We start from the raw sequence: 57,671 nt of genomic DNA on the forward strand, positions 1-57,671 counted from the left end.
AAATGTTTGACTTGCTCATTTTGCTTTTTTATAGTGTGTGCTCACTCAAAATTTACGTTGGCGCTTTGTTTTGTTCAGTTTTCAAAGAGCAATTTGTTTACCGCTATCTTAGCGACTTTATTATCTTAACACCTCTCAACCAACTTGTCAACAAGTTTCGAATGTTTCTTTTCTCGTTATGATGTCGTGTTGATGTCTTGTTTCGGTGTAGTTAATATAATATCACCAGTAGAAATACAAGTCAATTAAAATTGTGATATTTCTCTGTTTTTTTAAATCCTATCTATAGAGTACAACTTCCACTAGTATACCCACTTTATCCTTTCTGCTTCAAAGACATGTCGTTAACATAAATCTATAAATAGAAGCAGGGGGCAACTTCAATAGTCACCCCCTGCTTCTATAACGCTTATTTATTAAAAGAAATAATATTTACTTCTTTAATATCGACTTTTCCACTCTTTTCTATCTTAACGCTTTCCCCTTCAGCGAGGTTCGTAAAGACAATCGGAGTAATAATAGAAGTCGCATTATTTTTAACATAGTCAATATCTACTTTAAGTAGTGGTTGGCCGATTTTCACCTTGTCATCTTGAGCGACGAGCGCTTCAAACCCTTTACCTTCTAATTTAACTGTATCGATTCCGACGTGAATCAGGACTTCTCGCCCTGTTTCCGAAACGATACCAATGGCGTGTTTAGTTGGAAAGAGATTGACAATCGTCCCGTCAACCGGAGAAACTACCAAACCATCATCCGGCACAATAGCAAAGCCATCGCCCATCATTTTTTCAGCAAATACTGGATCAGGCACTTCAGCAATCGGCTTGATTTCTCCTTTAATAGGAGAAACGAATTTTTCAGAGTCAGAAGACCCTTCCGTCCGTAATGGTTTCGGAATCACATCTTCTATTTGATTTTCTACGCCTTTTTCTGGTGAGGCTTCAACCCTACTAGGTCTTTTCCCATCCATAATTTCTTTCATTTGCCCTTTAATCGTTTCGGAACGCGGGCCAAAGATGGCTTGGATATTGTTACCGACTTCAAGCACTCCTGCCGCACCGAGTTTCTTCAATCTATTTTTATCAACTTCTTTAATATCATTAACTGACACACGAAGGCGCGTGATACAAGCGTCCAAATGCGCGATGTTTTCTTTTCCGCCCATCGCTTCCAAAATATCTCCAGGAAGGTTACCTGATTTCTTGGAAGACACACCAACTTCTTCATCATCATCTTCTTCTACCTCGCGACCAGGAGTTTTCAAGTTGAATTTCCTGATTGCAAATCGGAATCCGAAATAATAGATAAGCGCAAATACTAAACCAACCGGAATTACGATCCAAGCATTTGTTTGCGGATTGATTAAACCGAATAATGTATAGTCGATTAACCCGCCGGAGAAGGTCATCCCAATTTTCACATCAAGCAAATGCATCGTCATGAATGATAGACCTGCAAACACACAGTGAATAGCAAAAAGAATCGGCGCTACAAATAAGAATGAGAATTCAATTGGCTCTGTTATACCTGTCAAGAAAGCTGTAAGAGCTGCCGATGCCATTAAACCACCGACAATTTTCTTGCGTTCTGGACGAGCTTCGTGATAGATGGCCAATGCTGCAGCCGGTAACCCGAACATCATGAATGGATATTTTCCTGTCATGAACGTACCAGCCGTTAAATTCTCCACTCCATCTTTAATTTGCGCCATGAAGATTGCTTGGTCACCTCTGATAGGTTCACCCGACGAATCGATGTAGCTACCAAATTCAAACCAGAATGGTGAATAGAAGATATGATGCAAGCCGAACGGAATTAACGCCCGTTCCACTACCCCAAAGACAAATGCACTAAGCGTCAAATTAGCTCCAAGCATGTTTTCTGAGAAGGAATTTAATCCAGATTGAACGGTCGGCCAAATTACAATCATGACCAGTCCCAAAACAACCGCGCTTACCGCTGTAATAATAGGCACGAAACGTTTTCCCGCAAAGAACCCTAAATACGAAGGCATTTCAATTTCATAGAACTTATTATACAAAAGGGCAGCCATGACCCCGACGATGATTCCGCCAAATACTCCCGTACCTAACGTAGGTATTCCAAGAACATTGCTGTAAACGGCACTATTATTCTTGATATCATTCAAATCAATTCCTAAGACCGTTCCCATCGTTACATTCATGATCAGGAACCCGATGATTGCTGCCAAACCGGCAACTCCATCTCCACCTGCCAGTCCAATCGCTACACCAACCGCAAATAATAGCGGAAGGTTTCCAAAAATGATATTCCCAGAATTTTCCATGACGGACGCTACCATTTCCACTCCGCCATTTTCTAGAAAAGGAGCGATATCCAAAAGGGCAGGGTTTTGTAAAGCATTACCGAGTGCAAGTAAAATACCGGCAGCAGGCAAGATCGCTACAGGAAGCATTAAAGATTTCCCAATTTTTTGCAAGATACCAAACAACTTCTTAAACATTAGGTTTCCTCCTCATTTTGTTTTCACACTAATAAAACGGTTACATTTCATTAAACTGCTAATACACTTCTAAGCTGTTTTGTATGCAAAAAAGGCATAAGTAAAGGTAGGACCGAAAAAGAACATGTGGGTATAGATTACCCTGTTCCACTCTCAATCATTCTCCTTACTTATGCCTGATCGAATCAGTAACACGTAGGTTAATGTTTTATTTAATTTTATTTTGCAATCGTTGAATATGCATCGTTAAGTAGACAGCTTCCGCATCACAAACCGGTTTGCCTAATTTCTGTTGCATAATTTTTATTAGTTTCCAAGACAAATTGTAGCATACAGGATATTCTTCTTTCAATAGCAAAGTGATTTTTTCAGGTTCATCCACCGTTTCCCCTGCCAATACGCGATCGATCATAAACCTTAAATGACGAATCAGCCGCGAATAATCGATGCTTTCTTTATTTATCTCAACGTTCAACTGCTCTTCTATAATGGAAATCAGTTGAAAAATCACCTGGGAATACTGATTGACGTCAGATAAATCCTTATTTGCTATGGCACTATGGATATGAAGCGTGATGAAGCCAATCTCTCCATGAGGCAGTCCTATCCCGGTCTTATCTTGAATGAGGTCAACAACCTCGACTGCGATATTATGCTCAAAAGGATAGAGGGTGATCGTCTCTTTTAAAAATGGGTTTTTTATGGTCATCCCTTGGGAAACCCGTTGAAGGGCGAATAGTAAATGATCAGTTAAGCCCACATGTATATGCTCATTAAGTTTTCCAGGGACCCTTTTGTTTATCAAATGAATGGATTCAATTATGGCCGCTTGAAGATTTTGATCGATTTTCGGCAATAACTTCTTGTAATTCTCCTGTTCCTTCTCGCTTTTCAAAACAAACGTTTTCTCTGCGAGTTCCGGACTTAGTTCATCGCCTTTTTTTCGATTAAATCCCAGGCCCTTTCCAATAGAAACGACCTCACCATATGATGGGTGATTAGCAATTACAACATTATTGTTCAATACCTTTTCAACGATAAAACCGCTCATTTTTTTCCCTCTTTTTTGAAAGAATTATCCCATCCATTACAAAACATTTATATCTATACTATACACGTAAAGTCCTTCTTCTTACAACACGAGAAAAGAGGCCTATAATAGGCCTCTTTTCTCGTGTTGTTTCACTTTAAAAATATGAAGTATAGAAGGAAGACCACTCCAAGTCCCCACATGATTGGGTGAACTTCTTTCGCTCTCCCTTTCATTGTCATCGTAATGGGATAAAAGATAAATCCACAGGCAATCCCTGTTGCAATCGAATATGTCATGGGCATCATGATAACTGTGAAGAAGGCAGGCACCGCTACTTCAAATTTATGCCAGTCAATGTTTTTAAGCGATGAGGCCATTAGTACACCTACAATGACTAAAGCTGGTGCAGTTACCGCTGACGTCACGACGGAAAGTAGCGGGAAAAAGAAAAGAGATAGGACGAACAGTAAACCTGTAACCACTGCGGCAAAACCGCTACGAGCACCGGCAGCGACACCCGCTGTCGACTCCACATAAGATGTCGTCGTCGATGTACCAAGGATGGCACCTGAGACAATGGATAGAGAGTCAGCAAGCAACCCTTTTCCAACTCTCGGAAGAACATTATCCTTCATTAAACCTGCTTGTTGAGCGACAGCCACCAACGTACCGGCTGTATCGAAAAACGCTACGAACAAGAAGGTCAAAATCACGATCAGCATTTGACCTGTAAAGAGCTCACCAGGATTTCCGAAAGCATCGAACGCAACTCCGAATGTTGGTGCGATACTTGGAATCGCTCCAACGATTTTCTCCGGCACTGGCACTTGCCCAAAAATCATGCCAGCTATGGCAGTGATCACCATTCCGATGAATACACCGCTTTTCACGCCTTTGGTCATTAGAATGACGGTGACGATTATCCCGAATACCGCGAGCAATGTACTTCCGTTCGTTAAATCACCAAGTCCGACCAGTACACTATCATCATTCGTGATGATCCCTGCATTTTGAAACCCTACAAATGTTATAAATAGTCCAATACCAGCTCCGACCGCATATTTCAATTCGACTGGAATGGCATTAATGATTTTTTCCCGAATACCAGATAAGGATAGAAGGACAAATATGAGCCCTGAAATTAAAACACCGGTTAAAGCCGTTTGCCACGGGATTCCGAAACCGAGTACAACCGTAAAGGCAAAAAATGCATTCAATCCCATTCCTGGTGCAAGCGAGATTGGATACCTGGCTATGAGACCCATCAATATGGAACCAATTGCGGCAGCCAATGCCGTTGCGGCAAACACTGCTCCATAATCCATTCTCAATTCATCAGGGTAATCCTCTATGCCCTGTAACGTTAACATCACTGGATTCACAACCAGTATATAAGCCATTGAGAGGAATGTAGTTAAACCGCCGAGTATTTCCCGACGATAGCTAGTACCCAGTTCATTAAAACGAAAGTAATTTTTCATAATGAGTCTCCCCTATCATAAGTTCGTATAACACAAAATGAAAATACCCCATTCGCTTCCGAACGGGGGCTCAACTACTAATATGTAAAGAATGCGCGCGTGACCTACCCCACCCATTCATTCACATCGTAGTCAAGCTGTTAACGGCAGCTTGGTAGAAACTTTCGGGCCATATTCCCGATATTATACGACGATTATGTTTAATTTATTATTATAGGTATAGTGTACCAGTGCGTAAAACAGCCGTCAATATAAAAAGCGAATAATTTTAATTAAAAAATATAGAACGTTCGCCTTTTAGTTATCATTTCCATTTCACGAAGAATATCCACCCTCTATCATCCACAAATAAACCCAAAAAGATAAATACCAAAAAAAACCAGCGAAGGTAAAACCCTCACTGGTTCGATGTATATACTATTCCCACTCAATCGTTGCAGGTGGCTTGGACGTTATGTCATACACAACGCGGTTAACATGGTCCACTTCATTGACGATTCTTGTGGAGATGATTTCAAGTACTTCCCAAGGAATTCGAGCCCAGTCGGAAGTCATTCCATCAATTGATGTGACAGCACGGATACCGATTGTGTAATCATACGTACGGGCATCTCCCATTACCCCTACACTACGAATGTTAGGAAGGACTGTGAAGTATTGCCAAATTTCACGTTCTAAACCATTCTTCCTGATTTCCTCGCGTAAGATATAATCAGACTCACGGACGATTTCAAGCTTTTCATCTGAAATTTCTCCTAATACACGAATTCCCAAACCAGGACCTGGGAACGGCTGACGCCAAACGATTTCATCAGGAATGCCCATTTCGCTTCCTAATGCCCGTACTTCGTCCTTGAACAAAGTATTCAATGGTTCAATTAATTTGAATTGCATATCTTCCGGTAGACCGCCGACATTATGATGTGATTTAATCGTTTGTGCCGTTGCCGTACCGCTTTCAATGATATCTGTGTAAAGCGTACCTTGTGCAAGGAAATCGATGCCTTCTAGTTTCGTTGCTTCATCATCGAACACGTAGATGAACTCGTTACCGATGATTTTACGTTTCTGTTCAGGATCGGAAACGCCAGCAAGTTTCGATAAGAAACGTTCTTTTGCATCCACTTTAATGACGTTCATATTAAAGCCATCACTGAAAGTTTTCATAACACTTTCCGCTTCACCTTTACGAAGTAAGCCATGATCAACGAAGATACATGTCAGCTGATCGCCAATCGCTTTATGGATCAACACAGCCACTACGGATGAATCCACTCCACCGCTCAATGCGCAAAGTACTTTTTTATCGCCGACTGTTTGACGGATTTTTTCCATTTCAATTTCAACGAAATTTTCCATGGACCAGTCACCTTTACATCCACAAACTCCGAATACGAAGTTCTTCAGGATTTCATTGCCGTGTACGGAGTGACGTACTTCTGGATGGAATTGAACGGCATATAATTTACGTGACTCATCACTCATTGCCGAAATCGGACAAGACGGATTCGTTCCATCGACCGTGAAACCTTCAGGTGTTTCGACGACCAAGTCACCGTGACTCATCCAGACGATTTGTTCTTTTGGAAGATCACTGAATAATTTAGATTCATTTTGAATCGTAAGAGTCGCTTTTCCATATTCACGGTTTTTGGCGCGTTCCACTTTTCCGCCAAAATGTTTTGTCATCAGCTGCATGCCATAACAAATTCCGAAAATTGGAAGACCTAAATCGAAAATACGTTCATCGCAGCCAAATGCACTTGCATCATATACACTGTTAGGGCCACCTGAAAAAATGATCCCTGTAGGATTCATTTCCTGTAGTTCCTCCACTGTAATGGTATGAGGATGAAGCTCACTGTACACACCGAATTCACGAATACGTCGCGTAATCAATTGATTATATTGGCTTCCGAAATCAAGTACTACAATCATTTCTTGGTTTTTCTGCAATTCTGTTTTCCCCGGCACAAACGTCACCTCTATCAATGTAATTCACCCAAAAACGAGTGATTTTTCATATAAAAAAATAGTATCATAAAAAAAGGAAAACTAAAAATCCACCCACAACGATATACGGAAAAAGTATATACGAAGGCAGATTTTCAGCTTTCCTGTAAATCTGCCTTCATAGTCAAATCATTTACGGTGATTCGGTAGAAACTTTCGATCCATATTATCGAGGATATATGAAGGACAGTATTAGTTTAAGTTATTGTATCAATATAATAAAAACATGGTCAAGAGCTAGTTTTTTTCATAAGCGTTTCCCAGTCACTGCGAAAACGCTCCCACTCCTCTTCTTCTGGATCACCACGGTAGGTCATTACTTCGTATCGAGCTGTCATTTCCTGCATTAAATTCGTCTCATAAACCGCATCTACATAGGCTGCATATTCCCGCAAGGTTTGTCCTTCAGGCCGCTCTAACCCTGCCCGGACCAACTGTTTCAATAATAATTGGTACGCCTGTACAAAGTATGGACCGGTTTTCTTTTTTAACCGAAGGATTTGTACAAAAGGGAGCCATTTCCTTCTATACAAATACCCTACGGCAAGAAGTAAAGCTATGCATAAAATAATACCGGCACTCCACATTAATAAAGTATTTTGGCTTAAAAGGACACTTTTCTTAGTTGATCCAGGTTCATTTTCGGGTGTATCCGGGCGCTCTCTAGTCTGCGTCTCATCTTGCTCCACTAGTTTTTTGTCTTCCTGCTCGGTTTCCTCCGTATTTTCCGAATTCAAATCCGAATTGTAAAAATCCATTTGCCCATTGAATCCCTTCGTAGGCTCAAATGGTACCCATCCCAATCCTGAAAAATAAACCTCCACCCATGAATGGGCATTATTATTGGTCACTTTATAGGCGGATTCACCTTTATAAATTGATTTCTCCCCTTCCGTATATCCCTTTACCCATCTTGCCGGAATGTTGGCGGCACGTAATAAAATGACCATCGCCGTTGAATAATTATCGCAATACCCAATTTGGGTCTCGAACAAGAATTGATCCACATAATCCTGATTATCGCCTGGATACGGAATGTCTTCTTTAGAATAGCTGAATTCAGGACCGTCGAAGTGATTTTCTATCGCCTTTGCCTTATCGTACCAATTATCCTCATTCACCGTAAGTTCGTTGGCCATTTCATAGATACGGGTGGGCAATCCCTCCGGAAGCTGTGTATTGCTTTCCATGAGGACATCCATCGTTTCATCCTGTTCCGTAACTTTCCGTAAGTCAGCCAGATCATAACTAGGCATTTCATAAACCAGTTCATATTCTTTCGTGGTAAGGGGCTTACTGCCATCGTCTACTGAAATGTACTTGTCCATATTTGTATAATATTTAAACCAATCTCCGTTCTCAGCCTCTACCTTCTTCAGGTACCCTGATTGGGGATGAAGAAGGTGAGAGTAACTTTCCATCATGGTTACCCTTGTATTCATGTCTTCCGTTTTCAACACTTCAGGAATCTCAAATTCTTTTATATCCTTCAAATCCTGACCATTAGAGAAACTGATATAGTCTTCCATTCCCTCAACGGAAACCCATCCTTTTCCGGTATAGATATCTTTGTTCTCGACTTTCCAATAGTGTCCGGTATTGGCCGTATTATAAAAAATGACCGTATTGTCCGGCTCTATCGACCCACCAAGTGATGAATCATCTTCGTCGTACCCCACCCGTTTATCAACGGAGCTTTCATCACTTCCTGTCACCTTATCGGAATAAGAAACAATGAACGGTACAGGGTCCGGCCATTGTGACGCGAACTTCGGAGCAGTGAAACCAACGAAGACGCTTACTAACAGCATCCCCGCTAGCATGATGGCCCATTTACTGAATGGACCTCCTGAAAACACCAATCTCTCTTGTATGGACAAGCGTAGCATGGCCAACACACCAAGCATCGAAAACCCGATGATGATGATCCTGATCATGGCCATATCCCCATCATAAGGTGTGAATGTATCGAGAATCGATAGGAAAATGATCGTTAATATATAAAGTAAAAATATGTTTCGTCTCACCGTCACCCAGTAATGAATCAAGTATGTCACAAGCCAAAGAAGCACGAAAAACAACAGCGTTCTAAAGGGGTTGGAAAGCAGCTCCCACTTCCCCTCATACATATTCGAAGCGTTAGCCGTTATATCCAGCAAATCACCAGTAAGCCATTTGAAGGTCAGGAAAGGATCTGACGAATACAAGAAATGGACCGCAATTAATATAAAGGCACTTACGAGGATGAAACGTACAAACCAGTGGATACCGAAATAGTGTAGGAGCAAGGAAAATAACACAAAGATAATGAAAATCAAGATATTTCCTGTATCCGTAAGCTTCTCTACGGGTCGTAACCATTCGGTAATCAATAGAAGACCAAATATATATAAGAGAACATGCATCCACCTTTCCGATTTGGTAGAATCAGCGTTCATTTGCCTTCACCTCGGTTCGTTCATTTTGAAGGTGACCCTGTTCAAAGAAGACCAACTTTATTCCACGAGCCAACGCCACCGACTTCGCACGTATTTCCTCACCCGTGAAGTCTCCCTGACTTTTCACGCAAAATACCGTCATCGCTTTATTTCCGGTAAATGCATTCCAACCTTCTATCTTTTCCATCGTTAATTCGGACACAATGAATATTACAGAAGCGTTGGATGGTACAACTCCCTTGTTCTTCTTTCCATTCCAGACGCTTGTATGTGTGGCCCTTGATTTTGCAAGACGGTAAAAGAGTCTTCTCCTCTGTTTACTGCCTCCTTTAGCCGGTACGACCTCCATTGATCCCGTACTGGTTAACCCAACATCCATACCCTTCTTTATCAAGGCATGCACCAAAGAGGCCGCAAGTACGATAGCTTCTTCGAAGAAGGGAGAGGCGTACTCATCAAGCATAATAAATACATCGCAGTTTTTCTGCACTTCAAATTCCTTCGTCATGATTTCACTTGTTCGGGCCGTTGCCTTCCAATTTATCCAGGATAATTGATCACCCGGCTGATACTCCCTGATTCCGGACACGACCGAATGTTCCCGCTGTATTTTTTTCGTCGTACCAACTTGTCCTTGATCGAAGACATGCTCCAACTGTTTATAATTCAACTCCTGATAAGCCGGGAAAACGGTGAGTTTCAAAGGGGCATGCACTGTCGCTTCTTTTTCATAGAGTCCAAAGAAGTCCCCTATTTTGAAACGAACCGATTGGATGACATGTTCTCCTCTTGGCAGATTCTCCAGGGTATATGTCAATTGGAAGGATTGTTTAAATCCTGGAAAAACCAATGTTTTCTTTTCCAGTTCCATCGGCAAATCCTCTTCTACCACCATATATAAAAGAGGCAGTCTGTTTTTCCGGGAGAATACCAATGTCATATCTACCGACTCTCCGGCCTGGCATTCGTGTTTACTAATTCTTCTCTCCACTTCAAAAGCCTGAAGTGGATAAAACAGCAGAATCATAGAGTACGCACCGAACGGCAAAAAGGTATAGAAAATGAACCAACTGATAAACCCGCCTTGAAACATCGCAAAACAAAAGGAAATGAGCATAAGCACTATGATCCCACAGACATTCCTGTTTTTCTTCAGTATGGTAAGCACATTCCGCATTAGGTCACGGCCCTCTTCACGGGTACCTGCGTCGTAGCCACTATCTCATGTATCACCATGTCAGCATTCACCCCCGAGTAATTCGCTTCCGGATTAAGGATTAGCCGATGGGTAAAAACGAACGGAACCAAATGCTGCACATCATCAGGTAGAACGTAATCCCTTCCCTTTAGGAGCGCATAGGCTTGGGCTGCCTTCATTAGGGCAATCGATCCACGTGGGCTCACCCCAAGATATACACTTTCATGCTTACGTGATTGATTGGCTAACTCGACGATATACGTCTTTATCGTATCATCCACGATCACGGCCTTTGCCTCTATCTGCAAATCTATCAGTTCCTCTAACGAAATCACGGATTCCAATTCTTCAATCGGAGCCGTATATTGGGCCCGATGCAACACTTCTATCTCTTCTGCCACTTCCGGATACCCCATCTTCATTTTCAATAAAAAACGATCTAGCTGTGCTTCTGGAAGTGGGTATGTGCCTTCGTAATCAATTGGATTTTGAGTGGCCATGACGAAAAACGGTTGTTCCAGTTTCCTTGTCACACCATCCACCGTCACGCTTGCCTCTTCCATTCCTTCAAGTAGGGCGGATTGCGTTTTCGGCGATGTCCGATTGATTTCATCGGCCAAAATAATATGGCCCATGATTGGCCCCGGTCTAAAGATGAACTCTTGTTCCTTCGGATTGAAAATCGATACCCCCGTTACATCGGACGGTAGCAAGTCAGGCGTGAATTGAATCCGTTTGAAATCCGCCCCGATGGACTTCGCTAGCGCCCTGACCAAGACGGTCTTCCCAACGCCCGGGACATCTTCCAATAAGACATGTCCACCAGAAAGGAGCGCCACAAGACTTAGTTCTGCTATATCTCTTTTTCCAATAATGACCTTTTCAATGTTTTCCAAAATCATATCCAGTTTCTGATTCACTTGTTTATAAACCATTCTCTACCTCCCATGATTATGTAAATCACTCATGCTTAACCCTTATTTATTCGACATCCATTTTACATTAACCTCCAATTTATCCTTACAAAGTGAGTTTACTAGAATAATACCCCTATAAAAGAGATTTCTTGAAATCTTTTCACTATTTAAGTAATTAATTATGATAGACTGGTACTAAGTGAATATAAACCTTGCAGAAAATAGGTGCTGACTTGTCAGCTTAATAGGGAATTCGGTGTAAAACCGAAGCTGTTTCCGCAACTGTAAGTGCTAATGAAATAAGAAATATGCCACTGTTTGTGAATGAATCCGCACGCACGATACCATTCATTCAATCCAAATGGGAAGGTTCTTAGAGTAAAATGATGCACGAGCCAGGAGACCTGCCTTTTTTTTATCGTATTTTGCTCTTCGGAAGTTAGGAGGATTGTACGGCAATCTTCCATCTTTTTTTCCGTTCGAGATACATAGATGATTGTTTGCCGACCAATACCTTTGGTCGGCTTTTTCTTTTGCGCCGAAAAGCAATACGAAGGTCATTCACATTATTAAAAAGGAGGAAAAATTATGGAAAAGAAGGATGCCCGCTTTTTATGCTACCCATTCATGCGCGAATCAGTTTCAACCGTTGATTATGAAATTCGCACCGATTCATTGACGACTCAAATGGGACTGGCAGCGTCGTTCACGAAAGAGATTCCTGAAGTCTACAGGGATTTATTGGAACTGTTGCCGATGGCTTATCATTTAAATGGTTCTGCCCGGGGGAAATTGGCCATAACCGAAGACGGTCTAAACCGCCTAAGTGAAATCTATGACTATTATGTCGCTGAAGTGAAAGAACGCATCGAAACATTTGTGCTACCCCAAGGATCGACGGCAGCCTGTATTTTGCATACTTGCCGTAGTGAAGCCAAGAAATCCGTCCGTGCCTTGCATAAAGTCAGTACGGAAAAAGATGTGCCCGCGATTCTTTTTGATTATGCTCATTTGCTTGCCAATGTTCTATTCGTGATGGCTGTCTATGTCAATAAACAACTGGGTGTCGAAGAGATTCCCTTTATCAGCAAATCCTATCCAACCAAAACAATGAAAAAGAAAACGGAGGAATAAAACATGATAAGAACAGTAAGATCCAGTTGGATTGCCCTTCTGATGGTCGCCCTTTTCCTTACAGGATGTGCCTCGAATGATGATCAGAAATCGATAGAGAAAAAAGATCCTGCAACAACTGAAGAAGTCAAATCCTATACCGTCACCGATGATAGTGGAAAAGAAATCACATTTGATAAGGTTCCGGAAACGGTCGTTTCACTTCAACCCAGTAATACGGAGATTTTATATGCCCTTGGTGTAGGGAATAAGGTGATTGGAGCGACAGATTTCGATAACTATCCTGAGGAAGCTAAAGATGTCGAGCGTGTCTCTGATTCGATGACGATCAATTCCGAAAAAATCATCTCTTTGAAACCGGATGCCATCATTGCCTACACAATTGGCGATGAAGCAGCATTAAAGCCGCTTGAAGATGCGGGAATTCCCATTTTCATTATTAAATCAGCCGTGACCTTTGATGATGTATATAGCGATATTGATCAAATTGCCAAAGTCATGGGCGTAACGGACCAAGGGGATGACCTAGTCAAAAACATAAAAAAACAAATCAAAGATGTTGAAGAAAAAGTGGCGAGTGTCGATTCTAAAGAAAAAACATATTTCGAAATCAGCCCTTCTCCGGAAATCTATACAGCGGGAGCTGAAACCTTCCAGCAAGAGATCTTGGCGTCTGCCGGTATCGAAAATATCTTTGCCGACCAAAAGGGCTGGGCGAAAATAGCAGATGAAGAAGTCGTCAAGCGCAACCCGGATGCCATCATCACAACCGTAGGCTATGTGGACAATGCTGTGGATGAAATCAAATCCCGTAAAGGTTGGAAAGATGTCAGCGCCGTGAAGGAAGACCAAGTATATCAGCTTAGCGAAGACGTCATGTCACGTCCCGGACCGCGTATCGGAGAAGCCGTAGAACTAACTGCAAAGACCATATATCCGCAATTATTCAAATAAAGACACACTCAAAAGGGGTAATTACGCCGAAATCGTATATATAATAAAAGGCGGAAACGTTGATTTAACAACATTTCTGCCTTTTATTTTGTGCATGAATCCTCTTGAAAGAGGGCTATTAGACAGCCCCTTTGATTATTAATCTTTATATTTCTCTTTCATTTCTTCTTCTTTCTTTTTAATTGATTCTTTTAAACCCTCCCCTTCATTTTTCACTGTCGTGTTCAATTCTTCATATTTTTCGTCATAATACTCTTTTATTATTTCACGGCGTTGTTTGACTAAACTGCGAGCTTCCTCCCAAGTCTCATAATTTATTTGTTTCTTATCCTTTAAATAACTCGTAGCCTCATACATGCGATTGCTTTCATCAGAGGAAAGCCTAGAAAAACTGTTTTTTTCATCAAGTAAAGACGATGTCTTCTTATTTTGTTCATCCCGAACGGTACTCCAATTTTCATTGCCCCAATTCCACCATTGGTTCCACAGATCTCTACGCTCTTCATCCCACATCTTATTGAAATCATCGGCATTATTGACCATTTCGAATTTCCCTCCGCCAGCTTCAGCAACTTCACGTAATTGTTTTTGCCCCTCACTATCCATATCGAACCCTATGATGTTAATCACTGGTTCAATATTGGAATCATGCAAGTCTTTAGCTGCTTTCACTGGATCACCGTCGCAGGTTTCGATTCCATCGCTGACGACATAAATGATATTTTGACCTTCTGAACCCGCTTTTTCAAAATCTTTCTTTGTTTCCGAAATGGTCTTGGCAATCGGTGTCCATCCTGTCGGTTTAAATTTATCTAAAGCTTTCCTGAAGTCCCCTTTATTATATGGGGCCAAATCATAAACCACTTCCGTACTATCACAGGATATCTTCTTATCTTTATCATCGTTGCTTCCTTTATGCCCATAGACACGGAGCATGACATTTGCCTCTTCCGGAAGGGAAGCTACAAATTCATTAATCGCTTTTTTCGCCAGCTCCATTTTTGTTTTCCCGCCTACTTTTTGGTTCATGCTCCCACTTGCGTCAAGCAAAATTGCAATATTCACGTCGATTCCCAATTCACCACTGCCGTCGATGGTGATTCCACCTGGCATCTCTGTTACCGCCGTTTCAATGGAAGGGTCGAATGCTTCGAAAAACTGATACTTTTCTTTGTAGTTTGCGCCTTCGCCCATTAGTTTTAATAAGCTCTGATAAACTTCGAAGCTATCCTTTTCCTGAAAGTCCTGATTGTCTAATGCTCTATGTATAATGGCTTTATTGTATTTATTCCCTGTGTACTTCCCAGGGTTTTCTTTAGTCATTTCTTCAACGGTGGTAGCAATCTCGAAATCTTCTTCCAGCTCTTCATCTTCTTCTGAACGCCCTTTTTTTTCGGTATTCTCACCACGTACTTCTTCCTTTTCTTCTCCGTTCATCTTTTCATCTTTCGTATTATAACCAGAAAGAGCAAGCAAAACGAAGAGAGTGGCCAGACATATCATCCCTAGCTTCCACTGTTTTTTCTCCACCATCGCACCTCCAATTTTACATTTTTATCCACAACATCCATTACCCTATTTTTTCATTAAAAAACCCATTCTCTTTTAACACTAAAAATCTTTTGCTTCTATCCAACTTCGGTTCTTTCCCCATACATATGCTAAAATGAATTATCACATTTTGACGATTCGAGGTAATGAATATGTATAAAAAATTCTTTATATGGGTCTTTACCATCGCCCTTCTTTTAGGTCTCCTGATCACCCTTTCAAAATAAGGAAAAAGAAAAACCCGACTCCTAAATCTGGAGTCGGGCTTCTTCATTTCTTATTTCCTTCTTGATTCAACTTACCCATTCTTGGGATAAGGATAACAAACAGACACACTACGGCAACTCCTAAAACAATCGCCAGTAACAATGATAGATCAAAGTTCAGAAAAGAGTTCTCTTCTTCCCTATCTCTCTTTCGAATGGGGACTTCTGAAGAAAACAACCCCATTTCTTCCGCTTTGGAAGCAATGATATTATTATCCTCCGTCATAGGAGAAAGAAAAAGGGATTCTTCTATCGAATCTATGACATCATACTTTCCTCTTTCAAAAGTAAGTCCTTTTACTTCTTCCGGAATTTTCTCCTTCTGTTTTAATAACACCTCATCATGAAAATATTCAGTTTGGATATTGATATCCTTTTCCTGATACACATTCGGCTCCACGATGGGTTCCTCCTCAGCTTGCCCATCAATAGGCTGGCTGAAGAGGATGAAGAAGAACACGAGAATTACCTGTTTACTCCGCTTCATGGGCCATCTCTCTTTTACCTGCAAGACGCTTCATAACATAAGGAAGGACCGCAGCAACCAGCGTGAGTATAATCAAAATGGTAGTAGCCGGGATAAAGGCCAACTGATTCCCGAATTGAATGGACATATAGACATTGGCTACCGGATGATCGACATTGAAGTTAGGCATGATCAGGTCTAATAATGGAATCGTAAAGAAACTGATTAAACCAATGACCAGAATCGCCCCGACAAATGGTCCTATCGCAAAGGCAAGCTGTGTGAAAGCTGAGCAGAAGAATAGAAGCAGGACAGTGAAAACGGTCCATTTAATCGCCTGCATATCGCCAAGCGGATAAATCTTCAGCCCATACATGCTAATGATCAAGCCGACGATCAAGTTCAGTAATGCGAATAAGGCTGCATGCACCAGCATCGGAACGGATGCATAATGGTGCAGGAAGAAACCAATCAATAATCCTGAGATAAGGATGATCACTAACATCACGATTGGTGGGATATTAACCTTTTCTTGTTGCAATACTTCCCCGCTGATTTGAACGGGATTCGCCAAATACTCGTACACATACCCGTTCGACTGATCATCCACTAACGTATTATTCAAAACACTGTAGACATCGGTTTTGATTTTCTTCGTGGAATCCACGTTTTGTGCCCAATTTTCATTAAGCTGATCGGCTCTTTCCTGAACGGATCCCACTTTTGCTTGAAGGTCTGATGTATCTTTCGTAACGGTATCTTGACGCTCTGCGACAGAATGGACTAGCTCCGAAATATAACCGACAGTGGTTGCCGTGGAATCCTGAAGAGATACAAACATTTCTCCGTTAAGACTTCCAACAGGGGCCTCCTCCATCTCGGGAGTCTCCATATTACCGGTCAGATTTGCCGTTACTTCTTGAGCCCTCGCTGATATCGCTGCTAATTCCTCCAGCGTGGCTGCATGTTCCACTTCAACATTTTCGTCATATTCTGATATAAAGTCGAGCATCGAGCTAGATAAAGCCCCAAAGTCTTCTTCCACTCCCAAAAGGCTTGATTGGACAAGTTTCGCCTCTTCATCGACGATACCAGAAACTCCATTTTTCATATTTTCTAATTCGTTCATATTGGCGGTAAATACTTCGTCCAAACTTTCTTTCGTTTCATTGACTCGTTGAACAAGTTCCCCGTAGGAAGAAAGCGAACCATAATAAGCTAGAAGGGCATTTGAGTCACGGCTCAGGATGGATCGATTAAAGACATCCACTAATGCCGCCCGTCTTTCTCCTCCCACTTTTTTAAGTAGCTCGTCTTCTGTTTTCTTGATTTCCGTAAGGGTCTCATTGATGGTCATACTTTGGATATCCTGTAATTTTTGAATATCCTCCTGTGATTGCTCCCATTGATTACCCAAGTCCTTATAATCTTTTCCCAGCTTTTCATAATCAGTTTGTAGTTTCTTATAATTTGTTAGTAACGTATTATATGAATCTATCAATGCATTGAATTGCACGACAACTTGATTATAGTTTTCCGTTCTTTTATTCAAGGTCCCGCTCAGACCATTGATTTCCTCTTGCAGACTGCCTGCAAGAGAGCTAATTTGATCTTTTGCCCCTTCACTGCCTTCTGCCGGCACCAAACTTTCAAGGGTCGTATTCATACCATTAATTTTATCCAGTAACACTTGAAGTGAGATATCATCGATTGCTTCCTTTTTTGAAGGCGCTGCCTCTGAATCCCCTTTTCCTCCTGTATCAACATCTTCTATCGGTGTATCGCCTCCACCGATTTCATCTTTATCCCCCGAGCTGTTGGCCAAACTTCCACGTTGCTCCAATAAAGTTGTCTGAAGCTTGTTTAGTCCGTCCTCTTCCGATTGTTTAAATTGATCAATCGAACTTTGTTGTTCATCCTTTATTTTCGAGATTTGTTCCACCTGTTTTTCTTTCATGTTGCTGGAGAAATCCTCCAGGTTACTAGTGCTGCTCTCGATTTTTTCTTGCATCATCACCACGTTCTCATTCATGCCTTGTTCATTCAGACTAAATCCCGGTTTAGTATCCTTTTGGATATTCGGTATCGTCTGGACTCCCTCATTCAGCACCCCATCATACGCTTGGATGCTATCCATGATCAGCTGTTGATTTTGGGTGGATGTCAAAGCAAAAAGAGCACTTTGCGCTTTCTGGTATTCCTCAAACGTCACAACTTCCTCCACGAAAGAGGCCATTTGTGCTTTTGTTTTTCCCATTTCACCTAATGTTTCATTGGTGGTTTCCCCTGCACTCTTCGTGGAAGCGAAAACCCCTTTGAGCATATCCTTATGTTGCTTGATTTCCCCAGCCAGGCTTTCTGAGCTTGGGGTATAAAATTCATACATCGTGTTTTGGAAAGCGATTTCCTTCGTCAAAACTTTATCGAATTTTTTGCGGATATCTTCTACCGATTGAGATACATAGCTCCAGTATTGCGTGGAAATATGCTTATTCATTTTATTCTTGGTCTTCTCTAACTCTTTTTGGACCTTTTCCATATTTTCCGCATTTAAGCTTGTCTGGACCTTGTATTTAACCCCCGCTTTGACTGGTTGTTCTTCATTAAAGGTATAAATGTTCTTGGAAAAGTCCGATGGGAAATAAATGATCGCATCATACTTTTTATTAGCCAATCCACTTTCCGCGGCACTTCTGTTGACGACGACCCAATCATATTCAGAATCCTTGTCCAAAGTCGTGACAAGTTCTGATCCGACTTGAATCTGGTTCTTATCATATTCCGCCCCATTATCTTCATTGACAATAGCAATCTCACGAGAAGCCGTTTCTGTTTTCTTCATTGGGTTTTGACCGATATAAGAAAAAAACAAGATGGGCAGAGCAATGATCACAAGTATCTTCCCAATTAATAACAACGGCTTTATTGTCTTATTCAACGTCTTTCTCCCTCCTTCTTATTCACTTAGTGGAATCTGGATTTTACTTTCCCTGCCATTTAGAACAAAATAACCGTACCCTGGCTGAATTTCTTCTTCTTTTCTTGAATACGAGAGCGTATATAAACTCTGATCCGATTTTTTCAGAAGCAAGATTGCCTGCCTGATCTGTTTCAATTCCGTTGTCAGGGAATCATACCCCTTCGTGAAGTCATTCGCATTTCCAGCCACGAGCATGGAAAAACCTAAGTGGCTGTATTGTTTCATTAAACCGCTTATCTTGTCCTGAATTCTTCCATCAATCGCTTGCTGGAATCTTGAAATGCTGTCGATAACAAAGATGACGGATGAAAAATCAATCTGTTTCATCGGCTTCTGTTCCAAGGCCTCTAAATACTGGCGTTCACGAGCCTCAAATATTTCCGTGATGTGATCGAGCCATTCTGTAATTTGGTCTTTCGTTTCTACGTAACGTACTGTCTCCCTGCTTGCATAAGGTGATAGACCGCGATCCACTCCATCAAATATGCCAACTTCCCCGACCGTCTGGGTAAGAAGCGTTTCTAAGACCACTTTAAGCATGTTCGTTTTCCCTTTACGTGACTGACCGACAATAAGTAAGAATGGGTTGGCATGCAAATCTACCCATACAGGAGATACGCTCTCTTCTGAAAGGCCGATTGGTATGAGCCCTTTCTTGGTAGATGGTGAATAGTACGTCTTGAATGACGCCAAGTCTAGGCGATTTGGCAACATTGGAATGGCTGGCGGCTTAGCCAAATCCTTGTATCGAGTCTTGTTTTCAGCCACGACCTGTTTCATTTCTTCCAAAACGGCTACATCGTCTTCTCCATCTGCTGGCAGATACACCTGCATCAGATAGGTCTGGTCTGTCTTCACCAATGCCCGCCCAGGTACTGGTTCATTTTCATAAGGCGTCCTGCCTAAAACGGAATATTGTTCCGAACTGTCCATTAGGTAATGAACGACCTTCGTTTTTAAACTATTCATCAATGGCTGACGGATGGCATTGATTCTTGTAGCGGTCAAGATCATAAAGATTCCAAGTGATTGTCCATCACGGGCAAACTGGATGAATTGCGCTTCCTGGTCTGGCATTTCATCCTTCACCAAGTCAAAGTTGTCAATGACGATGTAAATAATCGGCAACTTATCTTCAACTAGGGCGTTATAGAGCTTGATATTGCTAAGTTCCCGTTCAGAGAAAAGCTGTTTCCGCCTTTCCATCTCCGTCCTCATGAACAACATGAATTTCTCGATTTTCCTCATCTCATCCAATCTGAAATAATCTCCTGTGTGTGGCAGCTGTCGAAGTGGCAGCAGTGCACTATTTCCAAAATCAAAAATGTAATAATGCAGTTCTTCAGGTGAAAATTGATCGATGAAATTGAATAGAAGCGTTAATACCGTCGTTGACTTGCCATAGCCGGAAGATCCGAAAATCCCGATGTTTCCATCTTCTATCCAGTTGTAAACATAATCCGTCTGGCTCTGCAATTCGGGCTCGTCTTTCATTCCTAGATAGAACTGGTTTTCCGTTTGGCTTCTTTGATCAATTCGTGATAGTCGATTTGAAAGAGGAGGCAGCCAAGGACTAGCCAGTTTTGGAATTTTCATTTCTTTCTGCGTCGCTACAATATGATCTGCCACAGCTTCAATTTCACTGATTTTCTCTTTACGTGTGCGAGAGACTTGCTCCGTTACATTGGATATCTGGACAAGCCCTAGATCCGTGACGAGTGCTACTTCATCCTCGGATCCCACTGTATCCTCCATATAAGGGGCGCCGCTCCATGCCGACTGAAACAGTTCGTACACCTCATTATTGCCTACTTGTAAATAACCACGCCCGGTGACGGTAATGTTCGCAGCATCGCTATTTTTCAAGATCTCCTTACTATCATTGGCATCCTGCACCTTTAAGGAAATCTTAAAACGGGCATTACTCCAAATCTGGTTATCAATCACACCACCTGGCTTTTGCGTGGCCAGAATCAAGTGAACACCCAAGCTCCGGCCGATCCGTGCCGTACTGACCAATTCCCGAATGAAATCAGGTTCTTCATTCTTAAGCTCGGCAAACTCATCCGAAATCAGGAATAAGTGTGGCAATGGCTTGTCGGCTTTTCCTTCTTTATATAAATCCGTGTAATCATTGATATGATTGACCTCATAGCGATCAAACAGGCGCTGGCGTTTCTTCAGCTCGCTATTGATCGAGGCAAGTGCCCGGGCACTGAAGTTCTTGCTTCCCTCAATATTCGTAATGACTCCAAGTAAATGGGGAATCTGCTTGAAAGGCTGTGCCATTCCTCCCCCTTTATAGTCAATGAGCAGAAAGGCAACTTCATGGGGATGATAGTGAACAGCCAATGAAAGAATATAGGTCTGCAACAATTCACTCTTCCCTGAACCCGTCGTACCGGCAACCAGACCGTGGGGACCATGTGCCTTTTCATGTAAGTTCAGCTCCACCCTATCTGTCTTTCCTTTCAATCCAATCGGCACCGCTAACGACTTGGAAGACTGATTCGTCAGCCAATTCTGGCTGATTGGCAGCTCCTCCACTTCACGGGCTTTTAAAAGTTCCAGGAACGAAACGGTTTCAGGGATGGAATTATTCATCCCTTTTTGATGGTCAAGCGACCGTAATAACCGGGCGTACCGCTCATTTCCTTCCTTACCGTGCTCATCTAGCCGGAAAGGCGTATGAACGGCTTTTGTTTGCTGAATCAAGATTTCTCCCTCGTGATCATTGATATACTTCACTAATGTATGGACATTTTCCGATAAGCTCTCCTTGGCATCGGCTGCAAAGATGGTTGATATGCCCAGCTCTTCGGTCTTCCCTTCCAAATACTCAAGAATGACATGTTCCGCAATCAATGTACGGTCGGTGACAATAAATACGAAATGAGGGGTGAATCTCACTTTTCCTTTATTCTCGTCAAGGTCCCTTTCTCTGAGTAACTGGTAAATGGAAGATAATAGTTGATCGCGAGATTGTTCATTATAGATGAAGCCTTTCGCGTATGCATGTGGCAGCTGGAAATGAGGCAACCATTTCATCCATTCCCATTCCTCATAATCCTTTTCTGGGAAAATCGCCACAAACCGGACATCATGATAGCTATGGAAGAAAGACAACTGGCCAATCATCTGCTGCAGCTCGCGTTTGACGACTGTTTCCTTTCCGACTAGGCCCATGGAGCCGCTAGACAAATCAATCGTTAAGGGTAGATCGTCAAGGCTTTTGTAAACATCGACAAGTTCCTGGGACTGTTCAAGTAGATCATCAATATCCCGATTGGACATATCACTGCTGTTTACCTTGACCTCATAACTGGAAGGAATGGACGCCGTACCGACCCTGAAGTGGAGAAAATCTTCACTTTCCATTGTGCGCTCCCATATTCGATCGCTAATCTGATTCGTCAGTTGCTTCATTTTCTCAAAAGAAGGGTAATGGTAGAGTAATACTTTCTTTTGCTGTGCCGATAACTCGCCCAACTCTTCTCGCTTTTGTTCTAGATACCTTGTATAGACGCGTAACCGTCTTTCAGCTCTTAGCTTCTGTTTCTTTTTATCTTTAAAGTATTGAACCGTGGAAGTCACCATGGTGGTGGTGAACATCACAATCGATATGAGGATGAATATTCCACGCGGCTGAACAATCATGACGACTCCCATGACGATCAACATCATTAATGGGGGCATTAGGATCAGCCATAGCCCACGATTCTGGTCTTCCGATTCCTGACTTGGGAATGAGATGGTCACTTTCTCATCCGGCAATTCATAGATCATCCGTGGAGTCCTGCGGTACTCGGGATAGCTTTTTTTCATTTCGGATATAGGCTGCATGATTTCGGATAAGGACGTTTCATAACGATCCGCACTTTTGATCATTAATATGTCGCCTTCTAGTAACCTCAGTACCATATATGGGCAACAGATCAAATCGCCATTTTCCAGTGCCGTCATTTCCCCCACTTTTTCACCATTCAAAAAAAGCCGGCCCTCTGTAGGTTCGAGCAACCATTGTCCCTGACGACGAACAAGGGAAAAGCCATTTCCACTTGGTTCCTGCTTGCATATCGTCGCTCCTGATTGGGCGGATATCGATATTTCTTTCAAACTATCTATATAATAAAGGCTTTCATTCAGTTCTCCGGGAGCATAAAAGATTTCCACAGCTTCCTGATTTTCGTGAAAAATATAGGACTGGAAAGGCTTTACCTCCCCAATCTTCTCTTCGCCCCTGAATACCATATATTCATCAAGCTCTTCATCTTTCCTCAACTCAATGTGTCCCTCGTTAAAGGGAAGCGAATAAATCGTGATTGTATCCTTTTGTGATGATCCAATCGTAATTGGGTCCAGTTGCTTCTCCCTAATCGTATAAGATTGGTATGTCTTCTTACAGAAAATCCATAGTGAACTCATTCTTTCTCACCTCCGCAAAGGGCACATACGTACTCAATCTTTGCTATTCTCTTTCTCTTTTTCTTCAGCTGATTTTCCCGAGGCTTCCTTGCTATCAGGTTCTTCTTTAGAAGCAGGTTCCTTTTTCTTTTCCTCTTCTTTTACAGCTGGTTTGGCTTCCGGTTCCACTACGCTTTCTCTATTTGGCTCTGTAGTAGGCTGCTCCTGTTCTTCCAATTGCGTGGCCTCTTCAAGCTGTTTTTGATATTCATCCATTTCCTTTTTATACTCCTTAAGCTCCGTATCCACTTCTTTCACTTGTGTCTCCTTTTCTTCACCGGACAAATCCTCATTAGATTTAATTTGTTCCTTTTGTGTCAAAAGTCCATACATAATCAATTCTCGATCTTCCATGATTCTCGCTAAGTTGATTGCATCCTCGCTTATGCCCCGGCCAATGTATATCCAATAGAGAAGATACTGACTATCGGTCTGTAGCGTAATGGCCTTTAAGATATTTTCCTTCTGAAAGTCCATCAATGACCCATGGGTAGTGACATAAGATTTAGAAAGCTCATACTGAACAACATATGGCATTTTCTCAGGATTGAAATGTTCCAATCGATCAATGACTTGGCTATATTCCTGTTTCAGGAAATTCTCCCCGCTTTCCACATAAGCCTCTTGCCTTGGTTGAGAAAAGAATAGTGTATAAATCGTAAAGAATAAGAGAGGGACTAAGATTATGCCTATTCCCCATAATGTGTAACGCTCCATTTTCCACTTTTTTTCTGGAATATGCACAAATGTTTTATGTTCTTTTTCCAGAAACTCTATTTGATTCTGGACATACAAGATCAGCCCTTCCCAAGTCTCTTCCGCTAAGATACTTTGAGTTTCTTTCGATAGTTTAAGAGTTTTATGGTAAAGAAGGTACTGATCAAATGTATACTGACTATCAACAAGAGCTGCAATCGTCGCCTTGGTTTCCTGAAACAGCTGGTTGGCGTTCTCCTCATACGGCGGCAGGCTTTCTTTTACGCCATAATGAAGAAAATAGGGAGTAAAACTTCGATCGAAAACCAGATTCTCCGGGCAGACGATTACCCGTAACCGAGTTAACTCATGTCTCCTGATCTTGTTAATCATTTGATGGGAAGCCATCCATCGATTCAAAGAACTTTTATTGCGTGCCTTGTTAAAAGCAAAAAAAGAGGTGGGCGGTACAATGCTGATCTGCACCTCATCCTCTGAAACCTCTATAGTTTTATGAAGAACCGAATCCACTTCCTGAATCAGCTGTAATTCCAAGGGATTCTGCATCAGCAATTTAGCACGTTGGAAAACGAATATATATCCATCATCATTCTTCTTCATTACCGCTTCCATTTGCTTTTCCAAATATGATGATTTTTTCTCACCCATTCTATGTACTCCTTTACCCCTGCTAAAGGGCTTTAGACTTTTTTCCTATATGTAGGACATGCCTCTTCCATTAAAGAATCTCGAGCCGATCCCCCGTCGTGATGCCACTATCCACTAATGTGTCATAACCGGAACAAACAAACTCCTTATTTTGAACCCGCACCCAATACCCTTCCCGTGGCACTTGTGCAATCCCCTTTACCTCCCAGACAATTTCCACAACCTTTTTGACGGAGCGGTAATTGGACACTTGGAGATCAAAGACCTCGCCCGTATATCTTTTTAAATCAATGGTTAATTGAATATAAATGCCAATCACCTCATTAAAAGAAAAAAACGCCACGATCTACAATCAGATTCACGGCGCTTTTCCCTAAAGCTTCTATCTCGTTTTTATCTAATTATCCGCGAATTTGGCTAGCAATTTGATTATCTGTATCTTCAAGGATTTGAGCAGATTTCGTCAATTGTTGAGATACTTCATTTAATAAACGAGCCATATCATTAAATGAAGGTTTTAATTCTTCATATTGTCCAACGAAGGCTTGACTAGAAGAACCTTCCCAAATCCCTGTTAAGTGATCCCTCATTTTATCCAAACGGCCAATAATATCAACGACCTGCTGGCTTTCATTATCATATTGTCTAGCTACATCCTTAAGTTCCGATGGGGTTACGCGAATTTGTGACATAACAATTCCTCCTTTAATGTGTTTAGTTACATTTTAATAGAACTATACAAATTCTGCCATAAAAATTAACAAACGGGTCATAAAATGGTAAATTATGATTATACAAATAATCCTAAATCTACCATCATAGAAGTCTAAGTACCTGTTTCCATACATTTCTAAACCACTTTGGGCGAAATATATATCATTTTTTTCCATATTTTCAAACAAACCGCTCTATATACCTACTATTTTTTCCTTTAATAGGATTAATTCGTCCTTTCCATTATAAAAGGTGACCTTTGTACCCCTATCATTGTTTTAATCAATCGTTTGATTAAAGACTTTAGGTCCGGCCAACACTAACTTGGGAGGAAATGTAATATACTTCTTTGAACGATGTTCACTATAAACAACCCGGATATCATGATCATGATTGTAAGCTTCTGCTCACAAATAGGCCAAAGGACTTCAAGCTTACGAATATCCCATTCCCTTCTGCCTGTTTTTTGAAAACATTTGATGATTTCAGAAGTAACATTTCCCATTATGATAGAATTATTTACATTAGTTGGGTAATGTGTAAAAAACGGTATAAGCGGAATGCAAAATAGATGATTGGATATTCAAATCGTACAGCATCTTTGAAGGGGGGATATTTAAATGAAGGGCAAAAAAGTCATGGCGCTAGGAATAGGTGTAACCGTATTGCTGGGAGGATGCTTAAATATGAATCTTTCAAAAGATAAAGAAGTAGAAAAGGAAATAGTCGCCACGAGTGGTGAAAGAAATGCTTATGAAAAAGATCACTTTGTAAGAATTCAAGACTATCATGGGGCTGGGTACACCCTACGCAATAGTGGAAAGGAAATCCGTCACCTCGCTGCAAGTCACCGGGAAGAGATTCAAAAGGCAGTAAAAGCATTCTTCCTCGATACATATAAGACGGAAGTTATGGTCCATAACATAATCGGTGCGGTTGATGGGGCATCTGTTTTTGTTGAGTCAATTGGCGAACCTCATTTTTATACCTTTGCCATCGTCCCCATTGATCTCGATAGGAAAAAAGTAAAAACAGATGAAGTTTGGTCTCAAGAGGGACAAGTGGAAAACGCCCTTTCTGGTGCACTATACGCCATGGCTTTTGATGAGGATTTCACAAACTTAGATCGCTACTTAAAAGAAACCACAGCCAGTTACCCTATAGTGGGAACACCAATAAAGGCCATTGAAAAAGTAGGCGCTAAAGGATACGCAACCTCTCACTACTATGTAAATCCAGTAGGAGATTCATTTGATTCCCTCTATAAAATGTATCTAAAAAACCCGGATATCAGTAAGGATGAATTGAGGGATTTTCTTCAGAAAGAGGCATTTGGACCAGAGGATATCATTTTCACCATTTATTTATACATGAAAGACAAAGATAAGGCCCCTGATGAAGCCATTTTCAATAAAATCGTCTCTGACATCGAAAAGATGGAAGGCATCCCACGTGGTTCATATTCCATCATATTGAATGATAACTTAATCGATCGAAGACGAGCAATTGGGACGAAGGAAAACTCGTTAAAAAGAACAGCACCAAATGAAATCATGAAAGATTAGGGAGGATCTTCTATGGCTGTTGTTAATACCCTATCAAGCCACGCCACCGATGATAATGATTTAGTCGAGCTTGCCGGATACCATTCTTATGTTCACTATGATATAGATGAAGTGTTCAAGGTGAATGAAAAGAAATTCAGGGTGATAGATACCATCTATAACACGGATACCGGTCTTGATGCACTTACTGTTCAAAATGTTAAAACAAGAGAGCTGACCGTGGTATTCGTTGGCAGTGAGCAAATGGATACGGATTGGATTGGAACGAATACAAAACTGCTTAGCGATGCCCCCCCTGCCCAGGTCCGAGAAGCCGTAGCCTATTTTGAGCATATAAATGATGAAGTGGGTGAGGTATCTTCCGTCTCTGGAAATTCCCTTGCTGGTGCTTTAACCAATGCGGTCGGAATCGATAATCCAGGAGTAAAAGCCGTTACCCTAAATCCAGCGATCCTTCCTGCTGGTATGGTTGATCCGGATAAAGAATATGCTAATATTACAAATTACTATAGTAAGTTTGACTTTCTGACGGGGACGGAAGAGACCATTAAGATGGGCGACCGGATTCCTGGTAAGAAGTACGGAATAAATAACGGCGTCCCCTCCTTTTCCATGCTTGGCTCCAACCATACTGGATATATCAAGCAAGATGCAAATGGAGAATTTACATTAGAGATAGGAATAGAAGGAGAACCAGGTCACGGCTTTGTCCATATTGGAGCTGACGATCATATCGTCACAAGTCTCTGGACAGGCGCCCCTTTGTATGGGGGCCAGAGTGAGCGAATCGAAATGAACCAAGAAAACATGATGCTACTGTCCCATGGAATACGTGATAATGTGAAAGGCCGTCTTGGCAAGGTCAGGGAATATGTCGGTAACTCAGTCCGTATCGTCCATACCGAAAATGAAAAATTCAATCAACGGGTAATAGGACTTCAGGATGCCTTTCAACAAAAGTTCGAGGAAACTGCCGGGGAACCTGTCTTTATGGGTATCACCACAACGGGTTTTGTCATGAAGGCATGCATAGACGAACTAATTAGGCTCTTGGATAAGGCAGAAGACAAATGCAGGATTCTAAATAATGTCCTGAACTCTAAGCCTGTTGAGATAGTCGAATGTATCACATCCGTGAATCTAAGCGTCGAGATTCTTTTCGATGCTCCAAAAGAGTACTTGGAGCAATTGAAAGCGGATATCGATGACTTAGTGGCAAGTGCAGGGACTATTATTTCGAATGAAATCCCGGAGTTATTTAAAGGCGGAAAAGACCTTTTTGTAGATGCAGTTGTAGGAGAACTTGACGCGCACTATGACATACTCGAAAGAAATAAGGAAAGCGTCTATAAACAATTACAGGATTACGAGCGCCAAGTTCAGGACATTGCCGATACGTTTCACGATAAGGACGCCAGTATAGCAGGAGCCATACAAACCAGCGCATCCCCGACAGATGGAATAGGCCCTGTCCAGAAAACAGCTCTTATCACTTTAGAGCCCCCCCCCTACCTAAAGGTCGGCATGAAAATCAAAGAGATTCAAGTCCAAATGGCACATAATCAAATCAACACTTTAGGGATGACGGTATTAATGCCGATCCTCATAAGCGTAAAAACAGTACTGACACTGATCGAGGCAGCATTAGACGCCATCATTCTAGCTGTTAATGCCGTTTTGACAGTAGGAATTTACGGTAATCCTGTGAGCTTGCTTATAAGTTTATTTACGGATTATGAACAGAAAATAAAGAACGCCGTCCAAGAAGTATTGGAGCCTATCATAGAAATGGAAACATCCATAGAAGGCATTCGTCTAGGAATGGACCGTATGATCATCAATCTTCCTGAAATGCTTAGTAATTTTAAACCATATATCGATACAGCGATTTTCGAACCTGGAAAATTTAGTGATGTTCGTCTATACAATGTTTCTGCTCTAGCCGTTCTGGATGACATGGAAGTTTTATTCGAGGATATTACCTTTCAACTATCAGGTCAAAAAGCAATGGCAATTGAAGCCACCTTGGAAATATCGAAGAACGTATTAGGAAACATTCAGCTCTTAAAAGAACAAGTCAATCGGGGAACACTATAATCCATGAGATTGACAAGGATACAATCCCACTGCCTCTACTACTCTATCATTCAACCGTTGGGATTGCTTACTCCTCATTCGAGTTTTATCCACGTTTTGCATTTCCCCCTATTTTAAAGAAGGAAATCTCTTTATAATGAAAGCATCCTGTTCTCCATCCTAATAATGACCATTCAACAACAGCCAAGGTGGAAAAAAGATGAAAATGTATAAGTTAACGGAAGACTTTTCCTCACTTTATAAAAAAGGAGCAAGATTCTTCGTCGTTTCTGACTCGGAGTTTATCGGTGTCAAAAGCTATGTATTGCTATCCGAAGACTTGAGGGGCAAAATTGAAGTAACGGACGATGAGTTGAAGAATAAATTTGTTTCCATTAAAGGGAAGCCTCACTAGTTTATAAAACAAAAAAAAGAGGGATTTTCATCAATGAAAATCCCTCTTTCCTTTATTTCAAGTCTTCAACAGAATCAATATCGACGTAATCTGGCACAACCAATCCATTCTTCGTTCCTTTAAGGTTTGGTCCTAAATCGATGATATCTTCTTTATATTTATTGTAATATTCAAGATGCGTTCCTGGAAGCCATGCCGCAACAAATGCATCCGCACTTCCATTTGCAACGCCAGCAAACATTGGTCCCACTTCAACTTGGCTTAGTGTTACATCATAGCCATTCTTTTCGAGAACCTTGCCAATCACATTTGTACTGGCTATTTCCGTATCCCAGGCCACATACACAAGATTGATACTTTCACCATTTCCTGCTTTTGCACCTTTTGTCCATTCAGACACTTTATCAGGATTTGCACTGATCCATTTTTCCGCTGCTTCAGATGGAGACTTGCCCCCAGCAACTTCGACCATCACATCTTCCATATCGCCCGTTTCCCAGAAGAATTGATCTAGGATTTTATACGCCCCAGGCGCATCCTTTTCGAGTCCTTGTCGAGCAATGGTATTAATGTTTTCAGCACCGCCAAAGGATTCATTCGGATCGTCAAGATACTTCAAATCGTATGTTGAGAACATCCAATGCGGTGACCAACCCGTAACGATAATCGGTTCTTTCTTATCAATCGCTTTCTTCAATTCCGCAACCATCGCGGCTGAAGAACCTTCGACAAGATTCCAGTTGTCCAAATCGTAATCTTCGATAGCCGTTTTGGTTAATTTCATCAAACCGGCTCCCGGCTCGATACCGATGATTTCATAATTGGTCTGTTCACCAAAGTTATTTGTACCGCCTTGCATGACTTCTTCTTTTTTCAAGATTGTAAATAACGCCGTACCGACCACAAGGATCGCTAGAACTGAGAAAAATACTTTCTTGCTAAGAAGCTTGCCATACGCTGGTTTACGCAGGTTTTGCGTGATGCGATCGAGAATGATGGCAATGATAACAATCGACAAGCCCGCTTCAAAGCCTTGTCCGACGTTAATTTGGCTTACTGCCCGGTAAACATCTGCCCCAAGGCCAGGTGCACCGACCAAGGAAGCCGTAACGACCATAGAAAGGGCAAGCATGATGCTTTGGTTAACTCCCGCCATAATCGTTGGCATCGCCAATGGCAATTGTACCTTGAATAGCTTTTGGCTACTCGTTGAACCGAAAGCATCCGTTGCTTCAATCAAATCATTGGGCACTTCCTGAATGCCAAGACTCGTCATTCGAATCGTTGGTGCGATGGCAAAAATGAACGACGCGATGATCCCTGGCACGACCCCTATTCCAAAAAACAGGATGGCCGGAATCAAGTAAACGAATGCAGGCATCGTTTGCATGAAATCCAGAACGGGTGTCACGATTCTTCTTACCGTCTTACTCTGTGCACTCCAGATACCGACTGGGATCCCTATCAGAATGGTGAGGAACCCTGATAATAAAACGATAGCAATCGTTTGTATGCTTGAGTCCCAATATCCTAGATTATCAATTAATAATAAGCTAACGAACGTAAATATTCCTAACGGCCATTTGCTTGTATAGGCAACTAAAAGAGTTAAAACAATAATCAATACGATGGAAGGTCCAACACTCATCACATCTACTAAGAGGTTCAATAACCCTTCGATCGCATTCGTTATAAGAGTAAATAATCCGGCAAATGCAATCGTTATCCAGTCCACTAAAGAGTCGACCCAAGCGCCTAATGGGATTTTTGGTATATTCATTGAACTTCACTCTCCATTTCTATCAGTTCATTCAATGAATCTTTATTACCTGCCAATGCCCCAATGACGGCACCACGGACAATGATTCCTTTTATTCTTCTCTTATCATCAATGACCGAAATCGGCAGACTGGAAGTTGCCATCACGTCCATAAGGTTTACAAGTAATTCTTCCTCAGGAACCGTCGGGATATCCGTTGACATCACCTCAGAAATAGATTGGTCATTTCTCAATGCCTGGCGTGCTTGCTCTGCCGACAAAGCCCCTAATAAGACTTGCTTACGATCTACGACGAATATGCTGGAATAACCTTGTTTGCGCATGATCTCAAGGGCAACCCTTGGACCACGGTCCACTGCGATTTTCTCAGGCCGCTTCATCACGTGAGATGCGGTAAGCACCTTGGATAAGTCCACATCTTCAACAAACTTCTCGACAAACTCATTAGCCGGGTTCATCATGATTTGTTCTGGTGTTCCCAGTTGGATGACGCTTCCGTCTTTCATAAGCGCAATCCTATCCCCGATTCTTAATGCCTCATCAAGATCATGGGTAATGAAAATGATCGTCTTTTTGTATTGCTCTTGAATTTCTAGCAATTCATCCTGCATGTCTTTACGGATCAACGGATCAAGCGCACTAAAGGCCTCATCCATCAACAAGACATCCGTATCGCTTGCAAGCGCACGTGCAAGACCGACCCTTTGTTGCATCCCGCCGCTAAGTTGTGAAGGCATCTGTTCTTCATATCCCTTTAACCCAACCGCTTCAAGCGCACTCATGGCTTTTTCACGTCGGATTTTCACATCCACCTTTTGAATTTCCAGCCCGTACTCGGCATTTTCCAGTATCGTTTTATGAGGGAATAAAGCAAAGTTTTGAAAAACCATGCTAATTTTCTGTTGCCTAACTTTTCTTAAGCGGGCCGCATTCATCTTTACAATATCTTCATTTTCGATTAGGATTTCGCCTAAAGTTGGATCAATCAATCGATTGAACATACGGATCAAAGTCGATTTTCCACTTCCGGATAACCCCATGATCACGAAAATTTCACCGGGATAAATTTCAAAATTGACGTTATTCACACCAACCGTTTGACCCGTTTCTTTCAAAATTTCCTTCTTTGACTTGCCTTGCTTCAATAAATCCGTAGCTGCTTTTGGGGATTTCCCAAAAATTTTCGAAACATTTCTGACCTCTACATATGGCTTCATTCAGTCACCTCGTTAGTTTGTTGACCATATGATGTTCAGTTCTGCTGTTTTCCTCATCTTGTGATGAGTCATCATGATTGTATAATTCTACTCTCTTAAGCTAGTCCAACCTGCACTTTCACACGAACGTCAAAAGGGGGAATGACGTAACATAATGGGTAAAACGTTACACTGTATACCAAAACGAACGCACTGAAAAATACTTAACATTCACATAATTAGTCCTGGTCATATGTGTAAAATAATTGAGTTTTTTTAGTAGAAAAAAGAGGTGCGATAGTAGAATACATGGATATCATTTAGAGTTTTCCTTAGACCACAATCAAGTATGTGTCCCTAATAAAGACAGAAGTGGCCAAATTAAGCGGTGGTTGTCCTAAACCACAACACATTAAGAAAAACACGTTTACAATGACCATGATTCATCGCTTGATCATTTACGTGTGATTATTTGAGCATTTCAAGTAGAAAAAAAAGGAGTAATCACAACTGAGGATAGTTGCAGAAACGGTGTATACCGACTGACATTTAAATGGTTTTTTACTTGGATTTTTTTGTTCGTCCCATCCCTAGGACTAAACGTTTATCCCTAAAGTACTTAATAACCTTAACAAAGATTGAAATAAGATTCAAATGAAGCGTAGTGTAAACCGTGATGATACCTGGCTTAATTGCATGATAAGATCCCACTATTCTCACGCGGATAATTTGCTTCGATTACCCTCGGTTAACTTTGACGTACCAACGGTGTAAGCCCTTACCGAAAAACCGCGTAATTGGTTCCGTACCGAAGACGTAAAAAGTTTTTTTAAAAAAATGAAATTGTTTCACATTTTTGGGTAAATCCTACGGGTTGATTTGGATAAAATTAGTAGGCAATTAGATGGATTCTACAACCCATCTAACCAGGTTTTTCAAACAAAAACGTTTAAGGCATTCCATGATTTCTATTTCACTGGTTTTCTGGCAGAAAGAATAAACTCTTCCTTTTAAAAAATGTTAGAATAGTATTAATATTCAATTAGAAGGGATGGGATAGAATGATTAAGGAAGTCTTTTTGAACAAATTGTCTGACTCCTACATACACGTAAAGGCATTGAAAAAGGACGTTTTTTCATCACATATCAGTTTGGAAGAAGCCTATCGAATTCAACATGCTTTCACTGCCGCAAAAAGAGCAAATGATGAATGCCTGAAAGGGTATAAAATCAGTATGACTAGTCCCGAAACACAAGCCTTGTTTAACGCCAAGGAACCGTTGTATGGACAGTTAACCGATAAACAAATAACCAATAAGATTTCTTTAAGTAAGCAAATGCTAAGTCCGCTGATCGAACTGGAGTTAGTCTTTATTGTCAAAGAGCCCTTGACTGCCGCTTCTACTGAAGAAGAAATAATCAACAAAACACAAATTGCTCCCGGATTAGAAATTCCTGATTCCCGCTTTGAGGATTGGTTTCCTAAAATGCCAAAAGAACAGGTTTGCGCAGATGGGGCAGTTGGCGGAAAAGTAACTATCGGGGAAGCAAAAGACTACACTTACACTGATATAGACAATATCAATGGCAAGTTGCTCTTCAATGGACAAACCATTGATGAAGGTACATCTTCGGTTGTAATGGGGCATCCGCTCAAGGCCATCATGTGGCTACTTGAAAAACTCGGGCAACATAATTTAACACTCGAACCAGGCATGTTCGTATCATCTGGCACATTCATCCTACCAAAAACACTAGAAATCGGGATGTATACTGGTCAATTTGAAGGAATCGGCTCCGTTACGTTATCGGTTACGGAATAAATAAGGACCGCAATGTCTCAGTGAAAAAGGGAAAGGCCTCAAAAGCCTCTCCCCTCTCCATGCATCTAATTCGAAAACGCCTCTCCCATATTTTTTCTCAACATACCCTATCCAGCAATTTGATTGAACCCGTTCAATAACTCTCGTAAGATCACTTTCGAAGTGCTTAAGACTACTACCCTATCATCCAAAACTTCTCGTTTACTAGACTCTACTGAAAATTGAAAGAAAATTACGATAATAGTATACTGATTTTGAGATTCAGTGGTAATAAAATCCATACTACAAAAGGAAGTGTCAATATGAAAGCGCTCAGATGGCATAATACTAAAGATGTAAGATTAGACAATATCGAAGAGCCACATGCAAAAAAAGGCGAAGTTAAACTTAAAGTCGAGTGGTGTGGAATTTGTGGGAGTGACTTGCATGAGTATACGGCAGGACCCATATTCATCCCAGCGGAAGAACCACATCCTTTAAGCGGGGATAAAGCTCCGATTGTCATGGGGCATGAGTTCTCTGGAAAAGTCATTGAAATTGGTGAAGGCGTCACTAAAGTAAAGGCCGGGGATCGCGTTGTTGTGGAACCCATCTATTCATGCGGTGAATGTGATGCATGCAAACAAGGGAAATACAACCTTTGCAACAAAATGGGGTTCTACGGACTTGCTGGAGGCGGAGGCGGATTTTCCGAATACACTTCTGTTCCAGAACATATGTTACATAAACTTCCTGAAACTGTTTCATATGAGCAAGGAGCACTTGTCGAGCCCTCAGCTGTGGCTCTTCATGCTGTAAAACAAAGCAAACTACAAGTTGGCGATAAAGCTGCCGTCTTTGGAACTGGCCCAATCGGTTTATTGGTTATTGAAGCCCTTAAAGCAGCCGGGGCGGCGGAAATCTATGCGGTTGAGTTATCGAAACAACGTAGACAGAAAGCAGGAGAACTTGGAGCCATCGCAATTGACCCAAATAACGGAGATGTTGTAGAACAAATTCAAAACCTTTCAAATGGTGGAGTGGATGTTTCTTATGAAGTCACAGGAATCCCACCAGTCTTAACACAAGCCATCAACTCCACTACATTCAATGGTGAGACGATGATTGTAAGTATTTTTGAAAAAGAGGCCCCCATTCATCCGCAAAATATCGTTCTGAAAGAACGTACAGTAACGGGTATCATTGGCTATCGTGATGTATTTCCTGCTGTCATAAGCTTAATGGCACAAGGATACTTCCCGGCCGACAAACTAGTAACTAAGCGTATCACGCTTGATAATGTAATTGAAGATGGCTTCGAAGGTCTATTAAAAGAAAGAAATCAAATAAAAATATTAGTACAAGCTAAATGAGATGAAAATCCGTTAAAGAATGTTCGGATAGATGAACTGGATAGTCTAACGACTATCCAGCAACATGATCTTTATTCATTCCTTCCTGTTTTATCTATATGTAATTGCTTGCCTTCTTCGTTATTGAACACTTCACCAAGTTTACGATGGACCAAAAGAAGTTAAACGCTTGTCTACTTCATTCAATACCAATTCTTCATCTTCTATAGATCTAAACCCGCTTTAGTTTGGTCCTTTTTGATAATATCTTCTAGCTATCGTTAATTTAAATGGCTGGAATAAGTTGTTTTAAATTAACGAGATACACCTAAGTAACTATATGATGGAGGACATTCAATGAATCAGACACTTAGAAGAGCTATTGTTGAATCCCAAGAATACAACCTTTCCACGAAAAGCGCTTGGAACCTTTACCAAGAAAAAGGACAGTATCCTGATAAAAGCATCCGGGCTGAGATTTTCGATTCATGGGAAAATTCCAAGAAACTAGGCATCAGCCCATTCCAGAATAAAATTAATGAGATCATTAGCCCAAACACTTTGAAGACTCGGCTCGATAAAAACGAGCAATTGCTTTCATTCGCTACCCCGAAAATAAACAGTTTGTCAGATATCCTACATGACTCTAAAACGATGCTTTCCATTACGGATAAACATGGTACTATTCTGCATTCCTCCGGTGAAAAGGGTGTCTTGGAAAATGCTGAGCGGATTAGTATTTTCACGGGGGGCACCTGGAGTGAAACATCTGCAGGAACAAACGCGGTAGGAATGGTGTTGAAGACGAAACAACCTTCTCGAGTTTTGTTTTCTGAACACTTCTGTGAAAAAAATCATGATTGGTATTGTGTCGCCTCCCCCATTTTGGATCCTTTTACAAACGAGCTAATAGGAATCATCAATATTGCAGGTTGCTCTAATCAAGTGCATCAACACACGATTGGGCTCGTCATTTCAGAAGTGAACAATATATCGAAATCTATTGATCGGCAATATCATGAGTATATTCTGCGTAATAATTTATTTTTGAATACAGCACTAGAAGGTGTGGAGGATGCCGTATTTGTAGTGAATACCGGAAAAAGCATTATAGAAAAAAATAGAGTGGCCAAATCGCATTCCATCCTAAAAGATGTTCAATCAATCAAGCATCTCCCTGAATTAGATAGACTTGTTGATTCTGTCTTACTCTACGGACTGAGAATAAGAGAAGAAAAAGTAAGTCATGATGAAAACAAGCAAAAATTCATTTGCTCCATCTATCCCGTTACTTTCCAAGACGAACGGCTAGGTGCAGTCATATTTCTAAGAGAGAATTCAGCCTATCCATCTTCCATCGGACATACACCTTCATCAGGCCGTTCCTTACATACTAAATCTACACGCTATAGCTTTGATGATATGGTCGGTTCCTCCAACGATTTTGTAGAAGTCGTGAAAAAGGCGCGAAAGGCATCGTTAATCGATGCTACACTTTTCCTAACAGGAGAAACCGGGACGGGAAAAGAAGTTTTCGCGCAGGCAATCCATCAGGCAAGCAACCGCCGTGATCAGCCTTTCGTAGCGATAAACTGTGGTGCCATCCCTCATGGATTATTTGAAAGTGAACTATTCGGTTATGAATCTGGGGCCTTTACCGGAGCTAAGGCGAAAGGCAATCCCGGGAAGTTCGAGCTGGCCCAAAAAGGCACAATCTTTCTTGATGAAATTGGAGATATGCCGCTTGATTTACAAGTTCATTTACTTCGAATACTCGAAGAGAGAGTCGTCATAAGAATTGGCGGAGATAAACCAATACCTCTCGATGTTCGTGTCATCGCTGCTACTCATAAAAATTTAGCGGAAGCGGTCAAAAAAGGCGAGTTTCGTGAGGACTTATATTATCGACTTTGCGTGATCCAAATGAGAATTCCTTCTTTGCGGGAAAGAATCGACGATGTTCCTGAGTTAGTCACCCAATTCATGGAGACCATGGGTGGTCAATTCGGAAAACCAGACATTCTGGTACACCCCGATACCATGGACTGCCTGACACAATACACATGGCCAGGAAACATAAGAGAATTAAAAAATGTTATCCAGCAAGCCCTATTCAATACGGAAGGAAATATGGTATTCCCATTCGACCTTCCTCCTGAATTGGTTAAAAATATAGGGGAAAACGAGAAAGAAGCGCTTATTGAAGCCATGATCAGAGAAAACGGAAACATTACCAACGTTGCAAAGACCCTTTGCATTTCCCGCTCTACCATCTATCGAAAAATCAAGCAGTATCAACTGAAACCAGAAGATTGGCTTGGATAATTAAATAACATGCAACGACAAAAGCCCAAACTTATCCACTCACTGATAGAGTGATACAGTTTAGGCTTTTTCTGTGAGACATTGATACATTTACTTGTTTCATTGGAACAGTTCTATATAGGAGATGATGATCAAAATAATGGGTGATAACCATTGATATTCATGGAGATGAACGAAATTCCACCCCCCTGCTCTATGTTGGCACGCCACTTGCATAATGTATTAGTGTAGGAAAAATTCCACTTCAAGATGAAAGCCAGGTGATGTAAAGATGAAGGAATTTGACGTGATTATAATTGGCGCAGGTCCTGGAGGATATGTTTCTGCCATTCGGGCTGCACAGTTAGGAAAAAAAGTCGCCATCGTCGAAAAAAAGAAAATTGGCGGGGCCTGTCTTAATGTTGGCTGTATCCCTTCCAAGACACTTTTAAAGCATGGAGAAATGATTGAAGAAATAAAAAAGGCAAACAGCTGGGGAATTGAAACGGGTGAATTATCCATTAATTTCTCAAAACTGATGAAGCGTAAAGATCAAGTAGTGCAATCATTGACGAGTGGTGTGGAACATTTGTTAAAGACAAACAAAATCACTTTACTTCAAGGAGAAGCATCCATAACGGAAAACTTAATCGTTTCAATCGGTGATGACAAAATAAAAGGCCAAAATATTTTATTGGCAACCGGAAGCAAGCCCTTCATCCCTCCAATCAAAGGGCTGGATCAAGTGGATTACCTTACTACCGATTCATTTTTTGACTTGCAGGAATTGCCGAAAGCCATGGTGATCATTGGTGGTGGAGTCATTTCGGTAGAACTGGCTTTTGCCATGGCGCCATTGGGAACGAAAGTGACAATTGTCGAAGTTGCTCCTGACATTCTATTAACCGAAGATGTGGACGCACGAAAAATCATCAAAAAGGAAGTGAAAAGGAAAAACATCCAAACCATCGTTAAGGCCGATATCCGGGAAGTGAAAAAAGATCAGGTTATATTAGCAGACCAAGAAATCTCCTATGATACCCTGCTAGTCGCAACCGGTAGAACCCCTAATATTGAGTTGGTACAAGACCTAAAAATAAAAATGGATGATACCAACAAGTTTGTGGCAGTCAATGAATACTATGAAACTAGTAAGAAACATGTTTATGCAGTAGGAGATTTAATCGGAGGCTATCAGTTGGCTCATGCGGCGAGTGCAGAAGGTCTAGTTGCAGTACATGCAATGAATGGCGAAGCTCCCCAACCCATAGATCAGACTGAAATCCCTAGATGCGTATATACTCATCCCGAAATTGCTTCATTTGGGCTAAGTGAAGAGCAAGCCAAGAATGCCAATTATGATGTAAGCGTCACCACCTCTCCCCTTTCTGGAAATGGAAAAGCCATTGCCATGGGAGAAACAGAAGGTTTTGTTAAAATCATCTCCGATCGTACATATCAGGAAATTTTGGGGGCGGTTATTGTCGGTGCCCACGCAACCGAGTTAATCGGGGAAATTTTGGCTGTGAAACACTCAGAAGGAACGATGAATGAGCTTGCAAGCCTTATACATGCACATCCTGCAGTGGCTGAAGCAATTGGAGAAAGCGCAAATGCATTATTCAAACAAGCGATTCATATGTAAACACCAAACAAGGAGGAATTACGAATGGAAAAGAATGAAGCACTTTGGATTTATCAAAAGATGAATGAAATCAGATTTTTTGAAGATGATGTACACCGCACCTTTGGAAAAGGTTTAATACCAGGATTTGTCCATTTATACGCGGGTGAAGAAGCCGTTGCAACCGGAGTGATGAGTTTATTGGATGACGAGGATTATATTACAAGTACTCACCGTGGACATGGACATGCCATTGCAAAAGGTTGCGATATCAATGGCATGATGGCTGAAATCATGGGAAAAAAAGATGGCCTGGGTGGAGGAAAAGGCGGCTCCATGCATGTTGCCGACGTTGATAAAGGAATGCTAGGCGCCAACGGGATTGTTGGTGGTGGGTTTGGACTAGCTGCCGGTGCAGCTCTTAGCATTAAGACATTAGGTCGAGACAATGTAGCTGTTTGCTTCTTCGGCGATGGTGCTTCAAATGAGGGTACGTTCCACGAAGGGCTAAATCTTGCTTCCATCTTAGATCTACCTGTTATCTTTGTGTGTGAAAATAACCAATTCGGCGAAGGCACGCCTTTTAGATATGCAAGTGCCTCTAAAACAGTGGTCGAAAGGGCTCCAGCTTATAATATGCCAGGTGTACGTGTGGATGGCATGGATGTCGAAGCCGTATACAACGCAACAAAAGAAGCGATTGAACGGGCCAAATCCGGTAAAGGTCCTACATTAATTGAATGCGACACATACCGGCAATATGGTCACTTTGAAGGGGACGAACAAAAATACAAGACGGATGAAGATCCCAATAAAGACCGTGATCCCATTCCTGAATTCCGTGAAAAAGCGATTAAAAATGGTTGGATGACTGCAGAAGAAGCGGATTCCATTGAAGCAGCGGCAGAAAAAACAATCAAAGAGGCAGCTGCTTTTGCGGAAGCGAGTCCATTACCGGATGAATCCACTCTATATACGGATATATTTGCATAAGAATAGGAGGAATTATAATGACGAATAGACAAATTACTTTTATGTCCGCTATTACAGAAGCGATGGCACAAGCGATGCGAAAAGATGAAACGGTTATATTAATCGGTACTGACGTTGCCGGGGGTGCTAAAGTAGACCACTTAGTTCAAGATGATGGTCGTCATGATGATGCATTTGGCGGTGTTTTCGGTTTATCTAAAGGACTGGTTTCAGAGTTCGGCCGTGGACGTATCATTGACACGCCTATTGCGGAACATGGTTATTTTAGTGCAGCGGTCGGTGCTGCCGCTACAGGTTTGCGCCCTATTTCTGAATTGATGTTTAACGACTTTATCGGGTTTGCTTTGGATCCCATTTTAAACCAGGGGGCCAAGATGCGGTATATGTTTGGCGGAAAGGCAAAAATCCCGCTTACTGTCCGGACCGTACACGGTGCGGGAGCAGGTGCTGCGGCTCAACACTCCCAAACATTATATGGAATGTTCGGTTCTATTCCAGGCGTTAAAGTGGTCGTTCCTTCCAATCCCTATGATGCCAAGGGTTTGATGTTAGCAGCAATTGAAGAAGATAATTTAGTCATTTTCTCAGAAGATAAATTGCTATATGGCATGAAAGGCGATGTGCCTGAAGAATACTACACGATTGAAATTGGTAAAGCGAATGTGACTAGAGAAGGAACGGACCTTACCATTGTAGCCATCGGCAAAATGGTTCAGGTAGCTCTTGAAGTTGCAGAAACATTAAATAAAGACAGAATCTCAGTTGAAGTAATTGATTTAAGAACGGTGGCACCATGGGATCAGGAGACCGTTTTGAAGTCTGTCAAAAAAACGGGACGGCTCATTGTCATTGATGAATCCAATCCACATAACAACACGGCTACGGATATTGCCTCGGTAGTTGCAGATAAAGCTTTCGATTATCTTGATGGCCCAATCAAAACCGTTTGTGCACCAAATACACCAGTTCCATTTGCTTCTAACCTAGAGAAAGCCTACATTCCAGATGCAAAAAAAGTGTTAACAGTTGCCGAAGAATTAATAGCTGATTTGAAAAAATACGTAACGAACTAGGAGGTGAACCTACTATGAGTGAAGCGATCGTAATGCCTAAATTAGGAATGACCATGACAGAAGGCACAATTGTGGAATGGTATAAAGAAGTGGGAGACTCAGTTAATAAAGGCGAACCCATTTTAATGATCAGTTCGGAAAAATTAAACCAAGACGTTGAAGCCCCGATAACGGGCGTTTTGTTAACTAAGAATGGTGAAGTGGAAGATGAACTGGAAGTCGGTGCCACGATCGCCGTGATCGGAGACGAGGGAGAAACGATTGTAACGGATGATTTACAGGCCGTTCAATCGGATTCCCCTGCTACCCCTGAAAGTTCGGAGGCTAGTGGTAATACAGCCGTATTAGTGAAAAACGAAGAAAAGACAAGTAAAGGCGACCGGACTTTCATTACTCCACTAGCTAAAAAGATGGCCAACGCTGAGAATTTGGATATTGATTTAATTAAAGGTACCGGTGGCAATGGTAGAATTACCAAACGGGATATTCAGCATGCATTAGCAAGCCGAGTGGACGATACTCCCCCTGCCCCACCTTCACCTACACCGGCAATTGCGGAAAATGTAGGGGAAGGACTTCCTCCAATGCGAAAAGCAATTGCTCGGAATATGCGGAGAAGTTTGGCACAGACGGCACAATTGACTTTACATCGTAAAGCCAATGCAGATCACTTGATCGATTTCCAGAAAGTGTTGAGGAAAGAAATTGAGTCAAGTGAATTAGATGTCAAACTCACTTTAACCGTGTTAATTGCAAGAGCAACTGTACTTGCTTTACAAGAGTTGAAGAAAATGAACTCTCTCTATCATGAAGGCCAATTGACAGAGTTCGATGAGGTTCACCTAGGAATCGCCACTTCGCTAAAAGATGGCTTGTTAGTCCCTGTTATTAAGGATGCCCATCAAAAAACAATCGGCAGCCTAGCGAAAGAAATAAAGGAATTATCGGAAAAAGCCAAAAATGGAGAAGCGGGCGGAGACTTGCTTTCCGGCTCTACATTCACCATTACCAACTTAGGAGCCAGTGGAATCGAATACTTTACACCAATTTTGAATTCGCCAGAAACAGGCATTCTAGGGGTAGGAGCTTTTCAGGATGAACTGACCCTAACAGAAAATGGCACAGTCAAATCGGTTAAGAAAATTCCATTCAGTATAACCTTTGACCATCAAATTCTAGACGGTGCAAGCGCCGCAGAATTCTTAACAATTTTGATTAAATATATTGAATCTCCTTATCTATTAGTTCTTTAAGTTTTAAAAACATATAAAAATGTTTTCCAATTTCATCTTATCCCCTTCCATTTTCCCTATGGACCGGTGATGAAGCATAAAAGAGAAGCTGACCATAAAAGGTCAGCTTCTTGTACTTTTAGTGAATCGTCTTTACTAGATCTTTCATTTCTAAAAGTTGTTTTTGTTGAGTCGTGATGATGTTTTGGAGAATGGTTTTCAGTTCGGCATTTTGTGTATACTTCAAGATACTCTGGGACATTTTGATGGCACCTTCATGATGCGGAATCATTTCTTCCAGGAAGTCTTGATCGATATTCCCCGTTGGTTTGGCCTCTTCCATTGAGGCAATCATCGTTTTATAAATCGTTTGATAAGCTTTTAAGTAGGCGGCTTCTGCCTTCTGGTTTACTTGCGGATTCGTTTTTATTTTATTTCTAAGAGCTTCCATTTTCCCTATACCGGCAAGCTGATCTCGTATGATGTTTGCAGCTATCAGCTTGACCTGTTCATCATGGCCATATTTCAAGACATTTTCAGCCATCGATATCGCTGCTTCGTGATGGGGAATCATTTCATATAGAAAATCAAGACTAGGGTCACCTGTCTTAGGTGCTTGCTCCATTCCTTTTTTCATGACTTGCAGGATCCGTTGATAATTATCGTAATACGCTTTTTCCTCTAAACCTACCTCTGCATGTGCCTGAATGCTAAACATGCAGAGTATCAGTGTAAGAAAACCTATAGTGGCTGTTCGAGTACATACCCTCATGATTGTCCCCTCCTATATGTATGCATATTTTTATTTTGCAAAATGGAGGCTTATTTTATTCAAGGTAGAATGGCTTCTTCCATTCAGTCGGGGTCGGTTAAACGCTGGCTCTAGAGTAAATATGGTGTCTAAACTGGACCGAAGAAAAAATAAAGAGGCAGAAATGTCGTTATAACAACATTTCTGCCTCTCACTTCTTAAACGGATTGCTTATGACGGAACTACTTGTTCCTGAACGATAGGGCCGTCTTCCATATAATTAGATTCCCGGTTTAGACGAACTTTTAGGGATTTTTTCATAGTCTGTTGGATTAAGAGTATGAACCGATCCATCTGTCACACCAGAGATTATTCCCATAAGGCCTGTTTCAACCGTTTTCACTAACTGACCTTTCTGTTTTTGCCCAAAGTTTTGTGTTTGTCCACTCACTTCAAATAGAACCGTACCACTTCCATTTAACGCAAACGCTCCTAAAGCAGTACCTGGCAGATCAACGGTTTGATCGTACAGTGAAATATTCGTAAACACAGAATTTCCTTTTGTTTGTAATGCATTATAGGCAGTAAGAGTTAACTGACGGGAGAAATCATATTTAAAGTTATCTGCATACTCTTTATACTTAGCCCCTGCAGGTGTGCTAGGATCGTTGACGAATTTTCCTGATATAGACATCGTCACACGGTCATCCGTTCCTTCGATATACGGGAACCCTTGGTGATGAAGATCGATAAAAACATCCACTTTACCGAATTTCGATTTTAACCCTTTATATATGTCACGTACCGTTTGTGATTCAGGTGTAATGAACCAGCCTGGCTTTTCAGATGCCCCTGGGAAGTCTTGAGGCTGTGGCACATAGTTTAAGTTTGGATTAAAGTCACGATTCACATCAAATCCCGGTTTGCTAGCATAGTCGTCTCCGGATCTTGGAGTCGTGTAATAATTCCAAGTTGGTTTAGCATTCGAGAGTTGTGGGAATTTCCCTACCACCTCTGACCATGTCATCTCATTTCCACGACGATCAAGCTCTGATCCATCTACGTTCATCATTGGTATAGCAACGATTGTTAGTTCATCAAGCATTTTTTTCACATCAGGTGAATTACTTTTACCTAGGTTTTCAAGAATGTTTAATAACGCAACCGTTCCTGTTTTTTCATTTCCATGAATTTCACTTTGGATAAGAACAACTTTTTTACCATGCCCTACCGTCACTTTGTGAATGGAACGACCTTGATTTGTTTGTCCAGCCACTTCCACTTTCACTTTCCCCTTACTCACTTGCTCAAGCTTATTTAACTTTTTTACAAGCTCATCATAATTAAGGAATGCTTCGATAGAAAGATTCGTTCCACCGGTCGGATTTGGTCCTCGTTCAGCGAAGCCGACATTCGGGCCAAGTAATGTTGCAGCTACTATTGTTGAACTTAGAACCTTTATAAACTTCTTTTTCACTTCCATTCCCCTATTCTGAATATTATTTATTAGTTAGTACATTCTATTAATCCCTCATTTTTCCTTTTAAACTATGATAAACACCTAGAAAGACCTACCTGTTTTAACGGCACCTATGTCCTTTTTCACAGAGACTAACTTTTTACGATAAATAAAAAAGAATCCATTTTGAGCAAAGGTTGATCAAAATGGATTCTTATCTATTCATGTTGCGCTTATTTAGTTCGAGCATTTTCCTTACCTGTTTGCTTTTCAATCGTGCATATATGACGAAAATATCCCACCTGTTAGTAGATACCTTAGTTTAGTTTTTAGTAAGGTATTGTTTTACCTTATTCGCATCTTTATAAGGATATTGATATTCAAGATTACTAGCTACTTCAATCGCTACTTGCTCAAACAAGGCAATGGTTTCAAACAATGCATGCCACACCTGTTCATAATCTCCGGTAGGATAGGTTTTCATCAATCTTTTCCACATCTCATTATTAAGATAACGCTTCAAATACTTACTATTTTCCCCTACACTCAAAGAAAAATTTGTTTCTATACCAACTTTCCACTCAAGCATGGTTAGTAACATTTCTCTTACACCGTTTAAGTGGTCATAAGCGTAGAGTATCTCTTGTCTCCATAACCCTTTTGCTACATAAGTGGAAACCCACCAAAATTCATTACAACAATCTGCAAAAAATTCAGCCGAAGGCTTTTTTACCCAGTACTCTTTATCCGTTGGTTCAGAGAGCTTAGGCATATTCCCATCTTTATCTAATAAAATAACGGTTAATCCTTCTTCTAAACAATATTTCTCTTTTTCCTCAATCGGAACCAGCATTAAATCAAGTCGATTACCATCCTCGAATAACATTAAGTAGGTGAATCTCCCATCCAATTCAGGTGGAAACATCACCATATCCTCTGGTGTTTGCATGATAATTCTTTTCCCAAACACATTTACCCAATCAGGATTAAAAAGAAACGATTGTACGTCAGATACAAGATAGACCATATCATAATCTCTTAAAGTATCTTTCGGTACATTAGAATTTGTCCGAGAACCATTCATGGCAACAGCTCTTACTCTCTCATCTCTCTCAGCAACTCGTAATATCAATTCCATCATTTCTTTTTCTGAACGCATTTATTCTCCTCCGACTATTTTATTCTTTATACGCATTCCTTATAGATGGGCCTCACTATTAAAGTACAGGTTAGCAGATTCTAGCCCCCATAACAAAAAAGGCCATCGTCAATCAGAGAGATCTTTCTCTTTTATTAACACGCAAAAGGGCGCGCAAATGATATTAAGGGAGATAGCGAGACTCCAAAAAGTTTAGGACATTCCATTATAAATAAAATGATGAATATTTACGTTCATATACAAAGAAACCTCCTATCAGTTCATTAAACTGATAGGAGACCTTCCACTTAAAAAGCTATTTGGGTAAGCATCATTTCTCATTACCCATTGCTTTATCAAGAAATACAATTTTCCCTGATTGCTGATTAATCCTTCACAATATAACATTTTCGAATCTTGTCGTTGCCTTTAGTCTCCACGTAAACCTTATAAGGTCCCACTTGATATACGTCTGTGGCATTGTTCTTGATTAGTATCTCCTCAGTGAAGTTCTCCGTCGAACCATCGGAATATGACTCTTTAACGCTGATTTTCAGCCTGTTCTGCTTACCATTCAGTTTCCCTACCGTAGCCAACGGCGTCGCCTTGTCGACAGTGACTACCGGCAGCATTGCCGCACCAAGTATTTTGGTGCCATCATAGATAACGACTGCATAATTCGCGCCGGGGTCAACATCGCTGCCTTTAACGCTGATTGTCGCTTTGCCTTTTGCGAATTTCGCGGTAGCTACTGAAACACCATCCTTTACCAATACTGCTTTGGAACCGTCAGGGACATCCGCTGTGACGGGGATTTTGGTGTCACGATCTCTCACGATACGCTCCACCGGTGCTAGGCTAATTTCCACGCCCAGATTGGTTGAGTCTTCGTATAAATAGTTGGACACGTACTCATACAGCTTCACACGACTATTGTCTGCATAATTTTCCAATGGCTCCGTTCCTCCTTGGCCAATGAAACCGTTTTCATTACCATGCAGTGCATAGGTGTAATGGTTGGAACCCGTATGGGAAAATAGTGTCGTCTCACCTGTATCGGGATCTATGCTGGTATTAAACCATACCGCCCGATCTAGTGCACGATCACCAATAGTTGTGTCTGTCCGTAAAGGAGCCGTATCGTCATTGCTCAAATCCCGCCACAAAATAGTGGGGGCGACAAGTCCGCCGTGAACTAGACTCAACATTGTGTATCCCTTGTATCCCTTCGCTTTTGTGTATGGTCCCGGGTCGGGGCTGGCACTCTCTTTAAAGATAAATCTCATATTATCCTGAATCTGCTTCGGCTCTTTAATAATGTCGTCCTCTATCGTGACAGGAGTACCCGCAATACCTCGTTTGGGGGTGGTCACACCGCCAGTGGCCGGGATAGATGGTACATTCCTATTGGTCAGGGCCAAGCTTGAGTTGGATGAGACAACGATATATGTCTTACCGGATTCAATCGTTTTGGCCAATCTCCAAAAATTTTCCGGAACATTGAAGTCTGTAACACGCGCTGGAATAATGGGAACCCAGTTTTGATCCCAAAGAGATTTCTTCAAGGTCATTGTTTTCAAATCATCAGCGTCTATACTTTTATCTGTTTGAATAGTGAGCGTGCCACCTGTATGTTTTGGTAAGGGCTTAAATTCCTTACTGTTGAGCATGGCTTGCTTACCGTTGTCCTTATTATAGAACGCCTGAAATAATTTGAGTTTACTTTTACCATCACTAAAGCGGATATTGACGGAGGAGCGGAAGCCCGTATCCGTATAGTTTTGGTCCTTCTCCCATTCAGCGGTCATATGCCCGAAGTGTATTATATACTTCGTTGATCTATTCGGGTTTTCCTTCCTGGCTATCTCTACCGTCGCCACGGCTGGCTTCCCGTTGCTCACCGCTCCACTTGCAGGGTCGAGCTTAACTTTGACGTCAACTTCATCGTTGTCGTATTGATGTGCGACATTGGAAGCGGAGAAGTCAATGTTTGATACGCTCTTTGGTACGTTAACATCCAATTTGGTTTTACCCTCGACATTGAAAACATCATCCCCGAATTTAAATGAGGTGAGCTTTGGCGGCAACTCATCAAGTCCTAGATAGGCCTCCGGATTTATTATGGCCCAATACGCTTCTTTAGGGGCACGCTTGGAGTCGAATGGCAACGGGTAACCCGTGCTGCGCCAGCTGTTATTATCGGCCACACCCCAGAATGTAACACGTTCTATATTATCGGAATACTTCTTATATAACATGAACAGCTTGGCGTACAATACCGCTTGCTCCTTCAATTGCTCTTTGGTAGGCGGAACCTCGGATGAAGTACCGTTAAATTGTACGTCGAGTTCAGTTATACTAATCTCCAACCCGGTTTCACTATATATCTTTAATACTTCCTCTAAATTATCCACATTGAGTCTGAGGTTGTAATGCCCTTGTATCCCGATGCCCTCAATCAGTTTCCTGCCATTTGCCTCAGGGTGTTCATTCGCATATTTTTGGTTGAGTTCCTTGGCCATTGAGGCAATAGCGATTGCTTTGTTGGGGATTTCTTCGTCGTTAAAATCATTGTAGTAGAGAATGGCGTCCGGATCAGCCTCACGCGCGAACAAGAAGGAATCATAGATATAATCCCAACCATTTCCGCCGTTAGCGTAAGCATCAAACCATCTTGATGGACGTTCTATTGGATTAATGTCAGAGCGAAGCGCCTTCCGCCAGTCGGTCGGGTTTTCTGGATTATCCCTCATTGCTTCGTTAACAACGTCCCAGGTGTCGAGCTTATAAGAGCCCTGACTATAGTGCCCGGCGATTGTCGATATATACTTTTGTAAGCTCGCCCGGGCCTCGGTATAATTCAGACCAGCAGGCGGCCAGCCAGCCGACTGATTATGCCACGCCAACGCGTGTCCAATCGTATAGAAACCGTCAGCATTAACTTGGGTTAACAATTTGTCGGCTGTTGTGAATGAAGGTTCGCTAGTTGCATTGGGCCAAATGGAGTCCGGTTTCGTAGCATTTTCAGGCGTCAGCGCATTATAGTGGAATTTCATAAAATCATACTTCGCTGAATCGGTTAAGTCGCCCGGACTTACAGTATTCCCAATAAGGAAATAGTCTTTGTAGACATCTTTCAGTGACACGACCTCTGCCTTTGAAGCATCCTTAACCTCAGCCGCTGAAGCATGGTTTACCTGCATTGCGGTATCGATAAAAAAAATTATGGTAAAAGCCAGCGTTAAAAAATACGTCAGAAGCTTTCTAGCTTTTCTCTTCAAAAAATCATTCCTTTCATAATTTAAATTTCTCTTTTTTTATTCTCCATTACCCCAAGTAGCCAAATAGTCGATACATGACATGACATGTCCTTTGCCTCTTTGTGGTCCCCTATTTTGCTCTGCATGATAGACAGTTCCATGACAGGTTCTACATTAAATTAACGGACTAGCTTCATCTCCTCTACTGTTATTTCTAGTTTATCTTGTTAACTCACATGCAAATGGTAGTATTTGACATAATAAAGTTAATCCCTTTCTTTTACCAAAAATAATAAATAAAAAAAGGAAGGCCTCCCATCAGTTCAGTAAACTGATGGGAGGCCTTCCTTTTTAAAATGGCGACTCCTACTCGGATCGTTCAAGTTTAGATGGTTTTCGTTGTCCATGATTCTACGTCCCAAATATCTGTTACTACGTCTTGGTAAAAATCAGGTTCATGAGAGATAAGGACTACGCTTCCCTTATACGATTTCAAAGCTCGTTTTAGCTCAGCTTTTGCATCTTTATCCAAATGGTTGGTTGGCTCATCAAAAACAAGGATATTGCTTTCTTGGTTAAGGAGTTTGCATAACCGGACTTTCGATTGCTCTCCACCACTTAATACGGATATTTTACTTTCAATATGTTTTCTAGTTAACCCACATCTCGCAAGAGCAGCGCGTACCTGTCCTTGGCTTAACTGAGGAAACGTATTCGATATTTCTTCGATGCACGTGTTTTGATTTTTCGTTTTCACTTCTTGTTCAAAATATCCAATATACTGATGTTCACCGCGTTCAAGTGAACCAGAAAGAGATCTTATTTCTCCGAGCATGCTACGAAGGAGTGTAGTCTTACCAATCCCATTTGCTCCAACTAAAGCTACTTTTTGTCCACGCTCTATATAAAGATTTAACGGCTTTGAAAGTGGCTCATCGTATCCAATGACAAATTCTTTCGTCTCAACAATTAATTTACCTGAGGTCCTTGCTTCTTTAAAGTTGAAATCAGGTTTTGGTCGTTCCTGTGCTATTTCAATAACATCCATTTTATCGAGTTTTTTCTGTCTCGACATGGCAAGGCTGCTGGTAGATGCCCTTGCCTTATTACGAGCTACAAAATCTTTTAAACTAGCAATTTCTGATTGTTGTCTCTTAAAGGCAGCTTCAACTTGTATTTTTTTAGCTTCATAGGCAATAAGGAAATGGTTGTAATCACCCACGTAGCGATTTAATTTCTGATTTTCTAAATGGTAGATCACATTTGCAACGCTATTAAGAAATGGAATATCATGAGAAATTAATAAAAAAGCGTTATCGTATTCTTGCAGGTAACGTCTTAACCACTCAATGTGTTGTTCGTCTAAATAGTTTGTAGGCTCATCTAAAAGAAGAATATCTGGTTTCTCAAGTAAAAGCTTAGCTAATAAAACCTTCGTTCGTTGCCCACCGCTTAAATCATTAACATCTTTTTCTAATCCTATACCATCAAGTCCAAGGCCACGTGCCACTTCGTCTACCTTAGAATCAATAATATAGAAATCATTATTTGTTAATATGTCCTGTAATGTCCCAACTTCCTCTAACAACTTTTCCATTTCTTCAGGTGTAACATCTGAAATCTTTTCATAAATGGTATTAATATTCGTTTCAACGTCAAAGAGATATTGAAAAGCCGTTTTTAATACGTCACGGATTGATATTCCCTTTTGTAAAACCGTATGTTGATCAAGATAACCGACTCGTTGGTGCTTTGACCACTCTATTTTTCCATCGTCAGGCTGAAGTTTCCCTGTAATGATATTCATAAACGTCGATTTACCTTCGCCATTTGCCCCAATTAAAGCTATATGTTCACCTTTTAACAAGCGGAAGGAAACATTATCAAAAATCGTACGATCGCCAAAACCATGGTTTAGGTCTGTAACCGTTAATACACTCATATATTTAACCTCATTTAAATTTTATTTTGTTTCGTTTAGTTTTAGGAAATAATTATAAAATCGTTCATCTGATTTTTATAGTTCAATATTGAACTATAACATAGAAAATGGAATAGTCGTATGGGATAAATTTGAAAAAAAGGGATGGGTGTATACTAATCTTGTTAAATCCTTCAAAGGAGTATTTATATGAATCAGAAATAATTGGAAGAAAAAATCATCGAAAACTGCCAAGGTCAAGAAAAGATGATGATCCTCGTCTTTTCGCAGTGGTGCATCAATCATGATCTCGAACCTGGCATTGAGCCATCGAATTAACCGTAACAAAAGATGAAGCCGGTGAAGTATCGGATGAAACCATTATGGGGGTATAATCCTTATTCGGAAATGATGATCTTGCTTTTGTCGTGACAGAGGAAATACAAAAGAGGAAAAATAAAGATAAAGACGAAATACGTTGTTTCAATATTGTTTTCGCATATACGGCTTGATGCCCTCTCTTAGCTGAGGCAGGGGTAAGTCTTTCACAAATAATGAAACGATTCTGGCACAAGAATGAAGACATGTTTATCTTCATGTGAAAAAAGAGGCTTCCCAAAAAGTTCAAAGAACTCATGGAAAACCTCTTTTTCAGATCTTATTCAGGAAAACATTACTATTTTCACTGAATTTCAAGCGGAGTTATTACATCATGCCGCCCATTCCGCCCATGTCAGGCATTCCCATTCCGCCGCCAGCGCCAGCAGGTTCTGGTTTATCAGCAACAACTGCTTCTGTTGTTAAGAACATAGCAGCCACGGATCCAGCGTTTTGTAGAGCTGAACGAGTTACTTTAGTAGGATCGACGATACCCGCTTCGATCATGTTCACCCATTCTCCAGTAGCGGCATTGAAGCCAGTACCGATTGCTTCGCCTTTAAGGCGTTCTACGATTACAGATCCTTCAAGTCCAGCATTGTGAGCGATTTGGCGAATCGGCTCTTCGATTGCACGAAGAACGATTTTCACGCCTGTTGCTACGTCGCCTTCTGCTTCGATTTCTGCCACTTTATTGTATACGTTTAGAAGAGCTGTACCACCACCGGCTACGATTCCTTCTTCAACAGCAGCACGAGTAGAGTTCAATGCATCTTCAATACGAAGTTTACGTTCTTTAAGTTCTGTTTCAGTAGCTGCTCCGACTTTGATTACTGCTACTCCACCAGCTAATTTAGCAAGGCGTTCTTGTAGTTTTTCGCGGTCGAATTCAGAAGTTGTTTCTTCTAATTGAACACGGATTTGGTTTACACGAGCTTGAATTTGAGCTGTGTCTCCAGCACCTTCAACGATTGTTGTGTTCTCTTTTGTAACAACGACTTTAGAAGCACGTCCTAAAGAATCGATTGTTGCAGATTTAAGGTCAAGGCCGATTTCTTCCGTGATCAATTCGCCGCCTGTTAGAGCTGCGATGTCTTCAAGCATAGCTTTACGACGGTCACCGAATCCAGGAGCTTTAACTGCCACTGCATTGAATGTTCCACGAAGTTTGTTCACAACAAGAGTTGCAAGTGCTTCGCCTTCCACGTCTTCAGAAATCAATAATAGTGGTTTTCCTTGTTGTACAACTTGCTCAAGTACAGGAAGGATTTCTTGAAGGTTCGTGATTTTTTTATCAGTGATTAAGATATATGGATTTTCAAGAATCGCTTCCATTTTATCTGAATCAGTTACCATGTATGGAGATGCATATCCGCGATCGAATTGCATACCTTCTACTACGTCCAATTCAGTTGTGAAGCCTTTTGATTCTTCGATTGTGATAACGCCGTCGTTACCTACACGTTCCATAGCTTCTGCAATCAATTGTCCTACTTCTTCATCAGCTGAAGAGATAGCAGCAACTTGTGCAATCGATTCTTTGTTTTCAACAGGTTGAGAAATGGCTTTTAATTCTGCAATCGCAGTATTAACCGCTTTTTCCATCCCTTTACGGATACCCATTGGGTTAGCACCAGCTGTTACGTTCTTAAGACCTTCACGGATCATTGCTTGCGCAAGAACCGTTGCAGTAGTCGTTCCGTCACCAGCTACGTCATTTGTTTTGCTTGCTACTTCAGCAACCAATTTCGCACCCATGTTTTCGAAAGCATCTTCTAATTCGATTTCTTTAGCGATTGTTACACCGTCATTGGTAATAAGCGGTGAACCGAATTTTTTCTCCAGAACCACGTTACGTCCTTTTGGTCCAAGCGTTACTTTTACTGCATCTGCAAGAGCGTCAACGCCACGAAGCATTGAACGGCGAGCTTCTTCACTAAATTTAATTTCTTTAGCCATGTATAAGTACCTCCCTAATCATTTTAAGAAAAATTTTCGTTCAGTTAAGTATGATGTATAATTAGCCAATGATAGCTAAGATATCGCTTTCACGTAAGATTAAGTATTCATTATTTTCGTATTTAACTTCAGTACCAGCATATTTTGAGAAGATAATTAGATCGCCTTGGGCAACCTCTAAAGCAACACGTTCGCCATTTTCAAGGACACGGCCTGTACCAACCGCTACGACTTTACCTTCTTGTGGCTTTTCTTTTGCAGTATCAGGAAGAACAATACCGCTTGCCGTTTTTTCTTCAGATTGAACTAATTCAATAATAACGCGATCACCTAATGGTTTTAACAAGTGAAACAACCTCCTCATTTTCTCTTAAATCAATTGCCTGATTTATTAGCACTCATCAACACCGAGTGCTAACACATTTATAATATTAAATAAATCGAGCCCTTTTTGCAAGTATCTTGTTGAATTTTTTTTATTAATTTCTGATAAATTTCGGGTATACTACTCTAGGATAATGATTCCTAAAATGTTTTTTGGAAATGTTCTCTTTTTATATACCTATAAGTGGTGTTATGGGCTGTTTTTTGATACCCTTTTTATATACGTTTATAGATTGTCCCCATGTCAGGACTCTAAAAAAATGGCGGACTTAATTAAAGGAGTTTTCATTTTTGAAAAAAGAATATTGGTTCGTCATCATTACTTACATTGCCATGCAATTATCGGGTATTGTCGGAATGCCGATTTTCACGGTGATTGGTTCTGCAATGGGCATACCAAGTGATGAGCTCGAAGTTAAATCGGCCGCTTACTGGATCGTCTTCAGTTTTCTTGCAGCACTAATAGTGATTCTATTCTTGTTGCGAAAAGATATGAAGGAAAATACTGAGCTTACACAGACTTCGGTTCCCGTGTCCTTCCTATGGGCAATAGCGGGTGTCTTCCTAGCCTTTTTCGCTCAAAATATAGCTGGGAACATCGAACAAATGCTTGGGGTGGAGACTGAATCTGAAAATACTCAAAATCTGGTTTCACTCATTTATAAAGTTCCGATGGTCATATTCGTTACCTCTGTGATCGGTCCTATTTTGGAAGAAATCATTTTCAGGAAAATTATTTTCGGATCGCTTTATAAACGCTTTAATTTCTTCATTTCGGCTTTACTCAGCTCGGTTATTTTCGGCTTGGCACACGGTGAACTCGAACATCTTCTTTTATATGCAGCAATGGGCTTCACTTTTGCCTTCCTATATGCCAAAACGGGCCGTATTCTCGTATCCATAGCCGCACATGTCGCTATGAATACCCTTGTTGTCATTATCCAGGTGGTATATAGAGAAGATATCGAGAAATTGTCAGATACTGCACAAGCCTTTATCGGAGGTTTATTATGAAACGTCAGTCACCTTTATTCATCGGAATCGTATACGCAGGCTTGGGCATTCTCTTTACAACGATTGCCGTCCAGACAGTCAATTCTTCCGGATGGGGATTTTTCGCCTATATCCTTGTATTGATTGCGACTCTTGACTTGGGATCCGGGATCCGTATGATTCTCATCCACTTTAAGATAAAGTCTATACAAAAGAATAACAAAAAATAAAAAACACGCTGCATAATCGCAGCGTGTTTTTATTCTTCTAGAACAGCTTCTTCTACTACAGGATAGTGCTTTAAAAAGTAGATCAGCGATTGAAGCTCAACCGCCAGATCAATATGATGAACCCTTATGGATGGGGGTACAGTCAGCCTGGCTGGAGTGAAATTCAGTATCCCTTTTATATCGGCCTGAACCAAACGATCGGTTATCGTCTGGGCCTCTTGGGCAGGGACCGTCAAAATCGCTACCGTAATATTGTTTTCCTGCAAAAGTGTGTCTATTTCGTTCATATGATAGATCGGCACATCAGCGATGGTCTTTCCGACCTTGTCTTCAGAAACTTCAAATGCCATTTCAATTTTTGTATTATTGTTTTTCATGAAATTGTAATTTAAAAAGGCAGTCCCTAAATTCCCCACTCCAATCAAGGCTACTTTTGTCAGTTCATCTTGATCCAATGTTTTTCTGAAGAAAGACAATAAATAATTGACATTATAGCCGTAGCCCTTCTTTCCAAGTGCTCCAAAGTAGGAAAAATCGCGGCGGATCGTTGCTGAATCTACCTTTACAGCTTCACTCAGCTCAGCTGAGGAAACTCTTTGTTTACCTGAGGAATGTAAGTTTTTTAAAAATCGATAATACAAGGGCAACCTTTTAGCCGTTGCTTGCGGTATCTTTGGGTCATGGTTCATTGTTCTTCCCCGCCTTTATACATGCTTTTAAAATGATTACATTTGATTTAGCTGCCTTTTGTAATCACTGCTGGACACGCCACCTGTTTTCTCCACTAAAAATGTAGGCCCGATAATCATTCCTTTATCCAGTGCCTTACACATGTCGTAAACCGTTAATGCGGTTGCAGATGCTGCTGTTAACGCTTCCATTTCAACACCTGTACTACCCTTTGTCTTAACCTGTGTTTCAATTTTAAGCCGGTACCCTTTTTCTTCTTTTTCCCAATCAAAAGCTATATTGACCCCTTGTAGGGAAATGGGGTGACACATCGGAATGATATTGGATGTATTTTTGCTGGCCATGATGCCTGCAACCTGTGCTACCGCCAATACATCACCTTTTTTCATTTGTTGATTCGTGATTTTTTCATATATTTCTTCGTTCAATAAGATGCTGGATTGAGCTGTTGCCGTCCGGATTGTCTCTGGCTTCGTGCTCACATCAACCATTTTGGCTCTGCCTTGTTCATTAAAATGCGTTAAATCGCTCATAAAATTACCCCTCCTAAATCATACACTATTATCCTACATTATGTAACAGCTTGTTTTTCACCTTTAAAACCAAAGCTGTTGCCGTTAAATACTATAATACGTTACACTAACAATAATCAATTGAGGTGAAATCCATGATTCTATTACAAATCAATCAACTATCGAAATATTATGGTGCTGAGCTAATCTTATCAAATATGAAGCTTGAAGTTCAAAATAAAGACCGGATTGCCCTAGTCGGTCGAAATGGAGCAGGAAAGTCGACCTTGCTAAAAATTATAGCCGGTCAAATTTCTCATGATGGTGGCGAAATCATCAAGCCAAAAGACATTACAATCGGTTATATGGCCCAGGATACTGGATTGGAATCCGAACTATCCATTTGGGACGAAATGCTGACTGTATTCGAAAAACTGATTGGACAAGAAAAAGAACTACGGCGACTCGAGGCTGCCATGGCCGACCCCGCAACATTTGAAGATGAAATACGTTACCAAAAGGTGTTAAGTGAATATGATGCCCTCCAGGTTACATTCAAAGAACAGGGCGGGTATCAATATGAAGCGGATATCCGCTCTGTCTTACATGGTCTCCAATTTGGAGATTTTGATCATTCCACTTTAATTTCCACATTGAGCGGTGGTCAAAAGACACGCCTTGCCTTGGGGAAATTACTTTTAAAGAAACCTGATATTTTAATACTGGATGAGCCTACAAACCATCTGGATATCGAGACACTCTCTTGGCTTGAACAATATTTGCAAAGCTATCAGGGTGCAGTACTTATTGTGTCCCATGATCGCTATTTTCTTGATAAAGTTGTCAATCAGGTCTATGAAATTTCAAGGAATAACATGAAAAAGTACTATGGAAATTACAGCTCCTACTTGGAAAGAAGAGCAGAAGACTATGAACGTGAAATGAAACAATTCGAGAAACAGCAAGGGGAAATAGAAAAACTGCGAGATTTTGTCCAACGTAATATAACTAGGGCATCGACGACCAAAAGAGCCCAAAGCCGTCGTAAACAGCTGGAAAAGATGGACGTATTGGACAAGCCTCAGGGTGATGAGAAATCCGCCAATTTTTCCTTTCAAATAG

The 57,671-nt window shown here is 41.2% G+C and carries 40 protein-coding genes, 1 pseudogene and 3 riboswitches (1 of these 44 running past the window's edge); of the genes and pseudogenes, 16 read left to right on the forward strand and 25 right to left on the reverse strand.

Annotated features, from left to right (window positions below; all coding sequences use genetic code 11):
• Positions 1–409 precede the first annotated feature (409 nt).
• The 7 genes from ptsG to ACIQXH_RS18675 form a co-directional block, all read right to left on the reverse strand.
• Positions 410–2,488 (reverse strand): glucose-specific PTS transporter subunit IIBC, encoded by a 2,079-nt coding sequence (gene ptsG / locus ACIQXH_RS18645; RefSeq protein WP_403125249.1) that lies wholly within the window; start codon positions 2,486–2,488, stop codon positions 410–412.
• 208 nt (positions 2,489–2,696) lie between these two features.
• Entirely contained in the window at positions 2,697–3,539 is an 843-nt protein-coding gene (glcT, locus tag ACIQXH_RS18650) for a glucose PTS transporter transcription antiterminator GlcT (RefSeq protein WP_402875546.1), read from the reverse strand.
• Between the two features lie 131 nt (positions 3,540–3,670).
• Positions 3,671–5,002 (reverse strand): NCS2 family permease, encoded by a 1,332-nt coding sequence (locus ACIQXH_RS18655; RefSeq protein WP_402875544.1) that lies wholly within the window; start codon positions 5,000–5,002, stop codon positions 3,671–3,673.
• A 109-nt stretch (positions 5,003–5,111) separates the two neighbouring features.
• Positions 5,112–5,213, reverse strand: a riboswitch (purine riboswitch).
• A 206-nt stretch (positions 5,214–5,419) separates the two neighbouring features.
• Positions 5,420–6,976: a glutamine-hydrolyzing GMP synthase gene (gene guaA / locus ACIQXH_RS18660; RefSeq protein WP_402875551.1), complete on the reverse strand. Its 1,557-nt coding sequence runs from the start codon at positions 6,974–6,976 to the stop codon at positions 5,420–5,422.
• 140 nt (positions 6,977–7,116) lie between these two features.
• A riboswitch (purine riboswitch) is annotated at positions 7,117–7,218 on the reverse strand.
• A 27-nt stretch (positions 7,219–7,245) separates the two neighbouring features.
• Positions 7,246–9,453 (reverse strand): transglutaminaseTgpA domain-containing protein, encoded by a 2,208-nt coding sequence (locus ACIQXH_RS18665; protein ID WP_403125251.1) that lies wholly within the window; start codon positions 9,451–9,453, stop codon positions 7,246–7,248.
• Positions 9,443–10,630: a DUF58 domain-containing protein gene (locus ACIQXH_RS18670; protein ID WP_403125254.1), complete on the reverse strand. Its 1,188-nt coding sequence runs from the start codon at positions 10,628–10,630 to the stop codon at positions 9,443–9,445. Before ACIQXH_RS18670 ends, ACIQXH_RS18665 begins: the two co-directional genes overlap by 11 nt.
• Positions 10,630–11,586: an AAA family ATPase gene (locus tag ACIQXH_RS18675; protein ID WP_403125258.1), complete on the reverse strand. Its 957-nt coding sequence runs from the start codon at positions 11,584–11,586 to the stop codon at positions 10,630–10,632. Before ACIQXH_RS18675 ends, ACIQXH_RS18670 begins: the two co-directional genes overlap by 1 nt.
• A gap of 188 nt (positions 11,587–11,774) precedes the next feature.
• Positions 11,775–11,994: riboswitch (cobalamin riboswitch) on the forward strand.
• 162 nt (positions 11,995–12,156) lie between these two features.
• On the opposite strand from ACIQXH_RS18675, the gene ACIQXH_RS18680 reads away from it, so the two are divergent.
• Both ACIQXH_RS18680 and ACIQXH_RS18685 read left to right on the forward strand, forming a co-directional pair.
• Positions 12,157–12,702 (forward strand): hypothetical protein, encoded by a 546-nt coding sequence (locus ACIQXH_RS18680; RefSeq protein ID WP_403125261.1) that lies wholly within the window; start codon positions 12,157–12,159, stop codon positions 12,700–12,702.
• A 3-nt stretch (positions 12,703–12,705) separates the two neighbouring features.
• Positions 12,706–13,656, forward strand: a complete 951-nt coding sequence (locus tag ACIQXH_RS18685) for an ABC transporter substrate-binding protein (protein ID WP_402959480.1) — start codon at positions 12,706–12,708, stop codon at positions 13,654–13,656.
• Positions 13,657–13,794: 138 nt separating this feature from the next.
• On the opposite strand, the gene ACIQXH_RS18690 is transcribed toward ACIQXH_RS18685, so the two are convergent.
• The 7 genes from ACIQXH_RS18690 to ACIQXH_RS18720 all read right to left on the reverse strand — a co-directional run bounded on the left by ACIQXH_RS18690 (position 13,795) and on the right by ACIQXH_RS18720 (position 25,440).
• Positions 13,795–15,189, reverse strand: coding sequence for a VWA domain-containing protein (locus ACIQXH_RS18690; protein WP_403125263.1), 1,395 nt, complete (start codon positions 15,187–15,189; stop codon positions 13,795–13,797).
• 288 nt (positions 15,190–15,477) lie between these two features.
• Positions 15,478–15,960, reverse strand: a complete 483-nt coding sequence (gene essA / locus ACIQXH_RS18695) for a type VII secretion protein EssA (protein ID WP_402875530.1) — start codon at positions 15,958–15,960, stop codon at positions 15,478–15,480.
• Positions 15,947–18,877, reverse strand: coding sequence for a type VII secretion protein EsaA (gene esaA / locus ACIQXH_RS18700; protein ID WP_402875529.1), 2,931 nt, complete (start codon positions 18,875–18,877; stop codon positions 15,947–15,949). Before esaA ends, essA begins: the two co-directional genes overlap by 14 nt.
• 18 nt (positions 18,878–18,895) lie before the next feature.
• Positions 18,896–23,344 (reverse strand): type VII secretion protein EssC, encoded by a 4,449-nt coding sequence (gene essC / locus ACIQXH_RS18705; RefSeq protein ID WP_403125266.1) that lies wholly within the window; start codon positions 23,342–23,344, stop codon positions 18,896–18,898.
• Positions 23,345–23,377: 33 nt separating this feature from the next.
• Complete coding sequence (essB, locus tag ACIQXH_RS18710; RefSeq protein WP_402991621.1) at positions 23,378–24,748, reverse strand: type VII secretion protein EssB; 1,371 nt, start codon at positions 24,746–24,748, stop codon at positions 23,378–23,380.
• Positions 24,749–24,818: 70 nt separating this feature from the next.
• Positions 24,819–25,058: an ESX secretion system protein YukD gene (gene yukD, locus ACIQXH_RS18715; RefSeq protein ID WP_402875549.1), complete on the reverse strand. Its 240-nt coding sequence runs from the start codon at positions 25,056–25,058 to the stop codon at positions 24,819–24,821.
• A 91-nt stretch (positions 25,059–25,149) separates the two neighbouring features.
• Positions 25,150–25,440: a WXG100 family type VII secretion target gene (locus tag ACIQXH_RS18720; protein WP_402875524.1), complete on the reverse strand. Its 291-nt coding sequence runs from the start codon at positions 25,438–25,440 to the stop codon at positions 25,150–25,152.
• A gap of 642 nt (positions 25,441–26,082) precedes the next feature.
• On the opposite strand from ACIQXH_RS18720, the gene ACIQXH_RS18725 reads away from it, so the two are divergent.
• From ACIQXH_RS18725 to ACIQXH_RS18735, 3 genes are all read left to right on the forward strand, one after another.
• Positions 26,083–27,027, forward strand: coding sequence for a DUF1672 family protein (locus ACIQXH_RS18725; RefSeq protein WP_402875522.1), 945 nt, complete (start codon positions 26,083–26,085; stop codon positions 27,025–27,027).
• 12 nt (positions 27,028–27,039) lie between these two features.
• Entirely contained in the window at positions 27,040–29,124 is a 2,085-nt protein-coding gene (locus tag ACIQXH_RS18730) for an SA1320 family protein (RefSeq protein WP_403125269.1), read from the forward strand.
• Between the two features lie 199 nt (positions 29,125–29,323).
• A complete protein-coding gene (locus tag ACIQXH_RS18735; RefSeq protein ID WP_402875518.1) occupies positions 29,324–29,518 on the forward strand; it encodes a hypothetical protein in 195 nt (64 codons plus the stop codon).
• Positions 29,519–29,570: 52 nt separating this feature from the next.
• Here ACIQXH_RS18735 and ACIQXH_RS18740 read toward each other — a convergent pair whose 3' ends face one another.
• Both ACIQXH_RS18740 and ACIQXH_RS18745 read right to left on the reverse strand, forming a co-directional pair.
• Entirely contained in the window at positions 29,571–31,298 is a 1,728-nt protein-coding gene (locus tag ACIQXH_RS18740) for a glycine betaine ABC transporter substrate-binding protein (RefSeq protein ID WP_402875517.1), read from the reverse strand.
• A complete protein-coding gene (locus ACIQXH_RS18745; RefSeq protein WP_402875515.1) occupies positions 31,295–32,515 on the reverse strand; it encodes a quaternary amine ABC transporter ATP-binding protein in 1,221 nt (406 codons plus the stop codon). Before ACIQXH_RS18745 ends, ACIQXH_RS18740 begins: the two co-directional genes overlap by 4 nt.
• A gap of 1,040 nt (positions 32,516–33,555) precedes the next feature.
• Here ACIQXH_RS18745 and ACIQXH_RS18750 point away from each other — a divergent pair.
• The 7 genes from ACIQXH_RS18750 to ACIQXH_RS18780 all read left to right on the forward strand — a co-directional run bounded on the left by ACIQXH_RS18750 (position 33,556) and on the right by ACIQXH_RS18780 (position 42,895).
• The gene (locus ACIQXH_RS18750) at positions 33,556–34,317 is read left to right on the forward strand and encodes a 2-keto-4-pentenoate hydratase (protein ID WP_403125272.1); all 762 of its coding nucleotides are present in this window, start codon (positions 33,556–33,558) and stop codon (positions 34,315–34,317) included.
• A 302-nt stretch (positions 34,318–34,619) separates the two neighbouring features.
• A complete protein-coding gene (locus ACIQXH_RS18755; RefSeq protein ID WP_403125275.1) occupies positions 34,620–35,669 on the forward strand; it encodes a 2,3-butanediol dehydrogenase in 1,050 nt (349 codons plus the stop codon).
• Between the two features lie 336 nt (positions 35,670–36,005).
• The gene (locus ACIQXH_RS18760; protein WP_403125278.1) at positions 36,006–37,973 is read left to right on the forward strand and encodes a sigma-54-dependent Fis family transcriptional regulator; all 1,968 of its coding nucleotides are present in this window, start codon (positions 36,006–36,008) and stop codon (positions 37,971–37,973) included.
• A 271-nt stretch (positions 37,974–38,244) separates the two neighbouring features.
• Positions 38,245–39,597, forward strand: a complete 1,353-nt coding sequence (gene lpdA, locus ACIQXH_RS18765) for a dihydrolipoyl dehydrogenase (protein ID WP_403125281.1) — start codon at positions 38,245–38,247, stop codon at positions 39,595–39,597.
• A gap of 24 nt (positions 39,598–39,621) precedes the next feature.
• Positions 39,622–40,569, forward strand: a complete 948-nt coding sequence (locus ACIQXH_RS18770) for a thiamine pyrophosphate-dependent dehydrogenase E1 component subunit alpha (protein ID WP_402875505.1) — start codon at positions 39,622–39,624, stop codon at positions 40,567–40,569.
• A 17-nt stretch (positions 40,570–40,586) separates the two neighbouring features.
• Positions 40,587–41,642 carry an alpha-ketoacid dehydrogenase subunit beta gene (locus tag ACIQXH_RS18775; RefSeq protein ID WP_402875503.1) on the forward strand — a complete coding sequence of 352 codons (1,056 nt, stop codon included), beginning with the start codon at positions 40,587–40,589 and terminating at the stop codon, positions 41,640–41,642.
• 14 nt (positions 41,643–41,656) lie between these two features.
• The gene (locus tag ACIQXH_RS18780; protein WP_403125284.1) at positions 41,657–42,895 is read left to right on the forward strand and encodes a dihydrolipoamide acetyltransferase family protein; all 1,239 of its coding nucleotides are present in this window, start codon (positions 41,657–41,659) and stop codon (positions 42,893–42,895) included.
• 118 nt (positions 42,896–43,013) lie between these two features.
• Here the strand turns inward: ACIQXH_RS18780 and ACIQXH_RS18785 are convergent, their stop codons facing one another.
• The 5 genes from ACIQXH_RS18785 to ACIQXH_RS18805 form a co-directional block, all read right to left on the reverse strand.
• Positions 43,014–43,646, reverse strand: a complete 633-nt coding sequence (locus ACIQXH_RS18785; RefSeq protein WP_402959457.1) for a DUF305 domain-containing protein — start codon at positions 43,644–43,646, stop codon at positions 43,014–43,016.
• 259 nt (positions 43,647–43,905) lie between these two features.
• Positions 43,906–45,102, reverse strand: coding sequence for a M14 family zinc carboxypeptidase (locus ACIQXH_RS18790; RefSeq protein ID WP_402959455.1), 1,197 nt, complete (start codon positions 45,100–45,102; stop codon positions 43,906–43,908).
• A gap of 304 nt (positions 45,103–45,406) precedes the next feature.
• On the reverse strand, positions 45,407–46,243 hold the full coding sequence (locus ACIQXH_RS18795) for an aminoglycoside 6-adenylyltransferase (RefSeq protein WP_402875493.1): 837 nt from the start codon (positions 46,241–46,243) through the stop codon (positions 45,407–45,409).
• Between the two features lie 365 nt (positions 46,244–46,608).
• Positions 46,609–49,503: an endo-1,4-beta-xylanase gene (locus ACIQXH_RS18800; protein WP_403125286.1), complete on the reverse strand. Its 2,895-nt coding sequence runs from the start codon at positions 49,501–49,503 to the stop codon at positions 46,609–46,611.
• Between the two features lie 364 nt (positions 49,504–49,867).
• Positions 49,868–51,424 (reverse strand): ABC-F family ATP-binding cassette domain-containing protein, encoded by a 1,557-nt coding sequence (locus ACIQXH_RS18805; RefSeq protein WP_402875489.1) that lies wholly within the window; start codon positions 51,422–51,424, stop codon positions 49,868–49,870.
• A gap of 246 nt (positions 51,425–51,670) precedes the next feature.
• On the opposite strand from ACIQXH_RS18805, the pseudogene ACIQXH_RS18810 reads away from it, so the two are divergent.
• Positions 51,671–51,915: pseudogene (locus tag ACIQXH_RS18810) on the forward strand (hypothetical protein).
• 193 nt (positions 51,916–52,108) lie between these two features.
• On the opposite strand, the gene groL reads toward ACIQXH_RS18810, so the two are convergent.
• Both groL and groES read right to left on the reverse strand, forming a co-directional pair.
• Positions 52,109–53,740, reverse strand: coding sequence for a chaperonin GroEL (gene groL, locus ACIQXH_RS18815; protein ID WP_402959449.1), 1,632 nt, complete (start codon positions 53,738–53,740; stop codon positions 52,109–52,111).
• 61 nt (positions 53,741–53,801) lie between these two features.
• Positions 53,802–54,086: a co-chaperone GroES gene (gene groES, locus ACIQXH_RS18820; RefSeq protein WP_402875451.1), complete on the reverse strand. Its 285-nt coding sequence runs from the start codon at positions 54,084–54,086 to the stop codon at positions 53,802–53,804.
• Positions 54,087–54,415: 329 nt separating this feature from the next.
• Here groES and ACIQXH_RS18825 point away from each other — a divergent pair, with 329 nt between their 5' ends.
• Positions 54,416–55,138, forward strand: coding sequence for a CPBP family intramembrane glutamic endopeptidase (locus tag ACIQXH_RS18825; protein WP_402959447.1), 723 nt, complete (start codon positions 54,416–54,418; stop codon positions 55,136–55,138).
• Entirely contained in the window at positions 55,135–55,347 is a 213-nt protein-coding gene (locus ACIQXH_RS18830) for a YdiK family protein (protein WP_402875447.1), read from the forward strand. Before ACIQXH_RS18825 ends, ACIQXH_RS18830 begins: the two co-directional genes overlap by 4 nt.
• 29 nt (positions 55,348–55,376) lie before the next feature.
• Here the strand turns inward: ACIQXH_RS18830 and ACIQXH_RS18835 are convergent, their stop codons facing one another.
• Together ACIQXH_RS18835 and moaC are read right to left on the reverse strand one after the other, a co-directional pair.
• On the reverse strand, positions 55,377–56,036 hold the full coding sequence (locus tag ACIQXH_RS18835; protein ID WP_402875445.1) for a redox-sensing transcriptional repressor Rex: 660 nt from the start codon (positions 56,034–56,036) through the stop codon (positions 55,377–55,379).
• 36 nt (positions 56,037–56,072) lie between these two features.
• Positions 56,073–56,570, reverse strand: a complete 498-nt coding sequence (gene moaC, locus ACIQXH_RS18840; RefSeq protein ID WP_402875444.1) for a cyclic pyranopterin monophosphate synthase MoaC — start codon at positions 56,568–56,570, stop codon at positions 56,073–56,075.
• Positions 56,571–56,704: 134 nt separating this feature from the next.
• Here moaC and ACIQXH_RS18845 point away from each other — a divergent pair, with 134 nt between their 5' ends.
• On the forward strand, positions 56,705–57,671 hold the 5' portion of the coding sequence (locus tag ACIQXH_RS18845) for an ABC-F family ATP-binding cassette domain-containing protein (RefSeq protein ID WP_403125289.1). 953 nt of this gene lie beyond the right edge of the window; only the first 967 of its 1,920 coding nucleotides appear in the window; its start codon is at positions 56,705–56,707; the stop codon falls past the right edge of the window.

It is taken from the genome of Peribacillus sp. NPDC097225 (assembly GCF_044761955.1).
In the GTDB taxonomy this organism is placed as follows: domain Bacteria; phylum Bacillota; class Bacilli; order Bacillales; family DSM-1321; genus Peribacillus.

Bases quoted from the DNA above. Each gene is read 5' to 3' on its own strand.
- ACIQXH_RS18670 (WP_403125254.1), bottom strand. From the start codon at position 10,630: ATGCGGAATGTGCTTACCATACTGAAGAAAAACAGGAATGTCTGTGGG.
- ACIQXH_RS18740 (WP_402875517.1), bottom strand. From the start codon at position 31,298: ATGAATATACCAAAAATCCCATTAGGCGCTTGGGTCGACTCTTTAGTG.
- ACIQXH_RS18725 (WP_402875522.1), top strand. From the start codon at position 26,083: ATGAAGGGCAAAAAAGTCATGGCGCTAGGAATAGGTGTAACCGTATTG.
- ACIQXH_RS18750 (WP_403125272.1), top strand. From the start codon at position 33,556: ATGATTAAGGAAGTCTTTTTGAACAAATTGTCTGACTCCTACATACAC.
- ACIQXH_RS18755 (WP_403125275.1), top strand. From the start codon at position 34,620: ATGAAAGCGCTCAGATGGCATAATACTAAAGATGTAAGATTAGACAAT.
- moaC (WP_402875444.1), bottom strand. From the start codon at position 56,570: ATGAGCGATTTAACGCATTTTAATGAACAAGGCAGAGCCAAAATGGTT.
- essB (WP_402991621.1), bottom strand. From the start codon at position 24,748: ATGGGTGAGAAAAAATCATCATATTTGGAAAAGCAAATGGAAGCGGTA.
- ACIQXH_RS18785 (WP_402959457.1), bottom strand. From the start codon at position 43,646: ATGAGGGTATGTACTCGAACAGCCACTATAGGTTTTCTTACACTGATA.
- ACIQXH_RS18760 (WP_403125278.1), top strand. From the start codon at position 36,006: ATGAATCAGACACTTAGAAGAGCTATTGTTGAATCCCAAGAATACAAC.
- ACIQXH_RS18735 (WP_402875518.1), top strand. From the start codon at position 29,324: ATGAAAATGTATAAGTTAACGGAAGACTTTTCCTCACTTTATAAAAAA.
- lpdA (WP_403125281.1), top strand. From the start codon at position 38,245: ATGAAGGAATTTGACGTGATTATAATTGGCGCAGGTCCTGGAGGATAT.
- glcT (WP_402875546.1), bottom strand. From the start codon at position 3,539: ATGAGCGGTTTTATCGTTGAAAAGGTATTGAACAATAATGTTGTAATT.
- ACIQXH_RS18805 (WP_402875489.1), bottom strand. From the start codon at position 51,424: ATGAGTGTATTAACGGTTACAGACCTAAACCATGGTTTTGGCGATCGT.
- ACIQXH_RS18665 (WP_403125251.1), bottom strand. From the start codon at position 9,453: ATGAACGCTGATTCTACCAAATCGGAAAGGTGGATGCATGTTCTCTTA.
- ACIQXH_RS18780 (WP_403125284.1), top strand. From the start codon at position 41,657: ATGAGTGAAGCGATCGTAATGCCTAAATTAGGAATGACCATGACAGAA.
- ACIQXH_RS18795 (WP_402875493.1), bottom strand. From the start codon at position 46,243: ATGCGTTCAGAAAAAGAAATGATGGAATTGATATTACGAGTTGCTGAG.
- ACIQXH_RS18775 (WP_402875503.1), top strand. From the start codon at position 40,587: ATGACGAATAGACAAATTACTTTTATGTCCGCTATTACAGAAGCGATG.
- ACIQXH_RS18830 (WP_402875447.1), top strand. From the start codon at position 55,135: ATGAAACGTCAGTCACCTTTATTCATCGGAATCGTATACGCAGGCTTG.
- ACIQXH_RS18685 (WP_402959480.1), top strand. From the start codon at position 12,706: ATGATAAGAACAGTAAGATCCAGTTGGATTGCCCTTCTGATGGTCGCC.
- ACIQXH_RS18745 (WP_402875515.1), bottom strand. From the start codon at position 32,515: ATGAAGCCATATGTAGAGGTCAGAAATGTTTCGAAAATTTTTGGGAAA.
- ACIQXH_RS18690 (WP_403125263.1), bottom strand. From the start codon at position 15,189: ATGGTGGAGAAAAAACAGTGGAAGCTAGGGATGATATGTCTGGCCACT.
- essC (WP_403125266.1), bottom strand. From the start codon at position 23,344: ATGAGTTCACTATGGATTTTCTGTAAGAAGACATACCAATCTTATACG.
- groL (WP_402959449.1), bottom strand. From the start codon at position 53,740: ATGGCTAAAGAAATTAAATTTAGTGAAGAAGCTCGCCGTTCAATGCTT.
- ACIQXH_RS18720 (WP_402875524.1), bottom strand. From the start codon at position 25,440: ATGTCACAAATTCGCGTAACCCCATCGGAACTTAAGGATGTAGCTAGA.
- ptsG (WP_403125249.1), bottom strand. From the start codon at position 2,488: ATGTTTAAGAAGTTGTTTGGTATCTTGCAAAAAATTGGGAAATCTTTA.
- ACIQXH_RS18680 (WP_403125261.1), top strand. From the start codon at position 12,157: ATGGAAAAGAAGGATGCCCGCTTTTTATGCTACCCATTCATGCGCGAA.
- ACIQXH_RS18770 (WP_402875505.1), top strand. From the start codon at position 39,622: ATGGAAAAGAATGAAGCACTTTGGATTTATCAAAAGATGAATGAAATC.
- ACIQXH_RS18835 (WP_402875445.1), bottom strand. From the start codon at position 56,036: ATGAACCATGACCCAAAGATACCGCAAGCAACGGCTAAAAGGTTGCCC.
- essA (WP_402875530.1), bottom strand. From the start codon at position 15,960: ATGAAGCGGAGTAAACAGGTAATTCTCGTGTTCTTCTTCATCCTCTTC.
- ACIQXH_RS18675 (WP_403125258.1), bottom strand. From the start codon at position 11,586: ATGGTTTATAAACAAGTGAATCAGAAACTGGATATGATTTTGGAAAAC.
- ACIQXH_RS18655 (WP_402875544.1), bottom strand. From the start codon at position 5,002: ATGAAAAATTACTTTCGTTTTAATGAACTGGGTACTAGCTATCGTCGG.
- ACIQXH_RS18730 (WP_403125269.1), top strand. From the start codon at position 27,040: ATGGCTGTTGTTAATACCCTATCAAGCCACGCCACCGATGATAATGAT.